The sequence below is a fragment of the Longimicrobium sp. genome (assembly GCA_036389795.1).
Classification (GTDB): Bacteria; Gemmatimonadota; Gemmatimonadetes; order Longimicrobiales; family Longimicrobiaceae; genus Longimicrobium.
In genome coordinates this window covers 1-56,341 of record DASVWD010000053.1, presented here as the reverse complement: position 1 = coordinate 56,341, position 56,341 = coordinate 1, and the positions used below count along the sequence as shown (strand labels likewise).

Genomic DNA, 56,341 nt, shown 5'->3' with positions numbered 1-56,341 from the left:
CTACGCCGACGAGAGCTGCCTGGGGAACCAGTTCAAGCACCAGAAGCGCCCCGGCGGCGCCGCCGGCGTGGTGGAGTACTGGCACCTGCAGAAGGGCTGGATCCGGCGCGACTTCTGGACGTCGGAGCCCGACACCACCAACAACCGCATGGCCATCCGCAGCGCGCTGATCCCGCTGGAGGCGCTCAGGGGCCCCTCGCGCGTGGTGTTCACCACCGACAGCCGCTACCTGGTGGACGGGATGAGCGAGTGGGTGCACGGGTGGTCGGCGCGCGGGTGGAAGCGCAAGACGGGCGAGATCGAGAACCTGGAGGCGTGGCGCGCGCTGGTGGAGGCCGCCCGCCGCCACCGCATCGAGTGGAAGTGGGTGAAGGGCCACGCCGGCCACCCGCAGAACGAGTACGCCAACCACCTGGCCATCGTCGCCGCCTCGAAGCAGATCGACAGCGGCGGCCTGGTGCCGTCCAAGTTCGAAGAGTGGATCGCCCAGGAGCAGGAGAAGGAGCGCTACCTCGACTACTTCCCGATGCCGCCCGAGAACTACGAGTTCAAGCCCGCCCGCGCCGCCCCGCGCCGCTGACCACGTCGAACTCCGCAGGTCGAGGCCTGCCTCGACCGTTCCGCGGTGACGAAACCCGGGCGGCGCGAGAGACCGATTGGAGAAACCCCGGTGCCGCAGTGGAGTAGACTGTCCCTGCCCGCAGCCGATCCCATCCGCGTCGCCGGAGGTGGAGCATGGTCCCGCCGTCCCTCGCCCGCCGGTCGATCCCACTCTGCACCGCCGTCCTCCTCGCCGCCGCCGCGGACCCGGCCGCCGCGCAGACGCGCTACGAGCTGGTGCCGGCGGAGACGCGCGTGTCGTTCGACGCGAGCGCCACGATGGGGCGCTTCAGCGGGCGGGCGCAGCGGGTGAGCGGCTGGGTGGACGTGGGCGACGCGGAGACGCTCGCCGGGACGCGCGGCGAGGTGAGCGTGGACGCGGGGAGCTTCGGGACGGGGATCGCGCTGCGCAACCGGCACCTGCGCGACGAGATGGAGGTCGAGCGGTACCCGTGGATCCGCTTCGTCCTGGAGCGCGTCACCCCCTCCGGGGGCGCGGCGGAGGGCGGGCGCGCGGTGACGCTGCACGGGCGGCTCACCATCAAGGCGGCCACGCGCGAGGTGGAGATCCCCGCCACCGTGACGCAGTCGGACGGCACCCTCACCGTCGACGGCCAGCTCCCGGCGAAGTTCACCGAGTACGGCATGCGCCCGCCGACCCGCATGGGCGGGATGACCCGCGTGCGCGACGAGCTGACACTGCGCTTCCACGTCGTCTTCCGCCGGGCGGGAAGCTGATTTCAGAAGACGATCAGAACAATGACGGGGCGCTCCGGCCATCGGGACGCCCCGTCACATTCGTGAGATCCGAAAAAACAAAAGCCTCACGCAGAGGAAGCAGAGGAAAACCCGCCGGGTGATGAGTTCTCTGCTGACTCTGCTGACTCTGCGTGAGGCTTTGTCGTTTTTCGAACCAGGAGTCACACAGCGGCAGGCGACGCGTACAGATTTCCGACCCTCCGCCGCAAGTGCTTGCAGCCCTTCGATTTGCGCTCCGTCCCCACACCTGCGCGGCTGATCTCCCGACACCCTCGCCCGGCCGCACCGATCCCCCAAGTACAATCACCACAAACACTTACCGGACGATGCCGCCTGGCCCGCGGCTCGCATTGTCCCGGCGCGAGTCGACCTGCGGCGCCGCCGGGCGAACGGCGCGCCGAGCTCCTCCGGGCGGCTCGCGCGTCGTCCCGATTCGCACGGGGTCGGGGAAGGAAGGCCGGCGCGCGGGCCGTTCGGGGGGAGCACTCCGCACCTCGCACTTCGCACTTTCACCAGGCTGGAGCCATGCTGAGCGGACGAATCATGATCGTCAGCGACCGCGAAGAGGTAGTCGCGGAGCTGGAGCCCATCCTGCGCGCGGGCGAGCACCTGGCGCTCTCGGTCTCCAACGGCGACGAGGCGCTGCGCATCCTGGACGAGGGGCTGGTCCCCGACCTGGTGATCAGCGACCTGGGCTCGGAGCGCTCGCTGGAGGGGATCGAGTACGTCTGGCGCTTCCGCGAGATGAACCGCGTGGGGCGCCACATGGTGGTGGTCGAGGAGGGCGCGCCGTTCTCGGCGGTGTTCGGCCGCGGCACCGCGGCGCTCCCCGAGCAGGTGACCGCGCTCCCCCGCCCCTTCGCCCCCGACGACGTGCGCCGGCGCGTGGAGGACGCGGTGCTGCACATGGGCCGCGAGCTGCACGCGCTGCGCGCCGAGGTGTGGCGCGAGATCGCGCGGATGCAGCAGGCCATGCGCGACATGCAGCGCGAGACGGTGAACGCGCTGGCCGCGACCATCGCCGCCCGCGACCCCTACATGCACGGCCACTCCACCCGCGTGGCCGAGCTCTGCCGCCGCGTCGCCCGCGTGATGCAGGTGCCCGACGCCGAGGCCGAGCTCCTGGAGACCGCCGCCACCCTGCACGAGATCGGCAAGGGGAGCATCCCGCTGGAGCTGCTGCACAAGACCGAGCCGCTCTCGCCCGAAGAGCTGGAGCGCATCCGCTCGCACGCCCGCGCGGGCGCCGAGATCGTGCGCGGGGTGCCTTCCTTGCGCCGCATCGCCCCGCTCATCGAGCACCAGGGGAGCGACTACGTGGACCTGGGGCTGCACCTGGACGCCGCCTCCCCCGAGTTCCTCCTGGCAGGCATCCTCCGCGTGGTCGACGCCTACGACGCCATGGTGTCGCCCCGGAGCTACCGCGGCCCCCTCCCGCGCGACTACTGGGAGAACGTGCTCCAGGGCGGCGCCGGCAAGCGCTTCCACCCGCAGGTGGTCGACGCCTTCCTGCGGCTCATGTCTCCCGCCCCACGGCCTGAAGCCCGTATTCCTTGATCTTGGCGTGCAGGGTGGCGCGCGAGATCCCCAGCTTCTCGGCCGCCAGCGTGCGGTTGCCCCCGGTGAGGTGGAGCGTGCGCTCGATGTGGCGCCGCTCCACCTCTTCCAGCGTCAGCACCTCCCAGTCCTGCCGCTGCGCCCGGGGCGCCCCCGGCGCGCGCACCTGCTCGGGGAGGTGCTCGGGGCCGATCCGCTCCGCGCCGCGCGCCAGCACCAGGGCGCGCTCCAGCGCGTTCCTCAGCTCGCGCACGTTCCCCGGCCAGGCGTAGCCCACCAGCAGGTCCAGCGCCTTCGCCGAGAGCTCCTCCGGCGCGTCGGGGTGGCGCCGCCGCAGGTCGCTCAAAGACGTGTGGATCAGCTCCAGCACGTCCTCGCGCGAGCGCTCTCGCAGCGGCGGGATGGTGAGCGGGAACACCGAGAGGCGGTAGAAGAGGTCCTCGCGGAAGCGCCCGGCGCGCACCTCCGCCTGCAGGTCCCGGTTGGTGGCGGCGACCAGCCGCACGTCCACCTCGATCTCGCGCGTGCCGCCCAGCCGCCGGAAGGTGTGCGTCTCCAGCACCCTGAGCAGCTTGGGCTGCAGCCCCGGGTCCAGGTCGCCGATCTCGTCCAGGAAGAGCGTGCCGTGGTCGGCCACCTCGAACAGGCCGCGCTTCATCTCCTTGGCGTCGGTGAAGGCGCCCCGCTCGTGGCCGAAGAGCTCCGAGTCGAGGAAGGTGGCCGAGAGCCCCGCGCAGTTGATCTCCACGAACGGCCCGCGCGCTCGGGGGCTCCGCGCGTGGATCATCTGCGCCACGAAGCTCTTCCCCGTGCCGCTCTCGCCCAGGAGCAGCGCGCTGGTGTACGGGCTGGCCGCCAGCAGGTCCACCTGGCGCGCCAGGTCGCGCATCTTCGCCGACTCGCCCAGCGCGCCCACCCGGCTCTGCTCGGCCATGCGCTCGGCCAGGAGCTGGTTGGCGCGCCTGAGCTCCACCTTCTCCACCGCCCGCTCGGCCGCCGCCTGCAGGTGGGTGAAGTCCACCGGCTTCGGCAGGAAGCTCTCGGCGCCCAGCTGCATGGCCTCCACCGCCGTGTCCACCTCGGCCTGGCCCGTGAGCATCACCACGGTGGCGCCGCGGGCCACCAGGATCTCCAGCACCTGCAGCCCCGAGAGCCCGGGGAGGTTCACGTCCAGCAGCACCAGGTCCGGGTGCTGCGCGTCGAAGGTGCGCACGCCGTCCTCGCCCGAGAGCGCCTGGTACACCTCCCACTCCTGGCGCTCGAAGAAGCGGGCGAGGACACGCAGGACGGAAGGCTCGTCGTCGACCAGCAGCACGGAGCGGGGCATGCGGAACCGTCGGGGGAGGAAGAGGAGGGACGTAATCTGCCGAATCGCCCCGCCTACTTAGCGCCCTCGCGGTCTTTCCGCAAGGCGTCGCGCCCGGCCGTGCGCGGCGGGAGCGCATCCGGCCACGTGGACGCCGTCGGATTCGGCTCTGGCCCGGCCCCGCCGCCCCTGCGCGAAGCCGGGTCGGCATCCCGCGCCCGTGCGTGGCGAGCGGCGGATCCCCGGCACTCCGCTCATCGGGGCGGATGCCGGCCCGGCGGGAGCGGGGCCTCGGGACGACGGCAGGCACCAGCGGGATGCTCCGGGATCCGGTACGAGACCTTTCCTGCCGGCCCGCGGCCGATGAACGCCGACGTCACACGCTGTTACACGCTGCAATGCGCCGATGCAGCCGGGAAGCGCCGCAGGCACGGGCGTCTTCGGGAGGTAAGTCCATCCGGCCCTTCGGGTTAGGCGACACGAAGCGGCCGGGAACATCTGTTGCCGCGGCGGACGTGGTTCCCCACGCGCCGACGGCGCCCGTCCGACCTCTCCCGGTGACGTAGTTCTGTGGGTGTCCTGTTCTCGATGCGCCACCGCGGAGCCGGCGGAGCGGCCACGCGGGCCCGCTCCATCGTCTCGCGGTTCGGGGTGACGGCCGCCCCCATGGAAGAGCGTCTGCGGCGCCTCGACGAGCTGACGGCGCGCTTCGGCGTGCGGCCGTCGTGGGCCATCACCGCCTGCATCCTCGACCGCAACCGCCGCGCGATCGGCCGCTTCGTGGAGCGCGGGGTGGAGTTCGCCATCCACGGCCTGGTGCACGACGACCACAGCCTGCGCTCGCTGGAGGAGCAGCGCGCCAGCATCGCCCGGGCGGCGGAGCTGTTCCGGGCGGCGGGGGTGCCGTACCGCGGCTTCCGCTGCCCGTTCCTGCGCGGCAACCCCGCCACCGACCAGGCGGTGCGGGAGCTGGGGCTGCTCTACCACAGCACGCAGCCGGTCGTCTTCGACACGGCGCCCGCGCTCGGGCCCCGGGCGGCGGAGGCGTACGGCCGCACGCTGCGCCACCTCTACGGCGCCGCGGTGGACGCGGGCCGCGTGGCCGTGCGCCCGGCGCTCCGCTCCGGCGTGGTCCACATCCCCGTGGCGCTGCCCGACGACGAGATCATGGTGGAGCGGCTGCGCCTGGGCCCGCAGGAGCAGAGCGCCGCCTGGCTGGCCACGCTGGACGCCACCTGGCGCGCCGGCGAGCTGTTCACCGTGCAGCTCCACCCGGAGCGGGCCGACGAGTGCGCGGCCGTGCTGGCCGCCACCCTGGCTGAGGCGCGCGCCCGCCGCCCCGCGGTGTGGATCGCCACCCTGGAGCAGGTGGCGGAGTGGTGGCGGCGCCGCGCCCGCACGCGGCTGGAGGTGATGCCGCTGGAGGCGGGCCGGTACCGGGTGCGCATGGACGGCGACCCGCGGGCGACGCTGCTGGTGCGGGGGCTCCCCGGCGTGGACGCGCTCCCCTGGCACGGCCCGGACCGCGTCGCCCCGGCGCGCGAGCTCGAGGTGGCCGCCGGGCGCAGGCCGGTGGTGGGCGTCTCCCCCCGCACGCCCGCGCCGGTGCTCGCCTTCCTGGCGGAGGAGGGGTTCCCGGCGGAGCGCGGCGCGGAGCCGGCCCGCTTCGGCGCCTGGGTGGACGCGGCCGGCGAGGTGGACGAAAAGGCGGTCCTGGCGGCGGTGGAGTCGTCGGGGGGGCCGCTGGTGCGCCTGGGCCGCTGGCCGGACGGCGCGCGCAGCGCCCTCTCGGTCACCGGCGACATCGACTGCATGACCCTGCAGGACTTCGCCCTGCGCCTGTGGGAGACCCGCCGGTGACGCCCGCCGCCGCGCCCGCCCGGGCGGGCCTCCCGCCCGCGCCGCCCCCCGCCGCCGCGCGTCCCGGCGGCGCGGTGGTGGTGGGCGGCGACTTCAACGGCCTGGGGATCGTGCGCAGCCTGGGCCGGCGCGGCATCCCCGTGTGCGTGCTGGACGACGAGCGCTCCATCGCGCGCTTCTCCCGCTACTGCAGGCACCACGTGCGCGTCGCCGACCTGCGCGACCACGGGCGGACGGTGGACGCGGTGCTCGAGGCCGGGGAGCGGCTGGGGCTGGAGGGGTGGGTGCTGTACCCCACCCGCGACGAGACGGTGGGGGCGTTCTCCCGGGAGGGCGCGCGGCTCGCGGAGCGCTTCCGCGTCCCGGTGCCGGAGTGGGAGGTCGCCCGCTGGGCGCTGGACAAGCGCAACACGTACCAGCTGGCGGCGCGGCTCGGCGTCCCCGCGCCGCGCACCTGGACCGTGCACGGGCCCGACGAGGCGGCGGCGCTGGACGCGGAGGGCCCCTTCGCGGTGAAGCCGGCGGTCAAGGGGCGCTTCCTCTACGCCACGAAGGCGAAGGCGTGGCGCGCCGACACCCGCGCCGAGCTGGTGGAGCGCGTGCGCCGGGCGGCCGCGCTCTGCGGCCCCGGCGAGGTGCTGGTGCAGGAGCTCGTCCCCGGCGACGGACGGCGGCAGTACTCGTTCTGCACCTTCTTCAAGGAGGGCCGCCCGCTGGCCGCCATGACCGTCCGGCGCCTGCGGCAGCACCCCCCGGAGTTCGGCCGGGCCAGCACGTACGTGGAGACGGTGGAGGAGCCGGCGGTGGAGGAGCTGGCGCTCGAGCTGCTGGGCGGAATGGGCTACTACGGGCTGGCGGAGGTGGAGTTCAAGCACGACCCGCGCGACGGGCGCTTCAAGGTGCTGGACGTGAACGCGCGCGCCTGGGGGTACCACGCGCTCGGGCGCGCGGCGGGGGTGGACTTCCCCGCCCTCCTCTTCGCCGACCAGGCGGGCGAGCGGGTGCGTCCCTGCCGGGCCCGCCCCGGGGTGCGCTGGGTCCGCCTGGTGACGGACCTGCCGACCGGCGTGCTGGAGGTGGCGGCGCGGCGGGTCGGCGTGCTGCAGTACCTGAAGAGCCTGCGGAGCGCCGACGCGGAGTCCGTCTTCTGCCGGGACGACCCGCTCCCCGGGATGGCGGAGCTGGCGCTGGTGCCGTACCTGGCCGCCAAGCGCGGATACTGAAGCGGATACCGGAGCAGGACGACGATGAGCGAGTGCCACGCGATCGTGATCGGGGCCGGCCCCTACGGCCTGGCGGCGGCGGAGCGGCTCCACGCCGCGGGCGTGGAGACCCGCGTCTTCGGCCGCGCCATGGATTTCTGGGCCGCGATGCCGCGCGGGATGAAGCTGCGCTCGTCGTGGGAGGCGTCGCACATCGGCGACCCCGACGGGCCGCACTCGCTCGGCGCGTACGAAGCGTGGCGGGAGGGCGCGCTCTCCCGCCCCGTCCCGCTGGACGACTTCATCGCCTACGGCCGGTGGATGCAGGCGCGGGCGGTGCCCCACCTGGAGGACCGCCGGGTGGAGCGCGTCGAGCGGGCGGGGCGCGGCTTCCGGGTGCGGCTGGAGGACGGGGAGACGGTCCACGCGCGCCGCGTGGCCGTGGCGGCGGGGATCGCCCCGTTCGCGCGGCGGCCGGCGGAGGCGCGCGGCCTCCCGGCCGAGCGGGCGTCGCACGTGTCGGAGCACCGGGACCTGTCGGTCTTCCGCGGGCGCCGGGTGCTGGTGGTGGGCGGCGGACAGAGCGCGCTGGAGTCCGCCGCGCTCCTGCACGAAGCCGGGGCGGAGGTGGAGGTGGTCGCCCGCGCGCCGCGCATCCACTTCCTGCGCGGCGACACGGTGCGCGGCGCGCTGGGCGGGCTCGCCCGGCTGGCGTACACGCGCGAGGACGTGGGCCCGCCGGGGATCAACCGCATCGTCTCCGCGCCGCGGCTGCTGCGCTCGCTCCCCCGCCCCCTGCGCGACTGGGTGAGCCGGCGCGCCATCCGCCCCGCGGGCTCGCAGTGGCTGCGCCCGCGCCTGGCCGGCGTGACGCTGCGCACCGGCCGCCGCCTGGTCCGCGCCGCGCCGGAGGGAGGCGGGGTCGCGGTGACGCTGGACGACGGCACGCGCTGCACGGCGGACCACCTGCTGCTGGGGACGGGCTACCAGGTGGACGTGGCGCGCTACCCCTTCCTCCCGCCCGAGCTGCTGCGGGAGCTGCGCCACGCGGGCGGCTATCCGGTCCTCTCGGCGGGGATGGAGTCGTCGGTCCCGGGCCTCCACTTCCTCGGCGCCCCCGCCGCGCTCAGCTTCGGCCCGCTGATGCGCTTCGTCTCCGGGTCGCACTACGCCGCCACGCGACTGGTGCGCGCCGTCGCCCCCACCCGCGCCGCCGCCCCCCTCCGCGCCGCGGTCCGCTCCACGCCGGAGGCGGAGCCGGCGGGGTGAGGGCCCCGCCCCGCCGGCGCAAACGCCTGCGGGTGGTGAAGTCCACCGACCCGGGGAGAGCCCGGCGAGCCCGGGGAGGTTCACGTCCGGCAGCAGCAGGTCCGGGGCGCGCGTCGAAGAGAGGGCGCGGGAGCAATACGCGAATCACCCCGCCCACTTAGCGCCCTCGCAAGCTCTTCGCGCGGCGTCTCACGCGCTCGCGGCACGAGGGGTGGCGCGAGCGGTCGCCTGGGTGCCGAACGCGAAGGGCGAACCGCGGACCCCGGGCGTCTCCCCCCGTGCCGCCTCCCGGCTGCGTCTTCCCGCATCGCCTTCGCGGGGGGGGGTTCAGCGAAGTCTGGCCGGTACGGAACCACGTATTCCGCTACATTTCATCTTCGAGTATAATGCGTCACCGTACAAACGCCCGGCCGAGCACGCGACGTCCTTTCCCGCGCCGTCCTGCCGGCCATGCGCGTCCGACCACCATCCTGAAGAGAGAGATCCCCATGAAGCACAAGCTGAAGATCGACGACCTGAGCGTGGAGACGTTCGTGGTTTCGGAGGACGCCGCGCCCGCGCGCGGGACCGTGCGCGGCTTCGCCAGGCCGTCGCGGGTGGCGACGATGTGCCAGGAGAGCTGTCCGGTGGACGCGTGCGGAGAAACGGTGTTCGTGTACTCGTGCGGCTACCCCGAGACGCAGTGCCCCCAGTAGCTCCGGCCGGTGCCGCGCCGCCTCGGGCCGCCGGGTAGCGGCTCGAGAAGCAACCCGATCTCAGGAGAGCTCGCGATGAAGCTCAGGCTGAAGGTGGAAGAGCTGCGGGTGGACACCTTCGAGACCACGCGCAGGCCCGAGACGCGGCGCGGCACGGTGCGGGCGAACGAGGGCTCGCGGCCGCCCAACTGCTTCTCCGGCGAGTGGTCGTGCATCCCCGAGGCGAGCTGCGTGGACACCTGCGGCCTGTCGTGCTGGGGAAGCTGCGTCGAAACGTACGACTGCTGCATGTGAACCCGGCCCGGTCCGTTTCCCCGCGAACGCGCGGGGAAGCGGATCGCCGCGCCAGACCTCGGGTCAGAAGAGCGGCCCCGCCCCCTCGTGCGAGGGAGCGGGGCCGCTCGTCGCGCGCTCGGCAAACCCCGCCCAGTACGATTCAGGGGTTGTCGAGCGCTCTGATCAGGCGCCGTCCCGACTCTCAGCGGACCGTCACCGTCTGCCGCATCCAGGGGTGGATGCAGCACTGGTACCTCTCCGTCCCCGTCTCGTCGAAGGTGTGCTGCACCGTCTGCCCGGACAGCACGGTGGAGCTGGCGAACTCGGCCTGGTTGGCGCATTCGGGCGCCACCGTGAGGTTCCCCGACGCCTGGTTGAGCGCCGGCACCACCCCGCCCCCGAAAGCCTCCACCTCCGTGAAGGTGTGCGTCTCCCCGCCGGTGTTCACCACCGGGAGCGTCGTCCCCTCCCGGATGCTGAAGCTGGCCGGCTCGATCCTCCAGGCCGCGACCCTGTGCGTCGCGTTCAGCTCCGCGTTGAAGCTCGCCAGCGTCATCCCGGTGCTGCCGGAGGGATGCAGGCAGGTGCCGGCGCCGAGCGCGGCGTTGAAGGTCGCGGGGTCGCAGTCGTCGTGCAGCTGGATGCTCGCCGTCGCGCCGTTCATGTCGTCGCAGCCCGCGAGAAGCGCCATCGCGGGGACGATGGCGAGGGTGAGGAAGGCGTGTCGCATCTTCACCTCCGGCTGTGGAATGGGCCCTTGGCCCGCTCTCGACAGCTCTTCGGGGTGGGCGAAGGGCCAGTCCACGCCGGAACCGCCGGCGCGACCCGACGCTCGATCACGAGGCATGCCATGCCAGGATCGACGGCGCCGGCAGGGTTTGCCGGGCTTCGAGCCATCCTGCCCTGGATTGACATGAGACACGTGACTCGTACCGCGACAGTGCACGCGGCCCGCCCCCTCGAGCGAGGGAGCGGGCCGTCCCGCCTCGGATCAGGCGGTCCGCGGACCGGACGATCTCAGTACATGTCGCCCATGCCGCCGCCGCCCGGCATGGCGGGCGCATTCTCCTTCTCCGGCTTCTCCACCGGCACGCTCCCGGTGGTGAGCGGGGAACTCCCTCGGGCTCGCCCGGCAGCGCGGCAGCGCCACGCCGCCGCCGTGCTCGACAACGCTGCCCGCTCGGTGGAGGACGCGATCTCGCGTGTGCCGGCCCGGCTGGACCCATGGGCGAGCCGCGGTTCGTCCGCCGGGACCGCACCCGGGGAGCGTCACCGTCCGGCAGAGTCCCTCAGCGCCTCACTCGTAACAGATCTGATACCGGGTGCAACCGGTGTTGGCGCAGGTGTTCGCGCAGCTGATGCAGGTGTTGTCGTCACAGGTGTAGGCGCAGGTGTTGGGACAGGTGTTGTCGCAGGTGGGGCACCCGGGGCACGTGCAGGCCGTGACGCAGGTGCACTGCTGGCCGATCACGGTGCCCCTGGACTCCGGCTCCGCGGGCGTGGTCTGGAACGAGTCCACGCGCAGCTCGTCCAGGCTGAGCGACAGCTTCTTCATGGTCGTCCTCCCGGCATGAGGCAAAAAGAACGGGTGCGGTCCCGGTCAGGCGCGGCCCTGGACACGTTTGATTCCAGACGATACGGAAGGCAGGCGCGGGTTTGGGTCGTACGCCGCCCGTTCGGCTGGGGTCGGACGGCTGCTGCAACATTCGTGCACATTGCGCCGGAAAAGGGTTTGCCTGCACGTGCACGGGCGTTCCGGATCCGCCAGGCTCCACGCCGCCGCAGGGGCGTTCATCTCGCCGGTCTCGGCGCCGCGTTGGCGGTCCACGCCTGCCTTCACGCCGCGGGAGCGCCGGAGGCCTCTGCGGGGCAGGTGCGCAGACGACAGAACCGGCGGAGAGCCGAAGCCTTCCGCCGGTCCGTGGGGTCCTACCGGTCCGTCGGGACCGACCGGCTCAGTACATGTCGCCCATGCCGCCGCCGCCCGGCATGGCGGGGGCCTTGTCCTTCTCCGGCTTCTCCACCACCACGCTCTCGGTGGTGAGCAGGAGGCTGGCGATGGACGCCGCGTTCTGCAGCGCCGTGCGGGTGACCTTGGTGGGGTCGATCACGCCGGCGTCCACCAGGTCCTCGTACTCGTCGGTGCGGGCGTTGTAGCCGTAGTTGCGGTTCTCGCTCTCGCGCACCTTGGCCACCACGATCGAGCCCTCCACGCCCGCGTTCTGCACGATCTGGCGGATCGGCTCCTCCAGCGCGCGCTCCACGATGCGCACGCCGATCTGCTCGTCCTCGTCCTCCAGCTTGAGCTCCTTCAGGCTCGACTGGCAGCGCAGCAGCGCCACGCCGCCGCCGGCCACGACCCCCTCCTCCACGGCCGCGCGGGTGGCGTGCAGGGCGTCCTCCACGCGCGCCTTCTTCTCCTTCATCTCGGTCTCGGTGGCGGCGCCCACGTTGATCACCGCCACGCCGCCGGCCAGCTTGGCCAGCCGCTCCTGCAGCTTCTCGCGGTCGTAGTCCGAGGTGGTCTTGTCGATGGCCGCGCGGATCTCCTTGATGCGGCCCTGGATGGCGTCCTCCTGCCCGGCGCCGTCGACGAGGGTGGTGTTGTCCTTGTCGATCACGATCCGCTTGGCGCGGCCCAGGTCGCTGAGCACCGCGTTCTCCAGCTTGAAGCCGACCTCCTCGCTGATCACCTGCCCACCGGTGAGCACCGCGATGTCGCCCAGCATGGCCTTGCGGCGGTCGCCGAAGCCCGGCGCCTTCACCGCGGCCACCTTGAGCGTGCCGCGCAGCTTGTTCACCACCAGCGTGGCCAGCGCCTCGCCCTCCACGTCCTCGGCGATGATGAGGAGCGGGCGGCCCATCTGCGCGACCTTCTCCAGCACCGGGAGGAGGTCCTTCATCGACGAGATCTTCTTGTCGTGGATGAGGATGAGCGCGTCCTCCAGCACCGCCTCCATGCGGTCGGGGTCGGTGATGAAGTAGGGCGAGAGGTAGCCGCGGTCGAACTGCATGCCGTCGACGGTCTCCAGCGTGGTCTCCAGCCCCTTGGCCTCCTCGACGGTGATCACGCCGTCCTTGCCGACCTTCTCCATGGCGTCGGCGATCAGGTTGCCGATCTCCTCGTCGTTGTTGGCGCTGATGGTGCCGACCTGGGCGATCTCCTTCTTCCCGGCGGTCTCCACCGACAGGGTCTTCAGCTCGGCCACCACCCGCTCGACGGCCTTGTCGATGCCGCGCTTGAGCGACATGGGGTTGGCGCCGGCGGTGACGTTCTTGAGCCCCTCGCGGAAGATGGCCTGGGCCAGCACGGTGGCGGTGGTGGTGCCGTCGCCGGCCAGGTCGCTGGTCTTGGTGGCGACCTCCTTCACCATCTGGGCGCCCATGTTCTCGATCGGGTGGTCCAGCTCGACCTCCTTGGCCACGGTCACGCCGTCCTTGGTGATGAGCGGCGAGCCGAACTTGCGGTCGATGACCACGTTGCGGCCCTTGGGGCCGAGGGTGACCTTCACGGCCTCGGCGAGCTGGTCCACGCCCTTCTTGAGCGCGGCGCGGGCGTCGACGCCGAAAGTGAGCTCCTTGGCAGCCATATCTGTTTCTCCTTGGGGAATCGGTTCCGAATCAGAAAAGTCGGGTCGTGCGCCAGCCCGTCAGCCGACCACAGCGAGCACGTCGGACTCGCGCAGGATCAGGTACTGCTCGTTGTCGACGGTCACCTCGGTGCCGCTGTACTTCCCGTAGAGGACCTTGTCGCCGACCTTCAGCTCCATCTCGACCCGCTTGCCGTCCTCGACCTTGCCGGGCCCGACGGCGACCACCTCGCCCTGCTGCGGCTTTTCCTTGGCCGTGTCGGGGATGTAGAGTCCGCCCCGCATGGTCTCCGTCTCCTCGAGCGGCTTGACGACCACCCGGTCGGCGAGCGGCTTGACCTTGATGTCGGTCGCGGTAGCCATGGATTGAGCCTCCGTACGTTTGAGTGGGTGTGGTGATTGTGCGCTGTTAGCACTCGTTCACCGGGAGTGCTAACGACAGCGCGAAAATAAGCCTCCACGCCGCGCTGTCAAGCGGTGGTCCGCCGACGGCGCGAGGAAGAACCGGCCGGCTCCGCTTACAAGGAACGTACCCGTCCAGGTGCGCCACTTTGGCCGATTCCGGCGCGAACGCTTGCCGGAGCGGCGGACCGCCTGCTGCTCGCGCTCCACCTGGACCACCGAGGCGGGCCGGGTCCGCTCCGCTTCGCCGGCATCGGCGCGGCGGCGGCGGTGATGCCCCCTCCCCGGCCCTCCCCCGCTGCGCGGGAGAGGGAGAACTACGACTCCTTCATCCTGCGAGGTCTGGCGCAGCGACGCTGGGCTCGCGCGGAGACGACCGCCTCCGTCAACTCCGTTGACTCCGTGTGAGGGCCGGTGTTTTCGGCCTGGCGGCGGAAGGGAATCCTTGACGATGCAGGCTGCGGCACGCATCCGTATGCACGTTCCTGCCTGATCCGCCGCTCCGCCCGCCGCAGTCCATCATCCGCGCTACCCCGATCCACCCCGCGCGGCGGCGCCGGAACCGTCCCCCTCTTCCCCCCCATCTCACCCGTCACGGGAAGCCGCGATGACGCGCCGCCGTGAAGTGCAATTCTCCGCCGCGACCCTCGCGGCGACCGTCCTCCTCTGCGCCGCGCTGGCGCCGGGCGGCCGCGCCGGCACCGCGCTGGCCGCCGGCGCGCCCGCCTGCCCCGACTCGCTCCCGCTCCCCAGCTCCGTGGGCGAGCAGGCGTACGAGGGGCTGCTGAACGCCTTCCTGGAGGGGCGGTGCTACCGTGGCTGGGTGCACGACTCCCTGGTCCGCAACACGGGGCCGTTCATCGACGGCAGGAACTTCGGGACGCACCCGGCGGTGCGCGTCTACTACTCGCCGCGCGCGTGGGAGTGGATGACGGCGCGCCGCCGCCAGGGCCGCATCGACGACAACGCCATCATCGTCAAGGAGATGTACACCCCGCCCGCCGCGCCCGGGGCGAAGCTGGAGGGGTGGACCACGATGGTGAGGGACTCGGCCGGGGCGCTCGACGGCTGGTACTGGGGCTACCGCGGCGTGGCCGACCCGCCGGCGCGGCCGATCGACTACCCGTCGTCGGGCTTCGGGCTCTACTGCGTGCGCTGCCACGCCTCGGCCGAGAGCGAGCTGACCTTCGCCGCGGTGCGCAACGTGGACCCCGGGGAGGACCCGCTCTCGTTCGTGGTGCAGACGTTCACCACCGCCCCCGCCCAGGCGCCCCGCGCGCCGGGCCGGGACGCGCTCTCGGTGCACGGGCAGGTGGAGCTGGCCAACGAGACGCAGCGCCACGAGCTGCCGAAGCCGCTCCCGGCGCCGGACTCCGCCTTCCTGGCGCTGTACCGCATCTCCCGGCACTTCGCCGCGCCGAACGCGAGGACGGCGTTCCCGGTGGAGACGTACGACCACGTGGTGCCGGGGCCGGGCGGGCCGGAGCAGTTCCTGACCTCGGACCAGTGCACCGGCTGCCACTCGGCCTCCACCTTCAACATGGCGCTCATCACCGCCGGCGGACGCGACACCTTCAACCTGTCGCCGTACGGCGAATGGCGCGCGTCGCTGATGGGCCTCGCCGGGCGCGACCCCGTCTTCCACGCCCAGCGCGAGAGCGAGGTGGCGCGCTTCCCCGACCTGCGCACCTTCATCGACACCACCTGCTACCGCTGCCACGGGGTGATGGGCCAGCGCCAGGCGAAGCTGGACGGGACCATGTTCCGCCACGACATGGTCTACGCCGGGCCGGGGGAGCCGGGCGCGAAGTACGGCGCGCTGGCCCGCGACGGGATCAGCTGCATGGCGTGCCACCAGGTCTCGGCCATCGCCCCCGGCGACACCGCCACCTTCACCGGCCGCTTCCCGGTGGACCCGCCGGGGCACGTGAACGGGCCGTACGACACCGTGATCGAGCTGCCGATGAAGAACGCGCTGGGGATCACCCCGCGCGGCGCGCCGCAGATCCGCACCAGCGCGCTCTGCGGCAGCTGCCACACCGTGGTGCTCCCGGTGCTGGACCGCCAGGGGCGGCAGATCAAGACCGACTACGAGCAGGCCACCTACCCCGAGTGGCTGAACAGCGTCTACCAGGACGAGATCCCCCCGTTCGACCGGGACAGCGCGCGCACCTGCCAGAGCTGCCACATGCCGCAGGACTTCCGCGGCGACCGGCTGCGCTACCGGGTGGCGATCATCGAGGACCCCACCTACCCCATGGCCGACCACCGCGCCCGCGACAGCGCCATCACCGTGGCGGTGCGCGACACCTTCAGCCGGCACATGCTGATGGGGGTGAACCTCTTCACGCTGGCGATGTTCCAGCAGTTCCCCGACACGCTGGGGATCCGCAGCACCGACTACATGTACTCGGCCGGCGTGCAGCCGCTGGTGAACGCCGGCCTCTCGGCGCTCGCGCTGGCGCGCGAGCAGGCGGCGCGGGTGCGCGTGGAGGGCGTGCGCAGGGTGCGCGACTCGCTGGAGGTGTCGGTGCGGGTGGAGAACCTGGCCGGGCACCGGCTCCCCTCGGGGGTGGGCTTCCGGCGCGCCTTCCTGGAGCTCGTGGTCACGGGCGGGCAGGGCACGCTGTGGGCGTCGGGGCGCACCGACCGGCTGGGGGTGATCGTGCGGGGCACGTCGAGCCAGCCGCTCGCCACGGAGTTCTTCACCCGGCCGGCTGCCGCGGGCGGCGTCTACCAGCCGCACCACGAGACGATCACCCGCGAAGACCAGGTGCAGATCTACGAGGAGCTGGTGGCCGACCCGGAGGGGTGGCTGACCACCAGCTTCCTGGCGCTGGACAGCGTGGTGAAGGAGAACCGGCTGCAGCCGCGCGGGTGGCGGCGCGGCGGCCCGTTCTGGCACGAGACGCAGCCGCACGGCGAGTCCGCCCGCGACGCGGACTACTGGAACCGGGGCGGCGCAGACCGGCTGGTGTACCGCATCCCGCTCTCGCGCGTCCGCGGGGCCATGAGCGTGCGGGCGACGCTCTACTACCAGGCGATCCCGCCGTACTACCTGGCGCAGCGCTTCGGCATCCGCTGCGGCGCGTTCCCCGGCGACTGCGCCGAGACGCGGCGCCTGGCCTTCCTCGCCAGCCGGCTGCGCACGCAGGGGACGCCGATCGAGAGCTGGAAGCTGATGCTGGCGACGGAGCAGCGCGCGATTCCGGCGGCCGTGGCCGCGCGTCCGCAGGCGCGAACGTCGGGGACGCGGGGCTGATACCCGCTTGCAGAGGATCGTTCGGGGATAGATCTGCAAAAAATCTCACACAGAGGCACAGAGACACAGAGAAAAACCAAAGCTTTCAGTTCTCTGTTGGCCTCTGTGTCTCTGTGTGATTCCAATCTGTTTCGGAAACCCGAAAGGTGCTCTGTACCGTGGTATAAGCGCTTCCCTCGACAACGAACGCCCCGCCGGGATGCGCACCCGGCGGGGCTTCTTCGTTCGCCGTGGACGCGCGTCAACACTCGCGGCGCGACGATCATCGGGCTCCGGCTTCGGCATCCTCCAGCTCCCCGAGCCGCCGCTGCAGGAACCGCCGCTCCGGCTCCTGGCGCGCAAGGGCGAGGGCGCGCTCGTAGGAAGCCCGGGCTTCCGCCGTTCTCCCCAGCCGCCGGCACAGGTCGGCGCGCGCGGAGTGCGCCAGGTGGTAGTCCTCCAGCTCGCCGCGCGCGAGGATAGCGTCGACGAGGGCCAGGCCGGCCGCGGGGCCGTCGCGCATGGCCACGGCGGCGGCGCGGTTCAGCTCCACCACGGGCGAGGGGTCGGCCCGCAGCAGCACGTCGTAGAGGCCGACGATCTGGGCCCAGTCGGTGGCGGCGGCGGTGGGCGCCTCGGCGTGCACGGCCGCGATGGCCGCCTGCAGGGTGAACGGGCCGAAGCGGCGCGACCTGAGCGCCCGCTCCACCAGCGCGGTCCCCTCCGCGATCCGCTCCCGGTTCCAGAGCGAGCGGTCCTGGTCGGCCAGCAGCACCAGCTCGCCCGACGGCGAGGTGCGCGCGGCGCGCCGCGACTCGTGCAGCAGCATCAGCGCCAGCAGCCCCTCCACCTCGGGCTCGGGGAGCAGCTCCGCCAGCAGCCGCCCCAGGCGGATCGCCTCGCCCGAGAGGTCGGCCCGCGTCAGCGAATCTCCCGCGGACGCCGAGTATCCCTCGTTGAACACCAGGTAGACCACGTGCAGCACGGCGTCCAGCCGCTCCGGCAGGTCGGCGCGCGACGGCACCTGGTAGGGGATGCGCGCGTGGCGGATCTTGGCCTTGGCGCGGACGATCCGCTGGGCGAGCGTGGGCGGGGCGGTGAGGAAGGCGCGCGCGATCTCCTCGGTGGTGAGGCCGCAGACCTCGCGCAGCGTGAGCGCCACCCGCGCGTCGGGCGCCAGGGCCGGGTGGCAGCAGGTGAAGATCAGCCGCAGCCGGTCGTCTTCGACGCCGCCGTCGTCGCGCTCCGGGGGCTCGTCGGCGGCGTCGAGCTGGGCGGCGAGCTCCGCCAGCTTCCGGTCGGACCGGGCGCGGCGGCGCAGGGCGTCGACGGCCTTGAAGCGGCCGGCCGAGACCAGCCACGCCCGGGGGTTGGCGGGCACCCCGTCCCTCGGCCACCGCTGCAGCGCCGCGGCGAAGGCGTCGTGCAGCGCCTCCTCGGCCAGGTCGAAGTCGCCGAGGATGCGGATCAATGTGGCGAGGACGCGGCGCGACTCGGCGCGGTAGACGGCGTCGACCGCCGCCCGCGCCGTTTCGGCCGCGTCCTCGCCCACCATCGGCGGCTCCCGGCTACTGCTGGCTGAAGTCCACCACCGGCCGCACCTCGATGCTGCCGGTGCGGGCCGACGGGATCCGGGAGGCGATCTGGATGGCTTCGTTCAGGTCGCGGGCCTCGACCAGGTAGAAGCCGCCGAGCTGCTCCTTGGTCTCGGCGAAGGGGCCGTCGGTGGTGGACACCTGGTCGCCCCGGACCCGCACGGTGGTGGCCGTGTGGACGGGGTGGAGCGCCTCCCCAGCCACGTAGTGGCCACTGCCGCGGATCCCCTCGGTGAAGGCGAAGTACTCGCCCATGAAGGCGTCGGACTCGTCCTTGGGCATCTCGGCCAGCTTCTTCTCCTCGTCGTAGATCAGGCACAGGTACCGCATGACTCCCTCCGGATCGGGGGTGGAACGTCGTGGACGCCAGGTAGTCGTTCGGGGGAGCCCGGAATCGACAGGTGCCCGTTTCGGCCGCGTCGGGACGCCTCAGATCGGGAGCCGGACCTCGTCGCGGAGCGGCCGGCCCTCACTCCGAGCGGTACGGCACCTCGACGACCATCCCGTCGTGGGCGGACACCGTCTCGGGGAAGACGGCGCGGGCCTCCTTCTCCAGCAGGCGCGGGTCGTCGGCGTAGCGGGGGGAGAAGTGGGTGAGGACCAGGCGCAGCACCCCGGCGTCGGCGGCGACGCTCGCGGCCTCGCGGGCGGTGGAGTGGCCGGTGGCGACGGCGCGGTCGGCCTCGTCGTCGCCGAAGGTGGCCTCGTGGATCAGCAGGTCGGCGCCGGCGGCGATCTCGCGCGTGGCGGCGCAGGGGCGGGTGTCGCCGGAGTACACCACCTTCCGCCCCGGGCGCGGAGGGCCGACCAGCTCCTCGGGGCGGACCACGCGGCCGTCCACCTCCACCGGCTGGCCGTGGTGCAGCTTCCCCCAGAGCGGGCCCTCGGGGATGCCCAGCTCGCGCGCTCGGGCGGGGTCGAAGCGCCCCAGCCGCTCGTGCTCCACCAGGGCGTAGCCCAGCGCCCGCCCGCCGTGCTGCACCTTGAACGGCACCACGTCGTAGGCGCCCCGCCGCACCGCCTCGCCGGGCTCCAGGGTGCGGATGTTGACCTCGAAGGGGACGCGCTCCACGCCGAGCTCCACCGCCTGGCGGAGGATGACGTCGCCGCCGCGCGGCGCCCACAGGTCCACCGGCTCCTCGCGCGCCTGCAGCCCCAGCGTGCGCAGGAGCCCGATGACGCCCAGGAAGTGGTCGGCGTGCAGGTGGGTGAAGAAGATGTCGCTGAAGCTGAAGCCGGTGCCGAAGCGCATCATCTGCCGCTGCGTCCCCTCGCCGCAGTCGAACATCATCACGTCGCCCTCGCGCTGGACGAGGAGCGAGGAGACGTTGCGGCCGACGGTCGGGCGGGCGGCGGCGGTGCCGAGGAACGTGATCCTCATCGCGCCGCAGTCTTCGCTGGCGAGTGCCCAGTGCCCAGTGCCCAGTGCCCAGTGAACAACCCTGCAGGTCCTGGGCACTGGGCACTGGGCACTTGGAACTTCTTTTCGATCATGCCGTCACCACCTCGACGTTCAGGAACGGCTCGATCTCGGCCCGCGGGATCAGCGCGGGCCAGTACGCCACGATCTCCTGCACCTTCGGGCGGCCGCCCGCGAAGCCCGTCACCGAGGGGGGGCCGGCCAGCACCAGGGGGGCGATCTCCTTGGTGAACCTGTCGACCGCGGCGAAGTCGGGGCCGCGCACGCTCCAGCGCACCGTCACCTCGGCCAGGTCGGCGGGCGGCGGGCCGGCCAGGGGGCCGTGGGTGGCGTTCCACCCCACGTACTCGGTGAGCACCTCGTCGAACTCGAGCCCCAGGCGGTCCAGCCGCTCGCGCAGCACCCGGTCGGCGGCCTGCGCCTTCTCCACGGCGTCGGGCCAGGCGTAGACCAGCGTGCCGCTGGCCTTGTAGCCGTCGGAGTACGAGACGCTCACCTTCAGGAACTGCGTGGGCGCGGCGCCGCGCACGCCGTGCACGCGGACCCGGTCCGGCCCGGCGTCCTCCAGCCGGATGGTGGTGAAGTCGGCGATGCAGTCGGGGGTGATGTAGCTCCGCGGGTCGCCCATCTCGTAGACGAGCTGCTCCTTCACCGTCTGCACCGTCACGCGCCCGCCGGTGCCCTCGTGCTTGGTGACCACGAACGAGCCGTCCGGCGCCGCCTCGATGATCGGGTAGCCGACGTTCGCCAGGTCGGGGATCTCGCGCCAGCTCCACAGGCAGTTGCCGCCCGAGGCCTGCGCGCCGCACTCGTTGATGTGCCCGGCCACCACGCCCGCCGCGATCCGGTCGTGGTCGTCCAGCCCCCAGCCGAAGGCGTGGATCATCGGCGCGTAGGTGAGCGCCGTGTCGGTGGAGCGGCCCGTGATCACCACGTGCGCGTCCTGCGCGAGCGCGGCCACGATCGGCCGGGCGCCGATGTAGGCGTTGGCGCTCTGCACGCGGCCCAGCACGGTGGAGAGCGGCTCGCCCGTCTCCATGTTCCTGAGCTCCACGCCGCGCGCCAGCAGGTCCGGCAGGCGCTCCAGGATGTCGTCGCCGCTGATCATCCCGATGCGGGCGCGGCCCGCGAGCCCCGCCTTGCGCGCCTCCTCGAGCACCGCGTCGCGGCAGCCGGGGGGGTTCACGCCCCCGGCGTTGGCCACCACGCGGATGCCGCGCTCCACCACGGCGGGGAGGATCTCGCCCATCAGCGGCACGAAGTCGCGCGCGTAGCCCAGGGAGGGGTTCCGCGAGCGCTGCTTCTGCATGATCGACATGGTGACCTCGGCCAGGTAGTCGAGCATCAGGTAGTCGATCGGGCCGCCCTCCACCTGCTGGCGCGGGGCGTCGAGCTGGTCGCCCCAGAACCCCTGCCCCGAGGCGATGCGGATCTTGTCTCTCATCCGGCTCCGTGTCGTTTGGTCAGACCAGGCCCGTCCTCAGCAATTCGAGGTGCCGCTCGCGCAGCACCTCGTCTCGAGCCGCACAGCATCGAATGGACCGGCGTGAAGGCTATGCGCACCCGGTCAGCGCCTCGGCCGCCCACGGCCGAGCACGTCGTCCACTTGGATCTCGCTGCCGCCGAGGGCAGGCGAGTGCCACCAATCCCCGCGCCTGAACTCACGGACGGAGCCGAACTGCCCTCCAATCGGCACGAGAGAGACCACAATCACGTCCCGCGTGAGGTCAACAAGCCAGAGTTCTGGGATACCCGCTGCGGCATATCGCTCAGTTTTGGCAGTGCGGTCGAACAGGACTGACGTGTCCGCCACCTCGACCAGCAGGAGCACGTCCGCCGCTACCGGATGCGAGTCTTCGTACTCGTCGTCCCGCGCGCGAACGACCGCCAGATCGGGTTGCGGGTCCTCACCCTCATCCACGTGGACGGGATCCTGGACGCGTACGATGTGGTCACCCGCACGGGCAATGAGCATTCGCGCCAGCCGGCTCACGCACGACGCGTGACGGCTTCCGACCGGGGTCATCTCGATGATCTCACCGTCGAACAGTTCGACACGGTCGTCCTCGGACAGGATTCCAGCTTCCGCGAGACGGTGGAAGTCGGCAGACGTGAACCGGAAGGGACGCGTCCCGCTGACCACGACCCCATCGATCAGCTCGGTCCCGTGCTCCGGGAGCACACCGATCTCCGTCATGCGAACGTACTGGTCCACGCTGAACCGATGCGGCTGTACGAACTGAACAGCCATGGTTTCCTCCTCGACTACAGGGTCCGGCTTGAAAACGATGCGCACCCGGGTCAGCCGCGCGCCGCCGGCCCCAGCACATCCTCCACACGCACCTCTCGTCCACCCAGCGCGGGAGAGGTCCACGCTTGACCACGCCGATAGTCGTGCACGTCCGTGTATCGGCCCGATTCGGGGGAGCGGAACACGACGACCGCGTCCCGCGTGAGATCGACCAGCCAGAACTCCCCGATCCCGGCCCGGGCGTACATCTCACTCTTGACGTTGCGGTCGTACAGCACCGTGGTGTCCGAGACCTCGATCAGCAGCAGCGTGTCCGCCGGCGTGGGATGCGCCTGTACGTACAGGTCGTCCCGCCAGCGCACGACGGCGACGTCTGGATACGGCTCCTGGGACTCGAGGGGGATCGGCATTTGACCCCGGATGAGAACGTCGGTCCCGAGCAGCTTCTCCAGCCAGATCTCGAGCCACTTGGCACACGCGGCGTGACGCGGACCGACCGGGGTCATCTCGACGATCTCCCCGTTGATGAGCTCGACGCGATCTTCCGGAGACAGGATGCCCGTCTCCGCCATGCGGTGGAACTCGTCGACGGTGAAGCGATGGTGCCGGGCGTGCTGGACGGACATGCTCGCCTCCTCACGTCAGGTGCGGCGGCAGGACGAAGGCGCCAGGTGCGGGCCCGGATTGCCACAGGTCAAGCACACGCCTTTAACCTCCGGCTGGATGCGGCCGCAGCACGTCTTCCACGCGAACCTCACGCCCACCCAGCGCCGGCGAGATCCACGCCTCTCCGTATCCATACTCCTCGACTTCCACATACTCGCCGCCCTGCGGAGACTGGTGCACCGCGACCGTGTTGCGGGGGAGGTCCACGACCCAGTACTCGGGGATCCCCGCGCGCGCGTACATTCGGCTCTTGACGTTGCGGTCGTAGAGTACCGTGGCATCGGCCACCTCTACGACCAGCAGACAGTCCGCGGGAGTCGGAAGACCACCCGCATACCCCTCCGCGCGGCGGCGGAGAAGCGCTACGTCCGGGTGAGGATGGGAGCCCTCGAGGACGAGCGGATTCTGCACCGAGATCCTGATCTCCTTCCCGACGACCTCGCGAAAGAAGTCGTCGAGGTCCATCACACACGAAACGTGTCGGCTCCCCACCGGCGTCATTTCAACGATCTCTCCCTCAATCAGCTCGACACGGTCTTCCGGCGACAGGATGCCTGTCTCCCCCATCCGCTGGAACTCCTCCACCGTGAACCGGTGGGGCATGGCGAATTGCACGGCCATGATCCCTCCTCAGGTCAGGTGCGGCGGCAGGACGAAGGCGCCCAGGTGCGGGCCCGGGTTGTTGATGGCGGTGCGCAGCGCCAGCGACAGCGCGGCGCGCGTCTCCTCGGGGAGCACCACCGCGTCCACGAAGCCGCGCGCGGCGGCGTAGCGCGCGTCGAGCTGGCGGTCGTAGTCGGCGCGCACGGCGTCGATCTTCGCCTGCAGCTCAGCGTCGGGCTGCTTCCCCGCCTTCTTCAGCTCGTCGAGCTGCGCGCTGAAGAGCGCCATCACCGCGCTGTCGCCCTCCATCACCCCCATCCGCCCCGTGGGCCAGGTGAAGATGAAGTCGGGGTCGAAGCCCTGCCCCGCCATGGCGTAGTAGCCCGCCCCCGAGGCGTGGTTCACCGTCAGCACGATCTTCGGCACCGTCGCCGTGGCCATCGCCTCCACGAAGCGGGCGCCGGCGCGGATGATCCCCGAGTGCTCGGCCTCGGTGCCCACCATGAAGCCCGACACGTCCTGCACGAACAGCAGCGGCGTGCCGTGGCGGCTCATGGTCTCGATGAAGTACGCCACCTTGTCGGCGCTGTCGGCGTAGACGATGCCCCCGAACTTGGGCGGCCCCCCGTGCGGGTCCTTCAGCATCCCCCGCGCGTTGGCGATCACGCCGACGGGGATGCCGCCGACCCGGGCGGTGCCGCAGATCATCTCCGGGGCGTGGTCGGCCTGGAACTCGTCCAGGTCGCCCGCGTCCAGGATGCACGAGAGGAGCGCGCGGGTGTCGTACGGCTGCCGGTGGTCTTCCGGGAGGATCTGGTAGAGGTCCGTCTCGGGCCGGAGCGGCGACACCGGCTCGTCCACGTTCAGCGCGGTGGGGTGGCGCGGCAGCTCGCGCACCAGGTCGCGGATCTTCGAGATGCAGGCGCGGTCGTCGGCGACGCGGTAGTGGGCCACGCCGCTGATGGCGTTGTGCGTCCAGGCGCCGCCCAGCGTCTCGGCGTCGGTGGTCTGCCCGGTGGCGCCCTTCACCAGGTTGGGCCCGCCGAGGCCCATGAAGCTGGTGCCCTCCACCATCAGGATCACGTCGGAGAGCGCCGGCAGGTACGCCCCGCCGGCGATGCACGGCCCCATCACCGCGGCGATCTGCGGCACCTTCAGGTAGCGCCGCATGATGGAGTTGTAGTAGAAGATGCGGCTGGCGCCGTACTGCCCGGGGAAGACGCCGCCCTGGTACGGCAGGTTCACCCCCGCGCTGTCGACCAGGTACACGATCGGCACCCGGCAGCGCATGGCCGCTTCCTGCGCCCGGAGCATCTTGGTGATGGTCTCGGGCCACCACGAGCCCGCCTTCACGGTGGCGTCGTTGGCGACCACCACCACCTCGCGCCCCGCCACGGTGCCGATCCCGGTGACCACCCCGGCGGCCGGCGCCTGCCCGTCGTACCGGTCGTAGGCCACCAGGAGGCCGATCTCCTGGAAGCGGGTGCGCGGGTCCAGCAGCAGCCCGATGCGCTCGCGCGCGGTGAGCTTGCCGTCGGCGTGCTGCTTCTCGATGCGCTTCGGTCCGCCGCCCTGGCGCAGGCGCGCCTCCAGCTCGGCCACCTCGCGGGCGAGCACGCGGGCGCGGGACTCCGCGGGCGCGGCGGCCTGGGGCGGGGGGGCGGTCGTGCTCACCGCTCCACCATCTCGCGGTCGCGGCCGTGCTCGGCGAACCAGGAGCGGATGTACTCCACGGCGGCCGACGTCGGGGTGCCGGGGCCGAAGAGCCGGCCGATCCCCTGCGCCTCCAGCGCCCGCATGTCTTCCTCGGGGATGATCCCGCCGCCGGTGATCAGGATGTGGTCGGCGCCCTCGGCCTCCAGCAGCTCCTTCACGCGAGGGAAGAGCGTCATGTGCGCGCCGGAGAGGATGGACATGGCCACCACGTCCACGTCTTCCTGGATGGCGGCGTTGACCACCATCTCGGGCGTCTGGTGGAGCCCCGTGTAGATGACCTCCATCCCGGCGTCGCGCAGCGCGGCGGCGATCACCTTGGCGCCGCGGTCGTGGCCGTCCAGCCCGGGCTTGGCGACCAGCACCCGGATCTTCCGTTCAGGCATGTGCTTCCGTGCTTCGATGATGGGAAACCGCACATAAGGCGAAGACGGCGAAACATAGACGCCGCGCTGGCCTGCGGCAAGCGAGGTGCCGGGAGGGTGAGGTGGGGGACCGGGCGAATGAATTCGCGGCAATAACCACACGAAGTCCGCCTTCGCGGACTCCCGGCTCCTGCACGTGTTCAGGTGCCCGCGCGCGGAGCCGGCCATGCGGGCGAGGCTGACTGCGATCCGTACGCGCAGGCGACCGGTCGCTCAGGGATGCCGGTCGACGAAGTCGCTGATGATCTCGCCGACTGCGTGCAGGTTCGCGTCGGCGTCGGGATCGTCCACGTTCGGGATGCGGGCGAGGATCGCGGCCAGGTCGGCCTGCATCGCCTCGTACGCGGCGTCGGCTTCCTCGCGCGTGGAGAAGAAGCGGGTGTGCACCATCCAGCCGTAGACGCCGCAGGTGATGGAAAACGGGGCGATGCCGCCGCCTTCCTCCAGCGTGATCCGCGCGCCTAGGCCGTGCTCGTCGTCGCGGACGATCACGCCGTCCTCGCTGCCGCCGGTGCCGAGGGTCGCGCCGTCGTCGACGGGATACCAGCTCATCGTGGACTCAGTCACCCCGCCGGCAGACGACGATCAGGTCTTCGGAGGTGTGGACGAAGGGGGCCAGCTCCCAGTCGCCGTACCAGTCGACCGGGACGAGGCCGGCGGCGCGCAGGAGGCGGTCCCACTCGGTGGCGGTGCGGATGCGCAGCTCGTGGTACTTCTCGCCGGTCCGCTTCCCCTTGCTCCAGCGCGTCCACTCGCGGCTGACGCCCTCCACCGCGTCGAACTCGCGCTCCACCCACACCGTGGCGCCGCCCTCCGTCTCCCACCAGTCGCGCTCGGCGAAGCCGCCCACGATGTGGTCGCGGTGCATGGTCTCCAGCACGAAGCAGCCCTCCGGCCCGAGCGCGGCGCGCGCGCCCCGCAGCACGCGCAGGTCCTCCTCGTCCGAGAGCCAGTAGCCGAGCGACGAGTAGAGCGAGAGCACCGCGTCGAAGCGCCCCGTCCACGGCACCTCGCGCATGTCGCCGCGCACGAAGTCGACCGCCACGTCCGCGGCTTCCGCGCGCTTCCTCGCCCGCGCCAGCAGCGTCTCGGACCGGTCGAGCCCCGTCACCCGGCAGCCGGCGCGGGCCAGGGCGACGGAGTGCCGCCCCCAGCCGCAGGCCAGGTCGAGCACCTCCGCGCCGGGCGGCAGGGAGACCATCTCCCTCAAGCCCGCGACCTCGCGCTCGGTGCGCTCGGGCGTCAGGAAGTCGCGGTAGATCTCGACGAACGTCTCGTCGAAGTAGTCCTCCCACCAGCCGCCCTTCGCCCGGCTCACGCGGCCTCCGCCGTGTCGGTCCTGGTCCGCTCGATCCCGTGCTCGCGCATCCGCCGTCACGGGAGCTCCGTGGGAGGGGCGGGCGCCCTGCCGTCGGGGCGGGGGCCGTCGGAGTCGGGAGACCGGAACGTCACCCGCTTGAAGAAGGCGTCCGGGCGGACGCGCTCGCGCAGCTCGGGGAGGAGGGTCTCCGCGCGGCCGCGGTCCCGGTACGGGCCGGCGACCACCGCCAGCCAGTCGTCGCTCAGCTCGGGATAGACCAGGCTGTTCGCCACCCCCACCTGGTAGCCCTGGCCCCGCAGCCGCTCCGCCATCTCCGCCGCCTCGCCGTGCTGCGCCGGGGCGAAGGAGGCCAGCACCACCACGTAGAGCGCGTCACCCCGGACGGAGCCCAGTACGCGCTCCACCCGCTCCGCCTCGTCGCGCGCGATCCGCCGCATCACCACCGGCTCGGTGAGCAGGACCTCGGCATCCGGCGGCGCGTCGGGCCTCACGCGGCCGGGCGCACCCCGCACGTCGCCGTTCATCGCCACCCACAGCGCGCCCCCCGCCGCGCCGAAGAGGAGCAGCGTCAGAAGCCACGCCACGAACCCCGACCGCCTCCGCGGCCGCTGCCCTTCCCCGCACGGCTGCGCCCCGTCCTGCGCCTGCGGAGGCGCCGCCGGACCCGCGGCCGGGCCGTGGGCGGGCTGCGCGAGCACGGGCGGGGGGACGGGGACCGAGAACGCCGGCGCGGAGGGCGGCGTCGCCGAGGCGGACGAGCGCGGCTCGCGGACGCCCGGCCGTGGCGGCGGCATGGCCACGGTGCGCTCGTCCGCGCCGGTTGCGCCGCCGGCCGCGCCGACCGCGGCGGGCCGCGCGCCGGTGAGGCCGGAAAGGGTGACGTGCCCCTTCGTCATCGCGCGGTCGAGCGCGGTGAGCAGGCGGTTGGCGTCGGTGAAGCGGCGCGAGGGCTCGCGCAGGAGGCCCTTGAGCAGCACGGCGGCCACCGCGGCGGGAAGCTCCGGCCGCATCGAGTTCACCTCGCCCACCCAGCGCGAGGCCACCGCGTCGTCGGGCGCGGTGTTCACCCCCTCGGGGTAGCGCCCGCTCAGCATCTCCAGCGCGGAGAGGGAGAGCGAGTAGACGTCGCACGCCGGGGTGAGCGCCTCGCCGCGGAACTGCTCGGGGGCGGCGTAGCGCGGGGTGTGCGGCGACAGCGCCTGCGTGAGCTGCGCCTGCGTCTCGGTGGAGGGCGGCAGCTGCGCGATCCCGAAGTCCAGGACCTTCACCTCCCACCCGCCCTGCGGGTCCGAGACCAGGAAGAGGTTGCGCGGCTTGATGTCGCGGTGCACCAGCCCCGCGCGGTGCCCGGCCGCCACCCCCATCGCCGCCTCGCGGTAGATCTCCAGCGCCTCGTCCACCGGCAGCGGCCCGCGCTCGCGCGCGACGCGGCCGGCCACGTCCTCGCCGGGGAGGTACTCCATCACCAGGAAGTCCAGCCCCAGCGCCGGGTCGGTGCCGAAGTCGTGCACCGTCACCACGTTCGGGTGCCGCAGCGCCGCCGCCGCCCTCGCCTCGCGGTGGAAGCGCTGACGCAGCACCGCCGCCTCGTCGGGGTCGCCCGGCGCCAGCGTCAGCACCTTGATCGCCACCTGGCGCCCCAGCCGCTCGTCCGTGGCCCGGCACACCGCGCCCATCCCGCCCGTGCCGATCACAGCGTGGACGTGGTAGCGGTCGCAGAGCCTGCGGCCCATCAGCAGGGCGAGGATGCCGGACACTGGCCGAAGTGCGAAAGTGCGTGAGTGCGAAAGTGCGAAAGTTCTGCCTGCGAGGAAGCTAGCAGCGAAGGGCGGGCCAAAAAAGCCGGGGCCGGGGAAGCGTCCCCCCGGCCCCGTCGTCTGATCGTTGCGCCTTCTCGTAACAGCCAATAGGTCAGAGATCACGAACCAAAGCAGGTCCGCGGGACTTTTTCGCCGGCACAAGGGTTCGGACCATCGCCCCCATGCGTCGGAACAGCGAGCGCCGGGCACGCAATCTCGTGAATGCGTATGCGGGCTCCTCGGGGAGCTCTTGCGTGGCGAGGATCACCGGATAGCCGGCCGCCCGCAGCCGCTCGGCCCACTCCGAATCTGCCGCTCCGTCGCAAGCATGAAGAACCCTCCGAAAGAACGGATGATCGACGACACGATACGCTAAGCGATGACGACGGCCCGTCAAGGCCGCGAGGGGCGGAGGCGGCCGCCGTCGCCGTCTTCGTCGCCACCGGTGCCGTGGCCGCCCACCTCGCCGGTGCCGCCCAGCAGGCTGGCCTCGCGCTCCCAGGGGCGCGCGCGGTAGGGGAGGAACTGCTGGAAGGCGCCGAGCGCCGGCACGTTCAGCCCCAGGTCCACGTGCCGGCCGAGGGCGCGGCCCAGGCGGCTCCGGCCCAGGAGCGCCCGCTCGGCCGGCTCGCTCCAGAAGAGGAACGCCTGGTCGTGCTGGATCACGTGCACCCGCTCGTGCGCCAGCACCTGGGCGCGGCGGCCGGGCGCCGCCAGCACGCGGCCGTCCTCGGCGCGGTAGCTGATCACCCCCGCCACGTGCTCGCCCTGCCACTGGTCGCCGTGGTACGGCAGCGTGCGGCGGAAGATCGGCGCCCCCGCCGACAGGCTCTCCCCCCAGTCCAGCTCCGTCCCCGGGGCCGCGGCCACCAGCGCCAGCGCGGCGGCCGAGGCGAAGTCCAGCTTGGGGCGCACGCGCGGGCCCGGGCCGCGCTCGACGTACAGCCGCACCGGGCCCACGGGGAGCACCACGCGCTCCAGCGGCGCCCGCCCGGCGGACGCGTTCCACACCACCGACGAGCCCACCGCCGCCACCTCGCGCCCCAGGAGCCCCGCGCCGCCCCACGGCTCCGCGGCCACGCGTTTTCCCGCGTACACCAGCGCGCCGCCCGCCGCGCCCGCCAGGAACCCCTCGCGGAACGAGCCGCCGCGCGCCCGGCGCAGGAGCCCCGCCGTCACCCCGCCCAGCGCCGAGTTGATCGCCGCCGTCTGCACCTCGCCCGCGAAGCTGAGCCTCGCCTCCGGCTCCGGGCAGGGGACGGCGCCCCAGCACTGGGCGGACGCGCGCCCCGACATCAGGGCGCAGAGGAGCAGGGCGGGAACGGCGGCGCGGCGGAAGCGGCTCATCGGGTCCTCCCCGGCGGAGGGTTCGGGAGCACGGCGGGACATCTCCACACAACGCGCGAAGGCCGCCCGGCGTGACTTCGCACTGCGGTTTCGGGCGTGTCCCTCCGCTGCGCTCCGGGCCGGGCTGCGCGCGCGGTAAGGCAGCAAACAACGCTGCCTAACCGCGCCGGGCCACGGTCGCGCCAAACCCCACGGCGCGCCCGCGTCCCGGCCCTCCGGGCGCGCATCCCTCACGCGGGGTTTCGTCGCGCGAAGCGCCGAGGTGTTTCCCCTCTCCCGCGGTCTGGGAGAGGGGAGCGCGGCCCCTGGTCGTGAGGAACGAACGACCGGGGCCGCGCGGGGGAGAGGGCCCCTCCGCCCCGGGATCGTGGACAAACGGGCCGTTCCTCGCGAGATTGGTCGGACCGCGGTCCGGACCCCTTCCCTCGCCCGATCCCCACTCGACCAGAGGAACGATGATCGACCAGTCGAACGCCTACTACGCCCCGGCGAGCGTCAGCGCGCTCGGCACCCAGGCGCGCGCGGCCTTCATCCAGAAGACGTACCTGCACCTGCTGGGCGCCATCCTGGCCTTCACCTTCGTCGAGCTCGTCCTCTTCGCGAGCGGGGCGGCGTACCCGATGGCCCGGGCGATGCTCGGCGTGAGCTGGCTGTTCGTGCTGGGCGGCTTCGTGGTCGCCGGGTGGCTGTTCAGCAGCATGGCGCACAAGGCCCAGACGCTCCCCGCGCAGTACGCCGCGCTCGCGGGCTACGTCCTGGTCGAGGCCGTCGTCTTCGTCCCCCTGCTGGTGATGGCCAACTTCACGGCGCCCGGCGCCATCCAGAGCGCCGCGCTGGCCACACTGCTGGGCTTCACCGGCCTCACCACGGTGGTGCTGATGACCAGGAAGGACTTCTCCTTCCTGGGCTCCGTCCTGCGCTGGGCGGGCGTGGTGGCGCTGGTGCTGATCGTCTGCGGCGTGGTCTTCGGCTTCCAGCTCGGCACCTTCTTCTCGGTGGCGATGATCGCGCTGGCCGGCGCCGCCATCCTGTTCGACACCTCGAACGTGCTGCACCACTACCCCGAGGACCGCTACGTGGGCGCGGCGCTCTCGCTGTTCGCCTCGGTGGCCCTGATGTTCTGGTACGTGCTGCGGCTGTTCATGTCGCGCGACTGACGCCGCGGCCGGACCGGCGCACCACCCGGGCGCGGACGGCGCGCGGTCCGGCCGGGACGGCCGCCCGCACCCGTCCGCGCCCGGCTTTTCGGACCCCGAGGCCTCGACCTCCCCACAGCCGACATCACGCGATGCCGAACGGCAAGCCGGGCGACCATCCGCTGACCGACATCGTCGTACACGGCTGGCGCGTGTACTCGGAGCGGGCCGACGCGCTGGTGCGCGAGATCGACGCCCTGGGCGGGGGCGACGAGCTCGCCCCGCTCCTCTTAACCGAGTACAACCAGTTCGACAATCCCGACGTGCGCAGGCTGGAGCGCGTGCTGGGCGAGATGCGGGACCGCCTGCGCGGGGCGAAAGAAGCGCGCGGCCGCGAGCCGGGCCCGGGGAGCGGCGAGCGATGACGTCACCGCGCCGGCTGGCGCTCGACTGGCGGCCGATCCTGCTGGAGGCCTTCTTCGTGGTGCTGGGCGTGGTGCTGGCGCTCGCCGCCAACGAGTGGCGCCAGGGCGCGGTCAACCGGCGCGAGGCGGCCACCGCGCTCGCCGGCGTGCGCGAGGAGCTGGCCGCCAACCGGCGCGCCGTGCTGGAGTCGGCCGAGTACCACCTGCGCCTGGGCGACACGCTCACCGCGCTGGTGCGCTCGGCGCGCCCGGGCGGCCCGCCGGGCGCGGTGCCGGACCCGCGCCTCTTCGACCGGGGCTTCGTCCACCCGGCGCAGCTGCTGAGCACCGCCTGGGACGCCGCCAGCGCCACCGACGTGGTGCGGCACATGGACTACGGCGACGTGCTGACGATCGCGCGCATCTACGAGGAGCAGCGGGACTACGCCCGGCAGTCGGAAGTGGTGGGCGGGCTCATCTACACGGGGCTGTTGAACCAGGGCTTCGGCGGGATGCTCCGCAACTACCCGAACCTGAACACCATCATCGGCACCTTCTGGTACCGCGAGTGCCAGCTCCTGCGCAGGTACGACGAGGTGCTGGCGCGCCTGGACGGCCCTCCGGCGGACGCGCCCCGCCTCCCCGAGCGCTGCCGGCGCCTCGGCGGGCGCTGACACCGGAACTGAAAACTTCAGGCCTCACGCAGGAATCAGCAGAGTCAGCAGAGTCAGCAGAGTCAGCGGAGAACACCTCCGCTGACTCTGCTGACTCTGCGTAATATCAGAATGACAGCTTTGTACGAAGTGGTCCGACGACCTCCTACCCGCCGCTGACGGCCGGGACGATGACGATGGTGCTGAATTCGCCCAGCGGCGTGCGGAGGCCGTCGAGGAAGCGGACGTTGTCGCCGTCCACGAAGACGTTGACGTGCTGGCGCAGCTCGCCGCGCTCGTCCATCACGCGGTCCACCACGCCGGCGTGGCGGCCGGCGAGCGCGCCCAGCGCCTCGCCCACCGTGCCGCACCGCTCTTCGAGCTGCACCTCGGCGCTCCCCCCGGCGTAGGGGAGCAGCGCGCTCGGCAGCGCCACCGTGATCGCCATCTCGGCCTCCTCCTCGTGCCTGCGTCAGGATCTGCCCGCCTCGCCATCCACCAGAACCGTCGAGCAGGTCCCTCGGGATGACATCTTCCGATGTCGACGGTTCGAGGCGGGCCCGGATCAGTGCTCCCCCACCACCGCCGCCCTCACGCACACGATCGGCGGCAGCGCGTCGCTGATCTCCCGCCAGGTATCTCCCCCGTCGGCCGAGCCGTACAGCTTGCCGAGGCGCGTGCCGAAGTAGATCCCGGCCGGGTCGTGGCCGTCGGCCGCCATGGAGTCGCGCAGCACGGTCTCGAACGCGTCGTGCTGCGGCAGGCCCTCGGAGAGCGGCTCCCACGAGGCGCCCGCGTCGCGGGTGCGGTAGACGCGCAGCTTCGCCTCGGGGACACAGCGGAACTCGTCGGACTCCAGCGGGACGATGTAGACGGTGTCGGGGTCGTGCGGGTGCATCTCCATGGCGAACCCGAAGTCGGAGGGGACGCCGTTGGCGATGTCGTGCCAGCTGTCGCCCCAGTCGTCGCTGCGGTAGAGCCCCCAGTGGTTCTGCAGGAAGAGCCGCTCGGGGCGCGCGGGGTGGTGCACCACCTTGTGCACGCACTGCCCGAACTCGGGGTACTTGTCCGGCAGGAACTGAGCCCGGACGCCCACGTTGCGCGCCCGCCAGCTCCGCCCGCCGTCGTCGCTGCGGTAGAAGCCGCCGGTGGAGATCGCCACCCCCATCCGCCGGGGGTCGGACGGGTCGAGCACGATGGTGTGCAGGCACAGCCCGCCGCCGCCCGGCTGCCACTGCGCCCGGTGCTCGTGGCTCAGCAGCCCGTCGACGGGGCTCCACGTCTCGCCCGCGTCGCGCGACTCGAAGAGCGCCGCGGGCTCCACCCCGCAGTACACCACGTCGGGCTCGCCCGGCCGGCCGGGGCGGAGCTGCCAGATGTTCTTCAGCGCCAGCCCCGAGTCTTCCGGGAAGCGCACGTTCTGCCGGTCCGGCGCGCTCCAGGTGGCGCCGAGGTCGTCGCTGGCGCGCACCACGCTCCCCCAGTGGAAGCTCTGCGTCCCCGCCAGCATCCGCCGCCGGCCGCCGCGCTGGTCGAACGCCAGCGAGTACACGGTCTCGCCGCGGAAGTGCGGCCCCTCCATCCGCCACTCCCGGCGGTCGCGGTCGGACCAGAAGAGGAACGCGCCCTTCATGGTGCCCACGAGCAGCAGCGTGTCCCCCGCGGCGGGGGTGGTGGTGCGTTCGAGAGCCATGGGCGTTCTCCGACGGCTGAGGGCTGGGAGGCGGGGGAGTCCAGCGCGTCCAGTCTAATGCCCTCCGCCGCCCCCGCAAGAGCCCGGGACGTCCGCCTGGCGTCCGCCCGTCCCCGCCGCGACGCTGGACACCGCCGCGGCGGACGCGCATCGTAGTCGCGCCGCATCCCGCGCGGGTCCCGAACGTCTCTCCCGGTCCGGAGTCTCCCGATGCCGATCCCCCGCCCCCGCGCCACGCCCGCCCTCGCCGCGCTCGCCCTTGCCGTCGCGGCGCCCGCGGCCGCGCAGGAGGCGCAGCAGCGGCGTCCCCTGGCGGCGCTCGCCTTCATGGCCGGCTGCTGGCGCGGCGGCGCGGGGGTGGACCGGACCGTCGAGGAGCAGTGGACGGCGGCCGACTCGGACGTGATGCTGGCCACCACGCGCTACCTGGACGACGACACCGGCCGCACGCGCGGTTGGGAGTTCAGCCGGATCGTGGCGGACTCGGCGGGGATCGTCCTGCTGCCGGCGCCCCGGGGGAGCCAGCAGGGGAGCTTCCGCCTGGCCGCGTCGGGGGCGGGCGAGGCGCGCTTCGAGGACCCGGCCCACGACTTCCCCAGACGGATCACGTACCGGCGGCTCGGCGCGCGGACGCTGGGGGTCCGCATCGACGGCGGGGAGGGAAGCCGGGAGGGGACGGAGTGGCGGCTGGAGAGCGTCCCCTGCCCCGCGCCGCCGCGCTGAGCCGAGGAGCGATGAGCGACCTGTGGAAGTCGGAGGACGCCGGGGCGTGGGAGGCGGCGCTGGCGCGGTACGAGGAGGTGGTCGAGCGGCAGGGCGTGGCGCGGCTGCCGGAGCTGGACCGCTGGTACCGGGACGAGCTCCCGGCCCGCATCGCCGCGCGCCGGACCCCGCACGTCACCCACGGCGAGCTGGTGAAGCTCACCGAGTGGAAGATGGCCCGCGGCATCTGGCGCCCGCGCAACCTGGCGCTGGTGCGCGGCAACGACCCCGCCCTGGTGGAGCGGACGAGCGCCGCGGCGCTGGCGCAGGTGCCGCACCCCAGCGCTCCCATCGCCGCGCTGGCGAAGCTCGCCGGCGTCGGCCCCGCCACGGCTTCGGCGGTGGCCGCGGCGGCCGCTCCCGAGGTGTACCCGTTCTTCGACGAGCTGGTGGCCGCCCGCGTCCCCGGCCTGGGGCAGGTCTCCTTCACCCCCCGCGAGTACGCCCGCTACGCCGACGCGCTGCGCGAGCGGGCCGCCCGGCTCGGGCCCTCGTGGACCCCGGCGATGGTCGAGCGCGCCCTCTGGGCGGACGTCGGAGGGAAGGCGGGGTCGCGGCGGCGGTAGTCCGCGACGCGTCCGCCGCATGAAAAGACAATTGCTTTTCTCATAGAGCAGAGTCAGCAGAGTCATACCATTTTGCAGAGGATCGTTCGGGATCGAGATCCATAACTGAATGTCTCATACGACCTTCCGAAATCGACTGTGCATTCCATGCCACACGCGAAGTCATCCTGAGGGAGCGTCCGCGCGTAATTCGCTCCCGCACCAATGGTGGGACGCGACCGAAGGATCTACTCCGCGTGTCTGGTGGCCAGATGCAGTGCGCAGAAGCCGGCCTCGCTCTGGGGTGAGTAGATCCTTCGGTCGCCGCCAATCATCGTTGCCGAGGCAGGTCGGCGCAGCGGCTCCCTGCATAGAAACTACCTGGCTCGTGCGCTGTGACGGGCTTCGGTGCTCGCCGCGGGTAGCCCCCCTCCCCGGCCCTCCCCCCGCTGCGCGGTGGGAGGGAGAACTACAACCCGTTTCATCCTCCGTGGTCGCGCGCAGCGCGGTGGAAGACTCAGGATGACTTCGTATGTGGCATGGGAATGCACAGTCGGTTTCGGAAGGTGGTATCACTCCGCCAGCGGCACGTGGTTCATGTGCTCGCTGCGCTGCGCCAGGTACGCCGACGGGGTCAGGCCGGAGAACGCCTGGAAGTCGTGGATGAAGTGCGCCTGGTCGAAGTAGCCGCACTCCAGCGCCACCCGCGCCCAGTCGACGCGCGGCTCCGGGTGGACCAGGCGCACCACCTCCTGGAAGCGGCGGACGCGGCAGAACAGCTTTGGCGTCAGTCCGACCTCGGCGCCGAAGAGCTCGATGAAGCGCCGCCGGCTGAAGCCGGTCTCCGCTGCCACCTCCGCGACGGTGCGGCCGGGCGCGCGAGCGAACTCCCGCAGCGCGCGGGCCACCGCCGGGTGGCGGGCCAGCGGGCGGACGGCGCGCGCCAGGAGGAAGTCTCCCAGGACGCGGAACCGGGCCTCCGGGGTCCGCGCCGCCAGGAGCCGCTCGCGCAGCTCGCCGGCCGCCGCGCCCCACAGGTCGTCGAGCGAAACGTGCAGGTTGTGCAGCTCGCCGGCGGGCGGGGCGAAGAACGGGAAGGCGCCGCCGGGCCTGAAGTGCACGCCCATCACCGACGCCTCGGCCACCGTGTCGATCTCGAAGAACTGCGAGTGCGCGCCGCAGACCACCGCGCCGCCCCCGCCGGCCGGGCCCTCGCGCAGGTCGATCACCAGCTCGACCGTGCCGGTCGGCAGGAGGCGCTCCCTGGCGTGCGGCGGCGCGTACCCCTCGTACAGCCAGAGCAGCGCCACGAGCTCGGACAGCGGAGGCGGGGGGACGACGGCGCGGTGCAGCATCGGTCCCTCGGGTGGCGGGGTCAGGCGCCCTGCTTCTGCCGGCCGGCCTCGTAGAGCGCGATCATCTTCTCCGGCGGCGTGCTGGCGATCGCCCGGCCGACGACGTCCAGCGGCAGGTCGTCGAGCGAGCGGAAGCGGATGCACGACTTGCCCATGTCGAGCTTCTTCCCGGCCTTGCGGAACTCCTCCTTGAGCCAGCCGTCGTGCTCGGGCCCCGCGTACGCGCCCAGCAGGTAGAGCGCGTAGTAGTTCTTCTGCGCCGCCAGCGCGGCGTAGCTGAGCGGCTGCTTGTTGTACGTGTCGGGGTAGCGCTCCAGCGGCACCTCGTAGCTGATCATCCCCCAGTTCATCGACTCCTGGTACCCCTCGGGGAGGTTGCGGAGGATCACGTCGCGCACCGCGGACACCACCTCGCGGCGGTCCTCGGGGAGCTGGTCCAGGTACTCCTGCACGCTGGCGGCGCTGCTCTTGGCCATGGGCTGGTCCTGTCGCGAGGGAGGATTCTACGACTCACGCGGGGGCCCGCGCGGCCCCGGTCTGCTCCTGCACGCTGCGATGGATGGTGGTCTCCAGCACGCCGGTGCTCCCGCAGCGGACGGGGGCGGACCCGACGTCCAGCGAGCGGGCGAAGGCCTCCGCCTCGGTGCGCACCCCGGTCATCCCGCCCTCGGCCGGGAGCAGCTGGCTGCGCACGGTGACGTACACGTCCAGGCCGCTCGCGCTGGCGTAGGCGCTGCTGCAGTTGAAGAACGCGGAGAGCGGCCGCCCGCCGATGCGCCGCAGCCGCTGGTTGGCGGCGCCCACGAGCTTCCCGGCCGAGTCCACCACGGTGAGCGGGATCCCGAGGTCCGCGTACACCCGGGAGAGCACGGGCCACACCCGGTCCGGCGGGGCGGCGACCGTGGCCGAGGCGACGCTCGCCTCGTGCGTCGTCTGCATGTGGCGCGTGGAGGTCGGCGTCTCGATCACCACCGTGGTGCGGTCCTCGCGGGCCGGCGGGATCGCGTGCGAGCCGGAGGCGCACCCGGCCAGGACGAGAAGCGCGAGAAGGCGGACGGAGCGGCTCATGCGGCCTGCGCGGGGTGAGGGGTCGCTCTTCGAGTCGTTCCCGCACAAGCTAAGCGGACGGACCCGGCGCGTCACGGGGGATCGGGGATGGGCGTTGATGGCGTGGATGATGTGCCGCATCCTCCGTGACTTCAGACCAGGAGCGAACCCTATGATCCGATCTTTCGTCCGCTCTCTCGCCGCGCTGTCCCTCCTGCTCGCCGCCACGCAGTGCGACTCGCCCACCGGGCCGCTGGAGGCGCCCGCCGCGTTCGAGCTGCGCACCGTCGACGGAGACGCGCTTCCGGCCGTGTGGGTCGAGAACGAGTTCGTGAAGACCGAGGTGCTCGCGGAAACGCTGTACCTCTACGGCGACGGCACCGGGCTGCAGCGCGCGACGTACCGCTCCACCCGGCCCGGCCAGGCGCCGGAGACCTACACCAGCGAGAGCCGCCTCGAGTACACCCTCGACGGCGCGCGCCTGGAGATCACCTTCGAGTGCCGCGACGTGGTCATCCGCCCGGCGGTCTGCCTGGCGGGACCGCACGCGGTGGGGCTCGCCTCGGACGACGTCCTCCGCCTGGCGACCTTCTTCGAGAACTCGGTGGTGTACCGCCGCGTCCAGGCGCCCGTCCCGGTGCCGGAGGGCTGAGCTACGTGGCCAGGCGCTCGCCCGCCAGGCGCGGCGCGACCAGGGCGGCGGCGGTGCGGCGCCGCCTCAGCTCGTCCACCACCCGCTCGGCCTGCCAGAGGTGGCGGTGCTGGTGGCGCGGGAGGATGCCCAGGCAGGCGAAGAGGTTGTAGCGGGCGCGGCCGTCCACCGGCGAGAGGATCCAGAGCTTCTGCAGCGGCAGCCCGTCGCTGGCGGCCACGCACTCGAGCTGCTCGCGCTGCAGCTGGTCGAAGCGGGCCACCAGCTCGGCCGCCGGCGCCGTCGCGGCGGGGAGGAAGGCGGCCGTCGTCTTCACCCGCAGCCGCACCGGGGGCGGCATGATGCGCCAGAGGAGCCAGCCCAGGGAGTCGCGGCGGTAGCGCGCGGGCGCCGGGGCGGACAGGGCGCGCCCGCGCTCGATCGCCGCGCGGACCCGCGGGAGGAAGGCCTCGGCGGTGCGGTTGAGGTGCTCCACGCAGTCGCCCACCGACCAGCGCCCCGGCTCGGGCCGCACCGCCCACAGCTCGGCCGGGAACGTCTCGGCCAGCCGGTGCAGCCGCGCCTGCGCCGCGCCGAAGTCGTCGGCGATCTCCTGCAGCTGTGGGTGCATGGGGCCGCTCCGCGCGAAGGCCGGGACAACCGATCCGTCGGGACCGGCTGAACATTGGCGCCGCCGGCCGCGCGAGCGCAAGCGAGCCGCGCGCCTACCCCGCCAGCCCCTTGCGGATCTCCGCGATCCAGCCGGGGGCCTGCACCCCCGCGAAGCGGAACGCCTCGTCGAACCCGTTCAGTACCCGCGCGGCCGCGCCGGGCTGCGACCGCTCGGGGACGTCGCGCAGCAGGCGCCGCAGGAAGTGCGCGATGGTGCCGGCGGGGAGGTCCCGGGAGGCGTCCTTCTGGTACAGGGCGAACCACACCTGCAGCTTGTCCCAGGTCTTCACGTACGGGGCGCTCCCGTCGATGACGCCGCGCAGGCCGGTGGGGCTCATCCCCAGGTCGCGCGCCACCGACCGCAGCGACGCGCGGGCCACCGCCTGTTCGAGCGCCTGGCGGATCTGCTCCAGCTCTTCGTCTTCGACCGGCGGCAGGTCGAGGCTCGCTTGTCGTCTTGGCACGGTCTCCATTCATGCGCGGGTGTTCACTTTGTTCGATTTTCACTAAAGGATACGGATTGGACGCCGCCGGTCAAGAGCCGTGGCGCACAGCCCGGGGGCCGGCGCGGTGGATCGCCATCGACGAGAACGGCGGGGGGAGGTCGCCAGGGCGGGTCCGCCGACGGGCAGAGAGTGGGACCGAGGCTCCGGGGTTGCCGAAAACGGCCGCTCTGCCTAGTTTTACAGGCTTTGCATCTCCCGCCCTCCGCGCGACTCCGCGGAGGGGCGGCGTTTTCGTTCCCGGCGGGGGTGGACTGCCCGTGTTCGACCAGCTCAGCGAAAAGCTCGAAGGCGTGCTCTCGGGCCTGCGGCAGCGCGGGGTCCTCACCGAGCCCATGATCCGCGAGGGGCTGCGCGAGATCCGCCGCGTGCTCCTGGAGGCCGACGTCAACTACCAGGTCACGCGCGACTTCATGAAGCGCGTGGAGGAGAAGGCGCTCGGCGAGCGGGTGCTCAAGTCGGTGACGCCCGGGCAGCAGCTCGTGAAGATCGTCTACGAGGAGCTGACCGCCATGCTGGGCGAGAAGCGCGCCCCGCTGGCCCTGGCCCCGATCCCCCCCACCGTCGTCATGGTCGTGGGCCTGCAGGGCTCCGGCAAGACGACCACCGCCGGGAAGATCGCGCGCAAGATGAAGCGCGAGATGCGCCGCGTGCGCATGGTGGCGGCCGACGTCTACCGCCCGGCCGCCGTCGAGCAGCTGCAGACGCTGGGCGAGCAGGTGGGCGTGCCCGTCTACGCCGAGCCGGGCTCGAAGGACGTGGTCGGCATCGCGAAGCGGGCGCTGGAGCTGGCCCGGAGCGAGCGCGACCAGGTGGTGATCGTCGACACCGCCGGCCGGCTGCAGATCGACGAGGAGATGATGGCCGAGCTCGGGCGCCTGAAGGAGGCGCTGCAGCCGCACGAGATCCTCCTCGTGGCCGACGGGATGATCGGCCAGGAGTCGGTGAACGTGGCGCAGGGCTTCGACCAGGCGCTCGGTGTCTCCGGCGTGGTGCTCACCAAGATGGACGGCGACGCCCGCGGCGGCGCCGCGCTCTCCATCTACGGCGTCACGAAAAAGCCGATCAAGTTCCTGGGCGTGGGCGAGAAGCTCGACGGGCTGGAGGAGTTCCACCCCGAGCGGATGGCGGGGCGCATCCTGCAGCAGGGCGACGTCGTCTCGCTGGTGGAGAAGGCGCAGCGCTCGTTCGACCAGGAAGAGGCGGCCAAGCTGGAGCGCAAGGTGATGGGCGGCGGGCGCTTCGACCTGGAGGACTTCCTGGTCGCGCTGCGCCAGATGCAGAACCTGGGGCCGCTGGAGAACCTGCTGAAGCTGATCCCGGGCGTGAACAGCAAGATGCTGAAGAACGTCAAGGTCGATCCGCAGCGCTTCAAGCACATCGAGGCGATCATCCTGTCGATGACGCCCCAGGAGCGGCGCCGCCCCGAGATGCTGAACGGCTCGCGCCGCGCCCGCATCGCCCGCGGCTGCGGCCGCCCGGTGGCCGAGATCAACCGGCTGCTGGAGCAGTTCAAGGAGATGCAGAAGTTCATGAAGCAGATGAAGGGCCTGCAGGGCATGATGCCGAAGGGCGGCGGCGTGCCCAGGCTTCCGTTCGGGGGGATGCCCCGGATGTGATCGTCCTTAGTCCTGAGTGCTTAGTGCTTTAGTGGAAACTACTAAGGACTAAGGACTAAGCACTAAGGACCAAGGACTTGCAGTTCTCGATCGTCCGCCGCGCCGCGCGAACGCCGGGGGCCGGACGCCACCAGTCAACCTTGAGGAGAGAACCGAGATGGCGCTGAAGATCCGTCTTCGCCGCATGGGCCGGAAGAAGGCCCCGCACTACCGCATCGTGGTCGCCGAGAGCACCATGCCCCGCGACGGCCGCTTCGTGGCCACCGTCGGGCACTACAACCCCACCACCCGGCCCGAGACCCTCAAGGTCGACCGGGACAGGGCCAACGCCTGGCTCGAGAAGGGCGCCGTTCCCACCGACACCGTCCGCTCGCTGCTGCGCAGGGCCGGCGTCGACGCGCCGGCCGCCGAGGGGGCCGTGGAGAGCGTCGTCGAGACCGTGAAGGGCGCCGCCGGCAAGGCCGGCAAGGCCGTGAAGGGCGCCGCCGCCAAGGCCGCCGACGTGGCCAAGGACGCCGCCGGGGCCGTCGCCTCGGCGGCCGCGAGCGTGGCGGAGACCGTCGTCGACACCGTGAAGGACGCCGCCGGGGCCGTCGCCGACCGGGTGTCGGGCGGCGACCAGCCCCCCGTGGCCGCCGAGGCGGCCACCGAGGTGGGCGTGGGCCCCGAGGCGGGCGAGCCCGTGGCGCTGGAGGCCGAGGCCACCGAGCCCACCCCCGAGGCGACCGCTCCCGCGGGCGCCGACGAGGCGGCCGAGACGCCGGTGGCCGCGGACGCCGAGGCCACCGAGCCGGCGGCCGGGGGCGAGGACGAGAAGACGGCCTGAGCGCCGTCTCCGGTGAGCTGAGATGGACGACGCACAGCCCGGGTTCCTGATCGTCGGCGCGGTGCAGAAGCCGCACGGCATCAAGGGCGAGCTGTTCGTCCGCCTGGAGACCGACCGCCCCGACGCCGTTTTCCGCCCGGGGCGCGTCCTCCGGCTGGGCGACGCCCAGGGGCGGCCGGCGGGCGGCGAGCTCACGGTCGAGCGGGCCCGCGCCTTCAAGGGCGGGCTCCTGCTCAAGGCGGCCGAGCACGGCCAGCGCACCGCCGAGGTCGACGCGCTCAGGGGGAAGACGCTCCTGATCCCCGCGGCCGAGGCGGTCGCTCCCGACGAGGACGAGGTGTTCTACCACCAGCTCGTCGGGCTCAGGGTCACCGCCGCCGGCGAGGCGGTGGGGACGGTGCGCGACGTCTACGAGATGCCCTCCGGGGTGCTGCTGGGGATCGAGCGCGCGGGAAAGAAGGAGCTGCTCGTCCCCTTCGTGCGCGATCTGGTGGGCAGGGTCGACGTGGCCGCCGGCGTGCTGGAGCTCGAGGCCGTGCCCGGGCTGCTGGACCTGTGATGCGGATCAACGTCGTCACCCTCTTCCCGGACTTCTTCCGGGGGCCGCTGTCGCTGTCGATCCCCGCGCGGGCGGCCGCCGCCGGGCTGGTGACGTACCACCTGGTGCAGCTGAGGGACTTCACCCGCGACCGCCACCAGACGGTGGACGACCTGCCGTACGGCGGCGGGAGCGGGATGGTGATGAAGCCCGACCCGTTCTTCGAGGCGGTGGAGTCGCTCGCCGCCCCGGGGAAGGACCGCCCCGAGGGGCCGATCCTGCTGATGTCGGCGCGGGGGAGGCGCTTCCGCCACGACGACGCGGTGCGGCTCTCGCTGGCGAGCCAGCTGACGCTGCTCTGCGGGCACTACAAGGACGTGGACCACCGGGTGGCCGAGGCGCTGGCGACCGAGGAGGTCTCGCTGGGGGACTTCATCGTCTCCGGCGGCGAGATCCCGGCGCTGGCCGTGCTCGACGCGGTGGTCCGGCTGCTGCCGGGCGCCATCTCCGACCACGAGAGCGCGTCCACCGACAGCTTCTACGAGGGGTGGCTCTCCCCCCCCTCCTACACGCGCCCCGCGGAGTACCGGGGCCTTAAGGTCCCCGACGTGCTGCTGTCGGGCGACCACGCCCGGATCGCCGCGTGGCGGCGGGCCGAGGCGGAGAGGCTCACGCGCGAGCGGCGCCCGGAGCTCCTGGAGGAGCACCCGGAACACGGTTGACGTTGGGCGCCGGGGCGTTCGTCGCCGGCCCAACCTCTCATCACTTCAGACACGAAGGAAGGATCGCCATGCATCCGTTCATCGAGACCCAGCAAGAGTACCTGCGGGACAACGTCCCCAGCTTCCGCCCCGGCGACACCGTGCGCGTGAACGTGCGCGTGCGCGAGGGCGACAAGGAGCGGATCCAGGCGTTCGAGGGCGTCTGCATCGGCCGCAAGCACGGCGGCGTCAGCGAGACGTTCAAGGTGCGCAAGATCTCGGGCGGGGTGGGCGTGGAGCGCACCTTCCCCCTGCACTCGCCGATGATCGCCTCGATCGAGCTGGTGCGCGAGGGCCGGGTGCGCCGCGCCAAGCTGTACTACCTGCGCAACCTGCGCGGCAAGGCCGCCCGCATCCGCGAGCGCCGCGCCAAGTAGGACCCCGTCCGCACGGACCGACGCTTCCTTCCCGACGCGGGGCGCGCCGCCAGAGCGCGCCCCGCGGCCGTGAAGGAGCGGGTCGTCACAACTTCGTCCAGCCGCGCGTTCTCGGCGGAACTTCCCCGGGGCTCCGCAGTAACAGCACGGCCCGTCGTTCCCCAACGCACGCTCTCCCGCAGAATCCCGATGCGCAACGCCATCCGCTTCGTTCTTCCGCTCGCCCTCGTGCTCGTGAGCCTCCCCGCCGCCGCGCAGCGGCTGCCGGGCGCCCCTCCCAGCGATCCAGCCGAGCGGGGTGTCGCCCGCAGCCAGTACAACCAGGACGTGCTGCGCGCGCACGAGGCGCTGGTGCGGCACTGGATGGAGGCGTGGTCCAGGGGCGACGCGAAGGAGGTGGGGCGCAGCTACGCCGAGACGGCCACGGTGGTCTTCGACGCGCAGGAGAAGGCGCAGGGGAAGAACGCGGTGGAGCAGTGGCTGCAGCGCTCCGTCGCCGAGATGTCGGAGGTGCGCACGGCGCTCACCGACTTCCGGGCGAGCGGCGCGCTGGCCTACGCGTACGGCACCTTCTCGTACCAGCCGCGCTCCGCGCCGGGCGAGACCGCGTCGCCGGTCACCGGCACCTACGTGGCCGTGCTGGTGGAGGAGCGCGGGCGCTGGAAGTACCAGACGCAGGTCTTCATCCCCGACGCGCCCCGGGCGCCGGCGGCGGCGGTCGGCGGCAACTGACGTCCGCCCGAAGCGGACCCGTCGCGGGGCGCGCGGTTGTGCGCGCCCCGCGATTGTTTTATCCTCTCCGCAGTCCCCCAGCTCCGCGTACTTCCCTCCCCGCATTCCCCCGTGGCGACCTCGTCGAAGAAGAAGCCCCCCAAACGCAAGCGGAAGCCGACCGTAGCGCGCCTCAGGAAGCTGCTGGCGGCGGAGTGGGGGCTGTGGGACCGCGGCTGCGCGCACGTGGCGGGGGTCGACGAGGTGGGGCGGGGGCCGCTGGCCGGGCCGGTGGTGGCGGCGGCGGTGATCCTCCCCGAGGGGTGCTGGATCGAGGGGGTGGACGACAGCAAGAAGCTCACGCCCGAGAAGCGCGCGGCGCTCTACGAGCGGATCGTCTCCTCGTGCGTCTGCTGGGGGGTGGGCGCCGCCAGTCCGGCGGTGATCGACCGCATCAACATCCGCCGGGCCACGGCGCTGGCGATGCAGCGCGCGATCCGCCGCCTCTCCTGCCCGCCGGGGCACCTGCTGGTGGACGGGCTGGCGGTCCCCGAGCTGGGGCTGGAGGCGCAGACGGCCGTCGTGGACGGCGACGCGAAGGTGCACTGCATCGCCGCGGCGTCGATCCTGGCCAAGGTCACCCGCGACCGGCTGATGGAGAAACTCGCCGCGCGCCACCCGCTCTACGGGTGGGACCGCAACAAGGGGTACGGGACGGCGGAGCACCTGGAGGCGCTGGACCGGCACGGCCCCACGCGCCACCACCGACAGAGCTTCCAGCCGGTGCAGTACACCTTCGAGGACATGCTCTCCGTCGCGCAGCTGGCAGAGGAAGCGTACTGAGGATGCACACCGAGCACCTGCAGAACGTCCGCCCCTCGTGGGTCGCCTTCGGCTGGTTCCTGGGCGCGGCGGTCACCTCGGCGCTCCTGATCGCGCTGATCGCGGTGGGGCTGGTCGACCGGACGGGGGACGGCGGGGGCCCGTGGGTGCTGCTGGCGATGTTCCTGGGGTTCGCGGCGGGCGGCTACTTCGTGGGCGCGCGGGTGGGCGCCGCGCCGATCCTGCACGCGGTGGGGATCGGGCTGTTCTCGATCGTGGTGTGGTTCCTGGCCAACCTGCTCTTCGGCGAGACCTTCGACGCCGAGACGTGGAACTCACTTTCGCCCGCCTTCACCGCCGGCCTCCTCCTCCTGCAGATGGTCGCCGCCGCCCTGGGCGCGCGCGTCGGCTCGCGCGAGGCGCGGGCGGCCCGTGCGGCGAGCGGCTGATCCCCGACGACCTTCGATCCGCCTGGCGAAGGGGCCGGCGACCCCGCACGGGTCGCCGGCCCTTTTCAGCCTTCCCCCCCCCGGCGTGGTGACGTGGAGCGTGAGTCCACCGTCAGTATCCCACACCCCACACCTCTCTGCCCCTCGATTCCCCTGGGAGCGCTCCCTGGCGGGAGCGGCTCCGGAATCGGCCACCAGCGTCCCCCCGTCCCACGCATGCGCCTTCCATTTTCCGCCCGCATCCTCCTGGGCTGCTGCATCTTCACCGTGTCGGCCGCGGCCGTCGCGCGCGTACAGACCACGCGGATGCTGGTGCGGGTGTACGACCCGCGCCTGGCGCCGCCGCCGCTGGAGCCCTCCGCGGCCGACAGCCTGCTGCTGCAGCGCGAAGTGCGGCCGGCGGCGCATCGCCGGTGGGAGGGGACGCTCGACGACTGCGGCGACGACTTCGAGGTGATGGGTGCGGCGGACGGCTCGTTCACGCGCCCGGGCGCGCGGCAGCGGGTGCTCCTGTACCGCTACTGCTTCGTGTCGCACGTGATCGGCGGACTGGGCGGGATCGCCGTGGTGGAGGATGGGCGCGTGGTGGCGCACTTCCCGTTCGTGACGACGGCCACCGGCATCGCGGCCGTCCCCGACCTGAACGGCGACGGCCGGTCGGAGCTGCTCATCGGCGACGGCGGCTACCTGATGGGCGAGAGCTGGTCCTACGCCTCCTTCGCCGCCGTCGAGCCCGGCGGGCGCGGCCTCCGCTGGCTCGGCGCCTTCGACACGGGCCACGACGACTGCGGCATGGATCGCGACCGCCCCCGCCGCGAGGGAGCGGTGCTGCTCGCCCGCCCCGGGGCGCGCCCGGCGTTCTTCCGCCAGCGGCTCACGGCCGGCTGCGGCGACGCCTCGCGCTGGGTCCGCCGCGGCTGGCTGGAGCCCGCCGTGCCGGCCGACGAACAGCTGGCGGCCACCTGGCCGCCCGGGCTCCGGTGATCGAAAGCCGTGGCTCCAGCGGCGGCCCCGGCCCCGGGCTCCTCGCGGCCTCGACGCGATGAGCCGTGTGGGGGACGATCCGGTCAGCTCTGCGCCAGGTCTCTCACCGTCGCGTCGATCCAGCGCGCGATCCGCTCCCGCTCGCTCTCCGGCCGCTCGAGCTGGCTCACCCGCAGCTTCAGCTTGTTGACGCGGATCAGGCCTTCGGCGACGAGGGTGCGCACGAAGGCGCGGTCCTTCTCCCGGAACGCGGCCAGCTTGCTCGCGGCCAGGTCGTGGGCCTCGACGCACCTGCCCGTCCTGTACAGCGTGCCGGCGGTCTGGATGCGGCGCACCCGCCGCTCCCACCCGCGCGGGAGCGACGCGGCTTCGACGGTGAGCCCGTGCACGTAGAAGCCGTGCGTGGCGTGGAAGCGCGAGTCCTCGCCCAGCACCGCGTCGATGCGGTCGGCGGCCGCGGGGTCGCCCGAGCAGGGCGCGATGTCGGCCTCCATCGACTGCCGCAGGGCGGCGGGGGCGTCCGGGTACTGGGCCAGGATGGCCTGCGAGCCGAAGACCACCACCTCGTCCTCGCCGGCCACGTCGCAGGCGGCGCGGATGGCGTGCTCGAGCTCCGCGCGGGTCACCGCTCCGTCTCCGCCTGGAGGGCCGCCCGCTCCGCGTCGGTCAGCGCGGGGAGGAAGGGGTTGCTCTGGCGCAGCCGGGTCGGCCACTCCCCCGGATCGAGGAGGACGTACTGCAGCCGGGGGATCGACGCGGTGTCCAGCAGGTGGAGCCACTCGGCCAGCTCGTTCGCCTCGCGCTCGGACGCCCGGTGCGTCCGGTGGACGAGCCAGCTCCGCGCGCGGCGCGGCAGGGTGGGGTCGCGGTCCAGCCGCCGCGCGATCCAGGCGGCGGTGCGCAGCGCCTGGCGTTCCCTCTCCTCGTGCGTCACCGCTTTTCGCGGCGCTTCCGCGGCCGGCGCCCGGGAGGCGTCCGCGTACGTAAGCGGATGCGGGCCGAGCAGCGGGGTCGCTTTCTCCAGGCGGGCCTTCTCCTCCGGACCGGCCGCGAGGAGGTCCGCCCCGGTCCACACCCGGAGCTCGACGGTGACGTCGTACCGCCGCTCGACCGCGCCCACCGCCTCCCGCAGCGCGCCGGCCAGGCTCGCCGCCTTGCGCGCCGCCGCGAGCACCCCCACAGTCAGGGGCCGGTCGGGCTCGCCGGCGTGGGCCTCGGTCCAGGCGGCGCGGACGCCTAGCTCCGTGCGCTCGATCACCGCCCGCAGCTCGTCCGCCAGGGCAGCGCCGCGCGCCGCCTCGGCCTGGAAGAGGGCCGCGAGCCAGGCGTGCAGGGGGTGCTCCTCGCGGAGCTGCACGGCCTGGCGCGCGCCGGCGCCGACGAACGACACGATGCCGGTGCGGCGCAGCTTCTCCAGCGCCGCGAACACGCCGGGAACCGACAGCTCGGCGCGGCTCGCGAGCTCGGTGCGCGCCAGCGGCCCCCCGGCGAGGCAGAGCTCGCGCAGGATGCGGACGTTCGCCTCGGTGCCGAGGATGCGGTTCAGCGGCGCCTCAAGCGCGTTCTGCTGGGTCTTGATCGGGCGCATGTGCAGAAACTAAACTATTAGAGAAGAACTTCGTTATAGTTTAAGCCATCGGTGTGCCCGAAGCAACGCCGCTGATACGGCGTGTCGCGAGAGATTCACCTTCCAGGGGTGTGGAGTCGGAACCGAAGTGAGCTACGCAGAGAAGATCGCCGCGGAGCTGGGGCTCCGCGTGCCGCAGGTGCGCGCGGCGCTGGAGCTGCTCGGCGGGGGGAACACCATCCCCTTCATCGCCCGCTACCGGAAGGAGGCGACGGGGGAGCTGGACGAGGTGCAGCTGCGCGACGTGCGCGACCGGCACGAGTACCTCACCGAGCTGGACGAGCGCCGCGCGGCGATCCTCAAGTCCATCGACGAGCAGGGGAAGCTCACGCCGGAGCTCAGGGCCGCCGTCGGGCGCGCGGAGACCAAGCAGGCGCTCGAGGACCTCTACCTCCCCTACAAGCCCAGGCGCCGCACCCGCGCAACCATAGCCGCCGAGCGCGGGCTGGGTCCCCTGGCCGAGCTGCTGTGGGCGGGGAGGACGTCGGACGCGGAGCTGCACGAGGCGGCCGCGGCGTTCGTCGACCCCGAGAAGCAGGTTGCCGGCGTGGACGACGCGCTGGCGGGGGCGCGCGACATCGTGGCCGAGCGCGTGTCCGACGACGCGGCCACGCGGGCGTACGTGCGCGAGCAGGTGCGCGAGAAGGGCGTGCTGGAGAGCCGCGCGGCGCGGGGGAAGGAGGGCGAGGTCTCCAAGTTCCAGGACTACTACGACTTCTCCGGCCCGGTGAAGACGCTCCCCGGCCACCGCGTGCTGGCCGTCCGCCGCGGCGAGGCGGAGGAGTTCCTCACCGCGCGCATCGTGGCGCCCGACGAGGAGATCCTGGCGGTGCTGCGCCGCAAGTACACGGCGGACCACCGCGCGCCGGAGCAGATGGGCCAGGCCGTCGACGACGCGTACCGGCGGCTCGTCTCCCCCTCCGTCGAGGTGGAGGTGCGCATGGAGCTGAAGACGCGCGCCGACGAGGAGGCGATCGCCATCTTCGGCAAGAACCTGGAGGCGCTGCTGCTGGCCCCGCCCGCGGGCGAGCGCACCGTGCTGGGGATCGACCCCGGCTACCGCACCGGGTGCAAGCTGGCGGTGGTGAGCCGCACGGGGGCGCTGCTGGCCACGGGCCACGTCTACCTGCACCAGGAAGACCGGGCCAGGCGCGACCTGGCGCGGATCGTCGAGGAGCACGGCGTGGAGCTGGTGGCCGTGGGCAATGGCACGGCGAGCCGCGAGACGGAGAAGCTGGCGAAGGAGGCGGTGCGCGAGATCCCGGCCGAGCGGCGCCCGGTGGTCGTCATGGTGAACGAGGCGGGGGCGTCGGTCTACTCGGCGAGCGACCTGGCGCGCGAGGAGCTGCCGGAGCTGGACCTGACGCTGCGCTCGGCGGTGTCCATCGCGCGGCGGCTGCAGGACCCGCTGGCCGAGCTGGTGAAGATCGACCCCAAGTCGATCGGCGTCGGCCAGTACCAGCACGACGTGTCACAGGTGAAGCTCAAGCGGCGCCTGGACGAGACGGTGGAGAGCTGCGTGAACCGCGTGGGCGTGGAGCTGAACACGGCCTCGCCGGCGCTGCTGGGCTACGTGGCGGGGATCGGGCCCACGGTGGCGCAGAAGATCGTGCGGCACCGCGACTCGGCCGGCCCCTTCCGCTCGCGCGCGGAGGCGACGAAGGTGCCCGGGCTGGGGCCGAAGACCTTCGAGCAGGCCGCCGGCTTCCTGCGCGTGCGCGGCGGCGAGCACCCGCTGGACGCGAGCGCCGTGCACCCGGAGCGCTACGCGCTGGTGGAGCGCATCGCGGCCGACGTGGGCGTGCGGCTGGAGTCGCTGGTGGGGAACGAGGCGGCGGTGGCGAAGATCGAGCCGCGCCGCTACGTGGGCGACGGGGTGGGGCTGCCGACGCTGGAGGACATCCTGGCGGAGCTCCGCAAGCCCGGCCGCGACCCGCGCCAGGCGTTCGAGGCGCCCGTCTTCCGCGACGACGTGCAGACGCTGGAGGACCTGAAGGAGGGGATGACGCTGCAGGGGACGGTGACCAACGTGGTGGCGTTCGGCGCCTTCGTGGACGTGGGCGTGCACCAGGACGGGCTGGTGCACGTCTCGGAGCTGTCGAACCGCTTCGTGAAGGACCCCAACCAGGTGGTGCGCCCCGGCGACCGCGTCACCGTGCGCGTGCTCTCGGTGGACGTGAAGCGCCAGCGGATCGCCCTCAGCATGAAGGACCCGTCGGCGCCGCCGCGTCCGACGCAGAAGAGTGGAGATCAGAGGAAGGACGGCGACGGGCGGAAGGGCGGGGGAGAGCGCAGGCCCGCCCCCGAGCCGCCGAAGCCAGGCTTCGCGCCGAACGGGATGCGGATCGTAAGAAAGTAGAGGGATGCGGACCTCGTCCGGCCGACGGACCGGGAAAACGGCAGGGCCTCACGCAGAGTCAGCAGAGTCAGCAGAGTCAGCAGAGAACCCCTCGCAGTCCTCTGCTGACTCTGCGTGAGAAAAGTCGTTCCGGACCCGGTAGGATAAATCCTTGCCCGACCATCGTTCGTACTGAGACGGAGATGGAGGTGCGGTGATCCGACCCACGTCGATCGAAGATCATCGGCTTCCTTGCGTTCGGCGTTTGGTGACAACACCTTAGAGGCGGCGGTTCCGCTCCGGACGGAAACCGCCGTTCGTCCGGCGCCGCTCCTTCCGGCCACCCCCTGCCGCTCCCGGGCCCCGACCATGCGCTGCACCAGCTGCCAGTTCGAGAACCCGCCCGGCATGAAGTTCTGCGGCCAGTGCGGCGCGAAGCTGGCGCCGCAGTGCCCCGCGTGCGGCCGCGAGAACCCCGCGGGCTTCCGCTTCTGCGGCTACTGCGGCTCGCCGCTCTCCGCCGACGCGCCGCCGAGCGCGCCCGCTTCCCCCGCCGACGGGCCGATCCACATCGGCATCCCCGCCGCCGACGCGCCGCCCTCGGGCCCGTTCGCGCACAACAACGCCGAGCGGCGCCAGCTCACGGTGATGTTCTGCGACCTGGTGGGCTCCACCCGGCTCTCGGCCACCCTCGACGCCGAGGAGCTGCGCGACGTGGTGGCCGCGTACCAGACGGTGTGTGCCGAGGCCATCGAGACCAACGAGGGCTACATCGCGCAGTACCTGGGCGACGGCGTGCTGGCGTACTTCGGCTACCCGCACAGCACCGAGCGCGAGGCCAGCCGCGCCGTGCGCGCCGGCCTGGCCGTGGTGCGCGGCATCCGCCGCCTGGGCGAGCGGCTGGAGAAGGAGCGCGGGATCGGGATGGCCGTGCGCGTGGGGATCCACACCGGCGTGGTGGTGATCGGCGAGATCGGGGCGGGGCAGCGGCGCGAGAACCTGGCGCTGGGCGAGACCCCCAACCTGGCCGCGCGGCTGCAGAGCCTGGCCGAGCCGAACACCGTGGTGGTGAGCGGCGACACCCAGCGGCTGATCCGCGGCGAGTTCGAGTGCGAGGACCTGGGGGCCCGGAGCGTGGCCGGCATCCCCGCGCCCGTGCAGCTCTGCCGCATCACCCGCGACCTGGCGTCCGAGCTGGCGGCGGCGCACCGGCCCGAGCGCGCCGAGCCGATCGTGGGGCGCGAGCAGGAGCTGGCGTTCCTGCGCGGGTGCTGGGAGCACGTGCTGGAGGGGTGCGGCCAGGTGGTGCTGGTGTCGGGCGACGCGGGGATCGGCAAGTCGAGCCTGATGCACGCCTTCGCGGCCGCGGTGGGCGCCGACGTGCTGGTGCTGGACACCCGCTGCCTCCCGTACTTCCACACCACCGCCTACCAGCCGGTGGTGGAGCTGCTGCAGGACCTGCTGGGGTGCCCCGCCGGCGAGCCGCCCGAGCGCAAGCTGCACTGCCTGGGGAGCCTGCTGGAGCACCAGGGGCTCCCCCTGGACGAGATGATGCCGATCTTCGCCTCGGTCCTCTCGCTCCCCTACGAGGGGGGCGCGGCGGGCGCCGAGTCGCCCCAGCAGCGGGCCGAGCGCACCCGCTCGGCGCTGCTGCAGCTCTTGACCGGAGCGGCGGCCGAGCGGCCCCTCCTGCTCTGCGTGGAGGACCTGGACTTCGCCGACCCCTCCACGCTGGAGCTGCTGGGGGTGCTGGTGCGGCAGGTGCCCACGCAGCGCATCCTGGCGCTCTTCAGCCACCGCCCCGACTTCCAGCCGCCCTGGGGCCGCCTCGCCCACCAGTCGGTCCTCTCGGTGGCGGGGCTGGGGCAGCCCGAGGTGGAGGAGATCGTCGCGCGCCTCACGGGGGGGAAGGCGCTGCCGCCCGAGGTGTCGGCGCAGATCCTGGAGCGCACCGACGGGGTGCCGCTCTTCGTGGAGGAGCTCACCAAGATGGTGCTGGAGTCGGGGCTCCTGAGGGACGCCGGCGACCGCTACGAGCTGGTGGGCGGGGTGCTCCCGCCCCTGGCCATCCCCGCCACGCTGCACGACTGGCTGGAGGCGCGGCTCGACCGCCTGGCCGCCACCAAGGAGCTGGCCCAGCTGGGCGCGGTGCTGGGGCGCGAGTTCGGCTACGAGCTGCTGCGCGCCGTGAGCGACGTGGACGAGGCGGAGCTGCGCCGGGCGCTGGTGCAGCTGGTGGAGGCGGAGCTCCTCTACGAGCGCGGGGTGCCGCCCGACGCGGTGTACTCGTTCAAGCACGCGCTCATCCAGGAGGCGGCGTACCAGTCGCTGCTGAGGGGGGTGCGGCAGACCTGGCATCACCGCGCGGCCCTCGCGCTGGAGGAGCGCTTCCCCGACGAGGCGGCGGCGCACCCGGAGCGGGTGGCGCAGCACTACACCGCCGCGGGGCTCCCGGAGCCGGCGGTCGCGGCCTGGACCCGCGCGGGGCGCCGGGCGGTGGAGCGCTCGGCCAACCAGGAGGCGGTGGCGCACCTGCGCCAGGGCCTGGAGCTGCTCGAGAGCCTCCCCGCGGGCCCGGAGCGCGACCGGCGCGAGCTGGCGCTCCTGGTGGCGCTGGGGCCCGCGCTGGTGGTCACGCAGGGGCACGCCGCGCAGGAGGTGCGCGACACCTACGAGCGCGCCCTGGCGCTGGCGCGCGCGCTGGGGGTGGAGCATGAGCACCTGGAGATCATGGGAGGCCTCTTCGCCGCGTACTTCGTCCGCTCGGAGGTGGCCGAGGCGTTCGAGCTCGCGCGCGAGATGCTGCGCTCGGCCGCCGCCGACCGGCAGTCGGAGTGGGAGGGGCCGGCGCTGGTGGCGATCGGGGTGGCGCTGCTCAAGGGCGGCTCGCTCCCCGACGCGCGCGACCACCTGGAGCGGGGACTGAAGCTCTACGACCCGGCGCGGCACTTCGCCCTGGCGCACGCCATGGGGCAGGACTTCGGGGTGGTGGCGTGGAGCTACAGCGCGTTCGTGCACTTCGCGCTGGGCTACCCCGACGAGGCGCTCCGGCGCGCGCGGCGGGCGGCCGAGCTGGCCCGCGAGCTGAACCACCCGCACAGCCTGGCCTTCGCGCTCACCTTCAACGCCTCGCTGCACTTCTTCCGGGGCGAGCCCGAGGCGGCGCTGGCCGTGGCCGACGAGATCGAGGAGCTGGCCCGGCGCGAGGGGTTCCCGCACTGGGGGCTGGACGCGCCCCCCATGCGCGCCTGGGCGCTGGCCGCGCAGGGCCGGCTGGAGGAGGCGCTGGCCGCGGCCGCCGCCGTGGACGTGGACGGACTGATGCGGGGGATGGGGGCGGGCCCGGGGATGTACCGGGTGCACGTGCTGGCGCAGTCGTACCTGAGCGCGGACCGGGTGGAGATGGCCGAGCCGCTGCTGGAGCGCCTGGAGGCGCTGCTGGAGGAGGAGGCGCCGGGGACGTGGTGGAAGGCCGAGGTGCACCGGGCGCAGGCGGTCGCGCTGGGGCGGCTGGGGCGCGCCGACCAGGCGCGCGCCCAGCTGGAGCGGGCCGTGGAGATCGCCCGCGCGGCGGGGACGCCGCTCCTGCTGCTGCGCGCGCTGGTGGACCTGGCGCGGCTGCGCGGCGGGGTGGACCCGGAGCTGCGCGCCGCGCTGGAGGAGGCCTGCCGCGCCCTGTCCGACGCCGGCGAGCTGGAGGAGGTGTGCCAGGCCCGCGCGCTGCTGCAGACGCCGGGGCGCGAGGCGGAGCTGGTGGAGGCCTGACGGCGGGGGGGACGGGGTACAGCGGAATTCCTGGACAAAGTTCAATCTGTTTCTTTTGGGAACCAGAACGCATGCCCGGCAGCGTGGGATCGTACCATTTTTCCCAAAACGGTTCTGACCCTGATCTGCCGACGAAAAGCCTCACACGGAGTCAACGGAGTCAACAGAGAACCCCACAGTTCTCCGTTAACTCCGTTGACTCCGTGTGAGACATTTCAGCTGCCGGTCTTGATCCGGACGATCCTCCGGAAATGGGATCGGAGAAGTCGGCATCACACCGATGCAGGGGGTGTCGCGGGTGGTCGGGGCGCACTAGGCACCGGCGTCTCCGGCGCGTAGTTTCAGCCCCCGCTCCCGCGGCCGGCGGGGGCCGCGTCATGCCGAAATGGCTGGCTCGAATCTTGATTGGTCCGGGACAATCCACGCAAGTCTGGTTCGAGCACCCGCCGTGGGTTTCGGCGGCACGGCACCGCCGGGGCGGGAGTTCCGGAACACCTTCCAGAACAAGAGGATCGGCCATGTGCGGGATCGTGGGATACATCGGCGACCGGCAGGTCGCCCCGCTCCTGATCCAGGGGCTCAAGCGGCTGGAGTACCGCGGCTACGACTCGGCGGGGATCGCCGTGGGGAAGAACGGCAACCTGCTGGTGCGCAAGGAGGCCGGCAAGATCGCCGAACTGGAGAAGCTGATCTCGGCCGACCCCGTGGACGGCGTCTACGGGATCGGCCACACGCGCTGGGCCACGCACGGCCCGCCCAACCAGACGAACGCCCACCCCCACACCTCCGAGAAGGGCGACTTCGCGGTGGTCCACAACGGGATCATCGAGAACGCCGGAGCGCTCCGGAGGGTGCTGCAGGAGAAGGGGCACGTCTTCAGTTCCGAGACCGACAGCGAGGTGCTGGTGCACCTGATCGAGGAGATCTTCAACACCACCAGCGACCACCGCGCCGGCAAGCTGGAGCGCGCGGTGGAGGCGGCGCTGGGGATGATCGAGGGGACCTACGGGATCGCGGTGATCTCCACCCGCGACCCCGGCAAGATCGTGGCGGCGCGGCTGGGCAGCCCGCTCCTGATCGGGGTGGGCGACGACGGCGAGACGTTCGTGGCCAGCGACGCCGCGGCGGTGATCGCCCACACGCGCGACGTGATCTACCTGGACGACGGCGACATGGTGACGGTGACGGAGAACGGCTACACCGTCCACCGCCGCGGGCAGGGCCCCGTGGACCGGCCGATCAGCCACGTCGACTGGGACCTGGACGAGGTGGAGCGCGGGGGGTACCCGCACTTCATGCTCAAGGAGATCATGGAGCAGCCCACCACGCTGCGCGAGACCATGCGCGGGCGGCTCCTGGCCGAGGAGGGGAGCGTCAAGCTGGGTGGGCTCACCGGGATGGACGAGGAGCTGCGCGACATCCAGCGCATCATCATCCTGGGGTGCGGCACCAGCTGGCACTCGGGCCTCATCGGCGAATACATGCTGGAAGACATCGCCCGCATCCCCACCGACGTGGAGTACGCCAGCGAGTTCCGCTACCGCCGCCCGGTGGTGGAGCCGAACACGCTCACCATCTCCATCAGCCAGAGCGGCGAGACGGCCGACACGCTGTGGGCCATGCGCGAGGCCAAGCAGCAGGGCGCCACCACGCTGGGGATCGTGAACGCGGTGGGCAGCACCATCGCGCGCGAGACCGACGCGGGGGTGTACCTGCACGCCGGGCCCGAGATCGGGGTGGCGTCGACCAAGGCGTTCACCAGCCAGGTGGTGGTGCTGGCGCTGATGACCGTGCACCTGGGGCGGCTGCGCGGGACGCTCTCGGCCAGCCGCGGCCGCGAGATCGTGCGGGCGCTGCAGCAGCTCCCCGAGCAGGTCTCCCACCTGCTGGAGCTGGACGACGCCATCAAGAAGCTGGCGGAGGAGTACAGGGACTCGAAGAACTTCCTGTACCTGGGGCGCGGCTACAACTTCCCGGCGGCGCTGGAGGGGGCGCTGAAGCTGAAGGAGATCAGCTACATCCACGCGGAAGGCTACCCGGCGGCGGAGATGAAGCACGGCCCGATCGCGCTGATCGACGAGCAGATGCCGGTGGTGATCATCGCGCCCAAGGACGCGGTCTACGACAAGGTGCGCAGCAACATCGACGAGGTGAAGGCGCGCGGCGGCTGCATCATCGGCGTGATCAGCGAGGACGACCACGAGCTGCTGGACGTGGTGGACCACG

The 56,341-nt window shown here is 72.5% G+C and carries 54 protein-coding genes (1 of these 54 cut by a window edge); 27 read left to right on the top strand and 27 right to left on the bottom strand.

Annotation, left to right across the window (positions count from 1 at the left end):
• The 3 genes from VF746_06200 to VF746_06190 form a co-directional block, all read left to right on the top strand.
• Positions 1-580, top strand: partial view of a ribonuclease H gene (locus VF746_06200; protein HEX8691989.1) — the 3' portion only. It extends 23 nt beyond the left edge of the window; the window shows 580 of its 603 coding nt (coding positions 24-603); the start codon falls outside the window, past its left edge; its stop codon occupies positions 578-580.
• 155 nt (positions 581-735) lie between these two features.
• Positions 736-1,338, top strand: coding sequence for a YceI family protein (locus tag VF746_06195; protein HEX8691988.1), 603 nt, complete (start codon positions 736-738; stop codon positions 1,336-1,338).
• A gap of 564 nt (positions 1,339-1,902) precedes the next feature.
• The gene (locus VF746_06190; GenBank protein HEX8691987.1) at positions 1,903-2,916 is read left to right on the top strand and encodes an HD domain-containing phosphohydrolase; all 1,014 of its coding nucleotides are present in this window, start codon (positions 1,903-1,905) and stop codon (positions 2,914-2,916) included.
• Here the strand turns inward: VF746_06190 and VF746_06185 are convergent.
• Positions 2,876-4,243 (bottom strand): sigma-54 dependent transcriptional regulator, encoded by a 1,368-nt coding sequence (locus tag VF746_06185; GenBank protein HEX8691986.1) that lies wholly within the window; start codon positions 4,241-4,243, stop codon positions 2,876-2,878. The two genes, VF746_06190 and VF746_06185, sit on opposite strands and share 41 nt — an antisense overlap.
• A 645-nt stretch (positions 4,244-4,888) precedes the next feature.
• On the opposite strand from VF746_06185, the gene VF746_06180 reads away from it, so the two are divergent.
• From VF746_06180 to VF746_06160, 5 genes are all read left to right on the top strand, one after another.
• Positions 4,889-6,082, top strand: a complete 1,194-nt coding sequence (locus VF746_06180) for a polysaccharide deacetylase family protein (GenBank protein ID HEX8691985.1) — start codon at positions 4,889-4,891, stop codon at positions 6,080-6,082.
• Positions 6,079-7,305: a hypothetical protein gene (locus VF746_06175; GenBank protein HEX8691984.1), complete on the top strand. Its 1,227-nt coding sequence runs from the start codon at positions 6,079-6,081 to the stop codon at positions 7,303-7,305. The genes VF746_06180 and VF746_06175 overlap by 4 nt, the downstream gene beginning before the upstream one ends.
• Positions 7,306-7,329: 24 nt before the next feature.
• Positions 7,330-8,553: an NAD(P)-binding domain-containing protein gene (locus VF746_06170; GenBank protein HEX8691983.1), complete on the top strand. Its 1,224-nt coding sequence runs from the start codon at positions 7,330-7,332 to the stop codon at positions 8,551-8,553.
• A gap of 488 nt (positions 8,554-9,041) precedes the next feature.
• Positions 9,042-9,248 carry a hypothetical protein gene (locus tag VF746_06165; GenBank protein HEX8691982.1) on the top strand — a complete coding sequence of 69 codons (207 nt, stop codon included), beginning with the start codon at positions 9,042-9,044 and terminating at the stop codon, positions 9,246-9,248.
• Positions 9,249-9,323: 75 nt separating this feature from the next.
• Complete coding sequence (locus VF746_06160) at positions 9,324-9,542, top strand: hypothetical protein (protein ID HEX8691981.1); 219 nt, start codon at positions 9,324-9,326, stop codon at positions 9,540-9,542.
• A gap of 184 nt (positions 9,543-9,726) precedes the next feature.
• Here the strand turns inward: VF746_06160 and VF746_06155 are convergent, their stop codons facing one another.
• The 4 genes from VF746_06155 to groES form a co-directional block, all read right to left on the bottom strand.
• A complete protein-coding gene (locus VF746_06155; GenBank protein ID HEX8691980.1) occupies positions 9,727-10,254 on the bottom strand; it encodes a hypothetical protein in 528 nt (175 codons plus the stop codon).
• Positions 10,255-10,821: 567 nt separating this feature from the next.
• On the bottom strand, positions 10,822-11,079 hold the full coding sequence (locus VF746_06150; protein HEX8691979.1) for a hypothetical protein: 258 nt from the start codon (positions 11,077-11,079) through the stop codon (positions 10,822-10,824).
• A gap of 400 nt (positions 11,080-11,479) precedes the next feature.
• Positions 11,480-13,114, bottom strand: a complete 1,635-nt coding sequence (groL, locus tag VF746_06145) for a chaperonin GroEL (protein ID HEX8691978.1) — start codon at positions 13,112-13,114, stop codon at positions 11,480-11,482.
• A gap of 60 nt (positions 13,115-13,174) precedes the next feature.
• Positions 13,175-13,477 (bottom strand): co-chaperone GroES, encoded by a 303-nt coding sequence (groES, locus tag VF746_06140; protein HEX8691977.1) that lies wholly within the window; start codon positions 13,475-13,477, stop codon positions 13,175-13,177.
• Positions 13,478-14,123: 646 nt separating this feature from the next.
• Here groES and VF746_06135 point away from each other — a divergent pair.
• The gene (locus tag VF746_06135) at positions 14,124-16,778 is read left to right on the top strand and encodes a hypothetical protein (protein HEX8691976.1); all 2,655 of its coding nucleotides are present in this window, start codon (positions 14,124-14,126) and stop codon (positions 16,776-16,778) included.
• 262 nt (positions 16,779-17,040) lie between these two features.
• Here the strand turns inward: VF746_06135 and VF746_06130 are convergent, their stop codons facing one another.
• The 13 genes from VF746_06130 to VF746_06070 all read right to left on the bottom strand — a co-directional run bounded on the left by VF746_06130 (position 17,041) and on the right by VF746_06070 (position 29,897).
• Entirely contained in the window at positions 17,041-18,312 is a 1,272-nt protein-coding gene (locus VF746_06130; protein ID HEX8691975.1) for an RNA polymerase sigma factor, read from the bottom strand.
• Between the two features lie 13 nt (positions 18,313-18,325).
• The gene (locus VF746_06125) at positions 18,326-18,682 is read right to left on the bottom strand and encodes a YciI family protein (GenBank protein HEX8691974.1); all 357 of its coding nucleotides are present in this window, start codon (positions 18,680-18,682) and stop codon (positions 18,326-18,328) included.
• 139 nt (positions 18,683-18,821) lie between these two features.
• A complete protein-coding gene (locus VF746_06120) occupies positions 18,822-19,733 on the bottom strand; it encodes a ribonuclease Z (protein ID HEX8691973.1) in 912 nt (303 codons plus the stop codon).
• 109 nt (positions 19,734-19,842) lie between these two features.
• Complete coding sequence (locus tag VF746_06115) at positions 19,843-21,216, bottom strand: acyclic terpene utilization AtuA family protein (GenBank protein HEX8691972.1); 1,374 nt, start codon at positions 21,214-21,216, stop codon at positions 19,843-19,845.
• Between the two features lie 123 nt (positions 21,217-21,339).
• On the bottom strand, positions 21,340-22,068 hold the full coding sequence (locus VF746_06110) for a Uma2 family endonuclease (protein HEX8691971.1): 729 nt from the start codon (positions 22,066-22,068) through the stop codon (positions 21,340-21,342).
• 5 nt (positions 22,069-22,073) lie between these two features.
• A complete protein-coding gene (locus tag VF746_06105) occupies positions 22,074-22,649 on the bottom strand; it encodes a Uma2 family endonuclease (GenBank protein HEX8691970.1) in 576 nt (191 codons plus the stop codon).
• Between the two features lie 82 nt (positions 22,650-22,731).
• Entirely contained in the window at positions 22,732-23,310 is a 579-nt protein-coding gene (locus VF746_06100; protein HEX8691969.1) for a Uma2 family endonuclease, read from the bottom strand.
• A gap of 9 nt (positions 23,311-23,319) precedes the next feature.
• Positions 23,320-24,966, bottom strand: a complete 1,647-nt coding sequence (locus VF746_06095; protein HEX8691968.1) for an acyl-CoA carboxylase subunit beta — start codon at positions 24,964-24,966, stop codon at positions 23,320-23,322.
• Positions 24,963-25,391 carry a cobalamin B12-binding domain-containing protein gene (locus tag VF746_06090; protein HEX8691967.1) on the bottom strand — a complete coding sequence of 143 codons (429 nt, stop codon included), beginning with the start codon at positions 25,389-25,391 and terminating at the stop codon, positions 24,963-24,965. The genes VF746_06095 and VF746_06090 overlap by 4 nt, the downstream gene beginning before the upstream one ends.
• Before the next feature lie 252 nt (positions 25,392-25,643).
• Positions 25,644-25,982 carry a hypothetical protein gene (locus VF746_06085; GenBank protein ID HEX8691966.1) on the bottom strand — a complete coding sequence of 113 codons (339 nt, stop codon included), beginning with the start codon at positions 25,980-25,982 and terminating at the stop codon, positions 25,644-25,646.
• A 7-nt stretch (positions 25,983-25,989) separates the two neighbouring features.
• Positions 25,990-26,748 (bottom strand): methyltransferase domain-containing protein, encoded by a 759-nt coding sequence (locus VF746_06080; protein HEX8691965.1) that lies wholly within the window; start codon positions 26,746-26,748, stop codon positions 25,990-25,992.
• 56 nt (positions 26,749-26,804) lie between these two features.
• Entirely contained in the window at positions 26,805-28,508 is a 1,704-nt protein-coding gene (locus VF746_06075; GenBank protein ID HEX8691964.1) for a serine/threonine-protein kinase, read from the bottom strand.
• A 435-nt stretch (positions 28,509-28,943) separates the two neighbouring features.
• A complete protein-coding gene (locus tag VF746_06070; protein ID HEX8691963.1) occupies positions 28,944-29,897 on the bottom strand; it encodes a hypothetical protein in 954 nt (317 codons plus the stop codon).
• A 455-nt stretch (positions 29,898-30,352) separates the two neighbouring features.
• Here VF746_06070 and VF746_06065 point away from each other — a divergent pair, with 455 nt between their 5' ends.
• The 3 genes from VF746_06065 to VF746_06055 all read left to right on the top strand — a co-directional run bounded on the left by VF746_06065 (position 30,353) and on the right by VF746_06055 (position 32,111).
• Positions 30,353-31,054 carry a Bax inhibitor-1 family protein gene (locus VF746_06065; GenBank protein ID HEX8691962.1) on the top strand — a complete coding sequence of 234 codons (702 nt, stop codon included), beginning with the start codon at positions 30,353-30,355 and terminating at the stop codon, positions 31,052-31,054.
• Positions 31,055-31,185: 131 nt separating this feature from the next.
• Positions 31,186-31,458: a hypothetical protein gene (locus tag VF746_06060; GenBank protein ID HEX8691961.1), complete on the top strand. Its 273-nt coding sequence runs from the start codon at positions 31,186-31,188 to the stop codon at positions 31,456-31,458.
• The gene (locus VF746_06055) at positions 31,455-32,111 is read left to right on the top strand and encodes a hypothetical protein (protein ID HEX8691960.1); all 657 of its coding nucleotides are present in this window, start codon (positions 31,455-31,457) and stop codon (positions 32,109-32,111) included. Before VF746_06060 ends, VF746_06055 begins: the two co-directional genes overlap by 4 nt.
• 145 nt (positions 32,112-32,256) lie before the next feature.
• On the opposite strand, the gene VF746_06050 is transcribed toward VF746_06055, so the two are convergent.
• The gene (locus VF746_06050; protein HEX8691959.1) at positions 32,257-32,538 is read right to left on the bottom strand and encodes a MoaD/ThiS family protein; all 282 of its coding nucleotides are present in this window, start codon (positions 32,536-32,538) and stop codon (positions 32,257-32,259) included.
• Positions 32,539-32,655: 117 nt separating this feature from the next.
• Complete coding sequence (locus VF746_06045) at positions 32,656-33,783, bottom strand: hypothetical protein (protein ID HEX8691958.1); 1,128 nt, start codon at positions 33,781-33,783, stop codon at positions 32,656-32,658.
• Between the two features lie 210 nt (positions 33,784-33,993).
• Here VF746_06045 and VF746_06040 point away from each other — a divergent pair, with 210 nt between their 5' ends.
• Positions 33,994-34,506, top strand: coding sequence for a DUF6265 family protein (locus VF746_06040; GenBank protein HEX8691957.1), 513 nt, complete (start codon positions 33,994-33,996; stop codon positions 34,504-34,506).
• 11 nt (positions 34,507-34,517) lie between these two features.
• Positions 34,518-35,111, top strand: coding sequence for a hypothetical protein (locus tag VF746_06035; protein HEX8691956.1), 594 nt, complete (start codon positions 34,518-34,520; stop codon positions 35,109-35,111).
• 551 nt (positions 35,112-35,662) lie between these two features.
• On the opposite strand, the gene VF746_06030 is transcribed toward VF746_06035, so the two are convergent.
• The 3 genes from VF746_06030 to VF746_06020 are packed head-to-tail and all read right to left on the bottom strand — an operon-like array spanning position 35,663 to position 37,513.
• Positions 35,663-36,445: an AraC family transcriptional regulator gene (locus VF746_06030; protein HEX8691955.1), complete on the bottom strand. Its 783-nt coding sequence runs from the start codon at positions 36,443-36,445 to the stop codon at positions 35,663-35,665.
• Between the two features lie 20 nt (positions 36,446-36,465).
• Positions 36,466-36,921, bottom strand: a complete 456-nt coding sequence (locus VF746_06025) for a DUF1801 domain-containing protein (protein ID HEX8691954.1) — start codon at positions 36,919-36,921, stop codon at positions 36,466-36,468.
• A 34-nt stretch (positions 36,922-36,955) separates the two neighbouring features.
• Positions 36,956-37,513, bottom strand: a complete 558-nt coding sequence (locus VF746_06020; protein ID HEX8691953.1) for a hypothetical protein — start codon at positions 37,511-37,513, stop codon at positions 36,956-36,958.
• Between the two features lie 151 nt (positions 37,514-37,664).
• On the opposite strand from VF746_06020, the gene VF746_06015 reads away from it, so the two are divergent.
• Complete coding sequence (locus tag VF746_06015) at positions 37,665-38,144, top strand: hypothetical protein (GenBank protein ID HEX8691952.1); 480 nt, start codon at positions 37,665-37,667, stop codon at positions 38,142-38,144.
• A gap of 1 nt (position 38,145) precedes the next feature.
• Here the strand turns inward: VF746_06015 and VF746_06010 are convergent, their stop codons facing one another.
• Together VF746_06010 and VF746_06005 are read right to left on the bottom strand one after the other, a co-directional pair.
• Complete coding sequence (locus VF746_06010) at positions 38,146-38,754, bottom strand: DinB family protein (protein ID HEX8691951.1); 609 nt, start codon at positions 38,752-38,754, stop codon at positions 38,146-38,148.
• 94 nt (positions 38,755-38,848) lie between these two features.
• Positions 38,849-39,259, bottom strand: coding sequence for a hypothetical protein (locus VF746_06005; protein HEX8691950.1), 411 nt, complete (start codon positions 39,257-39,259; stop codon positions 38,849-38,851).
• Positions 39,260-39,558: 299 nt separating this feature from the next.
• On the opposite strand from VF746_06005, the gene ffh reads away from it, so the two are divergent.
• The 9 genes from ffh to VF746_05960 all read left to right on the top strand — a co-directional run bounded on the left by ffh (position 39,559) and on the right by VF746_05960 (position 46,385).
• Positions 39,559-40,917, top strand: coding sequence for a signal recognition particle protein (gene ffh / locus VF746_06000; protein ID HEX8691949.1), 1,359 nt, complete (start codon positions 39,559-39,561; stop codon positions 40,915-40,917).
• Between the two features lie 157 nt (positions 40,918-41,074).
• Positions 41,075-41,743: a 30S ribosomal protein S16 gene (rpsP, locus tag VF746_05995; protein ID HEX8691948.1), complete on the top strand. Its 669-nt coding sequence runs from the start codon at positions 41,075-41,077 to the stop codon at positions 41,741-41,743.
• A gap of 22 nt (positions 41,744-41,765) precedes the next feature.
• Positions 41,766-42,302, top strand: coding sequence for a ribosome maturation factor RimM (rimM, locus tag VF746_05990; GenBank protein ID HEX8691947.1), 537 nt, complete (start codon positions 41,766-41,768; stop codon positions 42,300-42,302).
• Entirely contained in the window at positions 42,302-43,003 is a 702-nt protein-coding gene (gene trmD, locus VF746_05985) for a tRNA (guanosine(37)-N1)-methyltransferase TrmD (GenBank protein ID HEX8691946.1), read from the top strand. Before rimM ends, trmD begins: the two co-directional genes overlap by 1 nt.
• A gap of 68 nt (positions 43,004-43,071) precedes the next feature.
• Complete coding sequence (gene rplS, locus VF746_05980; protein HEX8691945.1) at positions 43,072-43,419, top strand: 50S ribosomal protein L19; 348 nt, start codon at positions 43,072-43,074, stop codon at positions 43,417-43,419.
• A gap of 189 nt (positions 43,420-43,608) precedes the next feature.
• Positions 43,609-44,151, top strand: coding sequence for a nuclear transport factor 2 family protein (locus VF746_05975; GenBank protein HEX8691944.1), 543 nt, complete (start codon positions 43,609-43,611; stop codon positions 44,149-44,151).
• A gap of 111 nt (positions 44,152-44,262) precedes the next feature.
• Complete coding sequence (locus VF746_05970; protein ID HEX8691943.1) at positions 44,263-44,973, top strand: ribonuclease HII; 711 nt, start codon at positions 44,263-44,265, stop codon at positions 44,971-44,973.
• Between the two features lie 2 nt (positions 44,974-44,975).
• Positions 44,976-45,401 carry a hypothetical protein gene (locus VF746_05965; GenBank protein HEX8691942.1) on the top strand — a complete coding sequence of 142 codons (426 nt, stop codon included), beginning with the start codon at positions 44,976-44,978 and terminating at the stop codon, positions 45,399-45,401.
• A 216-nt stretch (positions 45,402-45,617) separates the two neighbouring features.
• Positions 45,618-46,385: a hypothetical protein gene (locus VF746_05960; protein ID HEX8691941.1), complete on the top strand. Its 768-nt coding sequence runs from the start codon at positions 45,618-45,620 to the stop codon at positions 46,383-46,385.
• An 83-nt stretch (positions 46,386-46,468) separates the two neighbouring features.
• Here the strand turns inward: VF746_05960 and VF746_05955 are convergent, their stop codons facing one another.
• Positions 46,469-47,011 (bottom strand): DUF6036 family nucleotidyltransferase, encoded by a 543-nt coding sequence (locus VF746_05955; protein ID HEX8691940.1) that lies wholly within the window; start codon positions 47,009-47,011, stop codon positions 46,469-46,471.
• A complete protein-coding gene (locus VF746_05950; GenBank protein HEX8691939.1) occupies positions 47,008-47,973 on the bottom strand; it encodes a hypothetical protein in 966 nt (321 codons plus the stop codon). The genes VF746_05955 and VF746_05950 overlap by 4 nt, the downstream gene beginning before the upstream one ends.
• A gap of 127 nt (positions 47,974-48,100) precedes the next feature.
• Between VF746_05950 and VF746_05945 the strand changes: the two genes are divergently transcribed.
• From VF746_05945 to glmS, 3 genes are all read left to right on the top strand, one after another.
• A complete protein-coding gene (locus VF746_05945) occupies positions 48,101-50,371 on the top strand; it encodes a Tex family protein (protein HEX8691938.1) in 2,271 nt (756 codons plus the stop codon).
• Positions 50,372-50,719: 348 nt separating this feature from the next.
• The gene (locus VF746_05940) at positions 50,720-54,115 is read left to right on the top strand and encodes an adenylate/guanylate cyclase domain-containing protein (protein HEX8691937.1); all 3,396 of its coding nucleotides are present in this window, start codon (positions 50,720-50,722) and stop codon (positions 54,113-54,115) included.
• A 518-nt stretch (positions 54,116-54,633) separates the two neighbouring features.
• On the top strand, positions 54,634-56,341 hold a 1,708-nt coding region (gene glmS / locus VF746_05935; protein HEX8691936.1), incomplete at its 3' end, for a glutamine--fructose-6-phosphate transaminase (isomerizing).

Coding starts and splice junctions, on each gene's coding strand:
- VF746_06195 (HEX8691988.1), top strand. CDS start 736: ATGGTCCCGCCGTCCCTCGCCCGCCGGTCGATCCCACTCTGCACCGCC.
- VF746_06190 (HEX8691987.1), top strand. CDS start 1,903: ATGATCGTCAGCGACCGCGAAGAGGTAGTCGCGGAGCTGGAGCCCATC.
- VF746_06185 (HEX8691986.1), bottom strand. CDS start 4,243: ATGCCCCGCTCCGTGCTGCTGGTCGACGACGAGCCTTCCGTCCTGCGT.
- VF746_06180 (HEX8691985.1), top strand. CDS start 4,889: ATGGAAGAGCGTCTGCGGCGCCTCGACGAGCTGACGGCGCGCTTCGGC.
- VF746_06170 (HEX8691983.1), top strand. CDS start 7,330: ATGAGCGAGTGCCACGCGATCGTGATCGGGGCCGGCCCCTACGGCCTG.
- VF746_06165 (HEX8691982.1), top strand. CDS start 9,042: ATGAAGCACAAGCTGAAGATCGACGACCTGAGCGTGGAGACGTTCGTG.
- VF746_06160 (HEX8691981.1), top strand. CDS start 9,324: ATGAAGCTCAGGCTGAAGGTGGAAGAGCTGCGGGTGGACACCTTCGAG.
- VF746_06155 (HEX8691980.1), bottom strand. CDS start 10,254: ATGCGACACGCCTTCCTCACCCTCGCCATCGTCCCCGCGATGGCGCTT.
- VF746_06150 (HEX8691979.1), bottom strand. CDS start 11,079: ATGAAGAAGCTGTCGCTCAGCCTGGACGAGCTGCGCGTGGACTCGTTC.
- groL (HEX8691978.1), bottom strand. CDS start 13,114: ATGGCTGCCAAGGAGCTCACTTTCGGCGTCGACGCCCGCGCCGCGCTC.
- groES (HEX8691977.1), bottom strand. CDS start 13,477: ATGGCTACCGCGACCGACATCAAGGTCAAGCCGCTCGCCGACCGGGTG.
- VF746_06135 (HEX8691976.1), top strand. CDS start 14,124: ATGACGCGCCGCCGTGAAGTGCAATTCTCCGCCGCGACCCTCGCGGCG.
- VF746_06130 (HEX8691975.1), bottom strand. CDS start 18,312: ATGGTGGGCGAGGACGCGGCCGAAACGGCGCGGGCGGCGGTCGACGCC.
- VF746_06125 (HEX8691974.1), bottom strand. CDS start 18,682: ATGCGGTACCTGTGCCTGATCTACGACGAGGAGAAGAAGCTGGCCGAG.
- VF746_06120 (HEX8691973.1), bottom strand. CDS start 19,733: ATGAGGATCACGTTCCTCGGCACCGCCGCCGCCCGCCCGACCGTCGGC.
- VF746_06115 (HEX8691972.1), bottom strand. CDS start 21,216: ATGAGAGACAAGATCCGCATCGCCTCGGGGCAGGGGTTCTGGGGCGAC.
- VF746_06105 (HEX8691970.1), bottom strand. CDS start 22,649: ATGTCCGTCCAGCACGCCCGGCACCATCGCTTCACCGTCGACGAGTTC.
- VF746_06100 (HEX8691969.1), bottom strand. CDS start 23,310: ATGGCCGTGCAATTCGCCATGCCCCACCGGTTCACGGTGGAGGAGTTC.
- VF746_06090 (HEX8691967.1), bottom strand. CDS start 25,391: ATGCCTGAACGGAAGATCCGGGTGCTGGTCGCCAAGCCCGGGCTGGAC.
- VF746_06085 (HEX8691966.1), bottom strand. CDS start 25,982: ATGAGCTGGTATCCCGTCGACGACGGCGCGACCCTCGGCACCGGCGGC.
- VF746_06070 (HEX8691963.1), bottom strand. CDS start 29,897: ATGAGCCGCTTCCGCCGCGCCGCCGTTCCCGCCCTGCTCCTCTGCGCC.
- VF746_06065 (HEX8691962.1), top strand. CDS start 30,353: ATGATCGACCAGTCGAACGCCTACTACGCCCCGGCGAGCGTCAGCGCG.
- VF746_06060 (HEX8691961.1), top strand. CDS start 31,186: ATGCCGAACGGCAAGCCGGGCGACCATCCGCTGACCGACATCGTCGTA.
- VF746_06055 (HEX8691960.1), top strand. CDS start 31,455: ATGACGTCACCGCGCCGGCTGGCGCTCGACTGGCGGCCGATCCTGCTG.
- VF746_06050 (HEX8691959.1), bottom strand. CDS start 32,538: ATGGCGATCACGGTGGCGCTGCCGAGCGCGCTGCTCCCCTACGCCGGG.
- VF746_06045 (HEX8691958.1), bottom strand. CDS start 33,783: ATGGCTCTCGAACGCACCACCACCCCCGCCGCGGGGGACACGCTGCTG.
- VF746_06040 (HEX8691957.1), top strand. CDS start 33,994: ATGCCGATCCCCCGCCCCCGCGCCACGCCCGCCCTCGCCGCGCTCGCC.
- VF746_06035 (HEX8691956.1), top strand. CDS start 34,518: ATGAGCGACCTGTGGAAGTCGGAGGACGCCGGGGCGTGGGAGGCGGCG.
- VF746_06030 (HEX8691955.1), bottom strand. CDS start 36,445: ATGCTGCACCGCGCCGTCGTCCCCCCGCCTCCGCTGTCCGAGCTCGTG.
- VF746_06025 (HEX8691954.1), bottom strand. CDS start 36,921: ATGGCCAAGAGCAGCGCCGCCAGCGTGCAGGAGTACCTGGACCAGCTC.
- VF746_06020 (HEX8691953.1), bottom strand. CDS start 37,513: ATGAGCCGCTCCGTCCGCCTTCTCGCGCTTCTCGTCCTGGCCGGGTGC.
- VF746_06015 (HEX8691952.1), top strand. CDS start 37,665: ATGATCCGATCTTTCGTCCGCTCTCTCGCCGCGCTGTCCCTCCTGCTC.
- VF746_06010 (HEX8691951.1), bottom strand. CDS start 38,754: ATGCACCCACAGCTGCAGGAGATCGCCGACGACTTCGGCGCGGCGCAG.
- rpsP (HEX8691948.1), top strand. CDS start 41,075: ATGGCGCTGAAGATCCGTCTTCGCCGCATGGGCCGGAAGAAGGCCCCG.
- rimM (HEX8691947.1), top strand. CDS start 41,766: ATGGACGACGCACAGCCCGGGTTCCTGATCGTCGGCGCGGTGCAGAAG.
- trmD (HEX8691946.1), top strand. CDS start 42,302: ATGCGGATCAACGTCGTCACCCTCTTCCCGGACTTCTTCCGGGGGCCG.
- rplS (HEX8691945.1), top strand. CDS start 43,072: ATGCATCCGTTCATCGAGACCCAGCAAGAGTACCTGCGGGACAACGTC.
- VF746_05975 (HEX8691944.1), top strand. CDS start 43,609: ATGCGCAACGCCATCCGCTTCGTTCTTCCGCTCGCCCTCGTGCTCGTG.
- VF746_05965 (HEX8691942.1), top strand. CDS start 44,976: ATGCACACCGAGCACCTGCAGAACGTCCGCCCCTCGTGGGTCGCCTTC.
- VF746_05960 (HEX8691941.1), top strand. CDS start 45,618: ATGCGCCTTCCATTTTCCGCCCGCATCCTCCTGGGCTGCTGCATCTTC.
- VF746_05950 (HEX8691939.1), bottom strand. CDS start 47,973: ATGCGCCCGATCAAGACCCAGCAGAACGCGCTTGAGGCGCCGCTGAAC.
- VF746_05940 (HEX8691937.1), top strand. CDS start 50,720: ATGCGCTGCACCAGCTGCCAGTTCGAGAACCCGCCCGGCATGAAGTTC.